Source organism: Nocardia sp. NPDC051832, assembly GCF_040681285.1.
GTDB lineage: Bacteria > Actinomycetota > Actinomycetes > Mycobacteriales > Mycobacteriaceae > Nocardia.
Genome location: NZ_JBFAYL010000004.1, coordinates 734,062 through 791,354, shown reverse-complemented (window position 1 = coordinate 791,354; position 57,293 = coordinate 734,062). Strand labels below are relative to the sequence as shown.

The following is a 57,293-nucleotide window of genomic DNA, read 5'->3' as shown; positions in this document are numbered from 1 at the left end:
GCCGCCGGACCAGTCCGGGTCGGTGGGCAGCGGATCCGACGGCGCGTCGGCGGAACTGGCGTCGGACCATCGGGTGGGGATATCGAAGTCGCGAATCTTGGTGAGCGCCAGCTCGACTGCCCGGCGATAGGTCGTCAGCCCCGCCTCCGGGTCCGGAATATGGTCGGCGATGCGATGATTCGCGCAGACGACGTCGTTGACGAGTGATTCCATGAGCGGGACCGCGATGGCGCGCGGCACCGGCGTCACCAGGTTCACCCACTGCGCCGACAGCCACGGCGTCAGCACCGGGACCGGCAGGATCACCCGGCGCGGCAGCGCGGCCACCGCCGCGTAGTCGCGCATCATGCGCAGGTACGTCAGCACGTCGGGTCCGCCGATATCGAAGGCGTCGTCGACCTCGGGCGGTAGTTCCGCCGCCCGCACCAGGTAGTACAGGACATCGCGCACGGCGATCGGCTGGATGCGGTTGCGCACCCAGCGCGGCGTCACCATGACCGGCAGCCGCTCGGTGAGATAGCGCAGCATCTCGAAACTGGCCGACCCGGACCCGATGATCACCGCCGCGCGCAAGACCGCCGCGGGTGTCCGCGCGTCGAGCAGGATCTCGCCGACCTCGGCCCGCGAAGCGAGATGCCGGGACAGTTCCTGCCCGGCCGGTGTGATCCCGCCCAGATACACCAGCCGGGACAGCCCCGCCTGATCGGCTTCGGCGGCGACGATCTTCGCCGCCTCCCGATCGACGCTGTCGAAATCGGATCGAGTCAGCGAATGCACCAGGTAGTACAGGACGTCCTGGCCCTCGAGCGCGGCGCGCACGTCCTGCGGGCGGGTCACGTCACCCCGCACCACCTCGACCTGATCCCGCCACGGGACTTCGCGCAGCTTGCGCGGATCGCGGGCCAGGACGCGCACGGTATGACCCGCGCCCAGCAACTCCGGAACCAGACGACCACCGATATACCCGGTCGCCCCGAACACGGCACAGCGCACCCGGATCACCTCTCCCGTTCGGCGCCGACGGGCGGATTGCCGTCGACTTGATCGAGCAGCACGCGACTCGACCCTAGCCATACCTGTGACCAGCGCCCCGCAACAGGCACAATCAGGACATGCCAGACGGTCCGAAACCCACCTCCGAGCACGCCGGGTACTCGGTGCGCGTGGTAGCCGAACGGCTCGGGATTCCGACCGCCACCCTGCGCAGTTGGAACCGGCGCTACCGGATCGGCCCGCACCAGGAGCGACCCGGCAGCCACCGCCTCTACACCGAGGCCGATATCGCGGTGCTCACCCGGATGGTCGATCTGATCAACGCCGGCGCGACCGCCGCGGGCGCCGCCGCCACCGCGCGCGGCCCGGCGCTGCGGCTCGGCGACAAGGCCGCGCTGCTGACCGCCGCGTTCGCGCTGGAGAGCTGGTCGGTCTGCGCGCTGCTGGAGTCGCACCTCCGCGACTACGGCGTGGTCGATACCTGGGATCGCCTGTGCCGTCCCGCCTTCGCCGACATCGTGGACCGCCAGCTCGGCGGCGAGGGCTGCGTCGACGTGGAGCATCTGCTGTCCTGGTGCATCACCGCGACGTTGCATCGTGCCGCGCCGCCGCCCGGCACGCCGCCCCGAGCCTTGGTCCTCGCCTGCACCAGCGGCGAGACGCATGCGCTGCCGATCGAAGTCCTGCGGGCCGCGCTGGCCGAGCGCGGCGTCGGCGCGCACATGCTCGGGCCGGACGTGCCGACCCCCGCGTTGCGTGACACTCTGGTCCGGCTCGCCGCCCCCGCGACCGTGCTGCTGTGGTCGCAACAGGAGGCCACGGCGCTCACCTCGGCGCTGCGGGTGTGCGCCGACGCGAACGCGACGGTCTACGTCGGCGGCCCCGGCTGGGACTCGCTGATCCTGCCCGGCGATGTCCACCGGATCGACAGCCTCGGTGCGGCGGTCGAACAGCTCGGCTGAGCCGGTCAGCGCGTGCACAAGGGCACGATCTCCTCGGCGCCGCCGGTGCTGGGCGAGGTGAGGAACAGGCAGGAATCCACGCCCGCCGCCGCGATGGCGGTCCGGACGGTGGTCCACTGCTCGGCGCTCGGGGCCGGCGTGCGCGAGAGCACGAAGCCCGCGGTGCGTTCCGGATTGACCACCAGGGCCCATTCGTAGTCCGGATCGATCGCTGTCACGACATAGTTCGTGCGCGGGTCGGCCTCGCCGCGGAAGCTGACCGCGAGTTGTGCCTGGGTGGCCGGGTCGGTCACTTTCGCCACGCCGGCGATCTCGTTCCCGCCGCCGGTCCAGGTCGTGCACGAATTCCGCACGGCGATATCACCGTTCGGGTTCAAGCTGTAGTTCGCGCGGGTGTCGCGCGCACAAACCAAGTTGAACGGCTGCGGGATCGCCGCCAGCTGCTGCCAGGTCCCCAGGTATCGCTCGAGCTCCAGCCGTGGGATCGGTGTCACCGGCTCGGCGGACGCTAGACCGGGGGCCGCCGCCACCGCGACGAGCATGCCGCCAAGGACGGACGCCGCTCGCTGAATGCGTTTGCTGTTCATTCGGTCCTCCACTTGAAACGTCGTGAGCTTGATCGACTGGGACATACCCGCGATGCTCCCGGAAAAACGATGCAAGAGTGATGCGCTACCTGGATTACATGCCGTTGAATTCGACGATCGGGGCTGGATACACCGACCCGGGCACCTCGGCCCGCCACGGCCGATGGATATCCGCGCCGGGCAGGTCCGCCAGCTCCGGCAGCCAGCGCCGCGTATAGACCCCGTCCGGGTCGAAGCGATCGGCTTGGCGCAGCGGGTTCAGCACCCGGCTCGACCGGGTGTCGGTGCCGGTCCCGGCGACCCACTGCCAGTTCAGGCGATTGTTGGCGATATCGGCGTCGACGAGCCAGCGTTCGAAGTGGTCCGCGCCGATCCGCCAGTCCACCTTCAGCGTTTTGCTCAGGAAACTGGCCACGATCATGCGCGCCCGGCCGTGCATCCAGCCTTCCGCCAGCAATTGCCGCATCGCCGCGTCGACCAGCGGGTAACCGGTCTTTCCCGCCTGCCAGGCGGCCAGGCCATCCGGCTCGTGCACCCACGACCGGCTCTCGGAGCGGTAATCCCGCTTCGCGACCTCGGGCCGGTCGCCCAGCACCTGATGGTGGAAATCCCGCCACGCCACCTGCCGGACGAAGGCGTGCCCGCCGCTGGTCGAGGCATCGGTGCGATAGACCACCTCGGCCGGTGACAGGCAACCGAAGTGCAGGTAGGGGGACAGCCGCGAGGTGCCCTCGACAGCCAGGGTGTCCTTGTGTTCGGCATAGTCGAGCACCGGCCCGGAAAGCCAGTCCGCCAGCAGGTTCCGGCCGGTGACCTCGCCGCCGACCTGCAATTGCGGAGACCCGGGCTCGGCGCAGAGGTCCGAGGGTTCCGGAATCGGATCACTGGCGATTTTCGGCACCACGAGCCGGTCCGGTGCGGGCAGCGGGCGGCGCATGGGTGTCTCGAGCCAGCGCTTGAAGTACGGCGTGAACACCGCGTAGTGGCCGCGGCCGGTATCGGGTTTCACGTCGGCCGGGTCGACGGCGGTGATCGACGCCGTATGCGTCCGCACCTTGTATCCGGACTGGGTAAGTCGTTCCCACAGTGCGTTTTCCCGGCCCTGGCCGAACCGGCTGACTTCCTCGGCGACGTGCACGGCGGACGCGTCGACCTCGGCCGCCACCTGCGCGACCACGTCGACCGTCCGCCCGCGCCGCAGGATCAGCCGCCCGCCGCGATCCCGTAGCTCCGCGTCGAGCTCGGTCAGTGCGGCCATCAGGAACCGCAGCCGATTCGGCGCGTGCCGCGTCCGTCGGAGAATGTCGTCGTCCAGAACGAACAGCGGCACCACCTCGGTCGCCTCGCGAACGGCGGTGGTGAGCACAGGATTGTCCCGCAGGCGCAGGTCACGGGTGAACAGCGCGATAGAGGCCGGCATTCCGCCAGCCTACCCGCCTATTGATGCATAAACGATGCAGCCACGCCTACATCGGATACACCGGATGCTTGCGCGGATTGAACTCCGGCTTGCTCGGCTGCTTGTCGCGCAACAGCCGCAACGCGTGCCGGATCTCCAGGCGAGTGGCCGCCGGGTCGATGACCGCGTCGATGTAGCCGCGCTCGGCCGCGATCCACGGTGTCGCGATGGTCTCGTTGTAGTGGTTGATCATGAACTCGCGCGCCGCCGCCCGCTGCTCCTCGGGCACCGCCGCCAACTGCCGCTTCCCGATCAGGTCGACCGCGCTCTCGGCGCCGATCACCGCGATCCGGGCCGTCGGCCACGCGAAACTGATATCCGCGCCGACCTGCCGGGCCGCCATCATGCCGTACGCGCCGCCATAGGACTTGCGCACCACCAGATTGATGATCGGCACCGTCGCCTCGATGATCGCGCGCGGCACCCGGCCGCCGCGGATGATCACGCCGTTGGCTTCCTGCTCCAGACCCGGCAGCACGCCCGGGGTGTCGACCACGAATACCAGCGGAATATTGAACGCGTCGCACAACCGGATGAAGTAGGTCGACTTGTCCGAGCAGGCGGCATCGATCGAACCACCCAGCACCAGCGGCTGATTGGCGATCACGCCGACCGGATGGCCGTCGACCCGGGCGAACCCGGTGATCAGGTTCGGCGCGAAAGTCGCCCGCACCTCGTGGAATTCGCCGTCGTCGAAGATCCGCAGCAGGATCTCGTGCATGTCGTAGCCGGTGCGATCGGAATCCGGGATGATCTTCTCGAGTTCCCGGTCGTAGATCGTGAGCTCAGGCTCCAGGCCGGGATTCACCACCGGCGGCTGCTCGAGACAGCTCGTCGGCATGTAGCTCAGGTACTGGCGCGCCCAGTCGTAGGCGGCTTGCTCGGTCTCGGCCACGTGATGCAGGGTGCCGCGCTTGGCCTGCACCTCGGCGCCGCCGAGCGCCTCCGCGCTGATGTCCTCACCGTTGACGGCCTTGATCACCTCCGGCCCGGTGACGAACATGTAGGAATCCGGGGTGCCGATGAGCACGTCGGTATTGATCGGCCCGTACACCGAACCCGCGGCGCACTTTCCGAGAATGATCGACACCTGCGGCACATACCCCGACAGCTTCTCCAGCACCCGCGAGATATCGCCGAACGATGCGATCGAGCCCACCGCGTCCTGGATGCGCGCACCGCCGGAATCGTTGATCGTCACCACCGGGCATGCGTTGTCGAACGCGAGCTGCAACGCCCGCATGAACTTCCGTGCCGAGGTGATGCCGACCGACCCGCCGTACACGGTCTGGTCGTGCGCGATCACCACCACCGGGCGGCCGCCGATCAACCCGCGACCGGTAACCAGACCGTCGCCGTAGAGGGCGTCCGACTGGCCGGGCTGCCGTGCGAGGGCCCCGGTTTCGATGAACGTCCCCCGATCGAGCAGCATGTTCACCCGCTCGCGAACGCTCGGAATACCTTTCTTCGCCCGCTTGGCGATACCGGCCTCACCTGCCGGTTCCGCGGCGATCGCCAGGATCTTCTCCAGCTCGTCCAGCTTCGCCTGGGTCCCAACCACTTTCGCCGCCACCTTCCCTGCCAACAGTCGTGCTGTGGGCGACGTTAGAGGTTGCGGGCGGAGGAACGGGTCGTCAGGCCGCAGATGCGGGACAGATCACAATCGCGGGGGCTGGTTGGTAGGGCTTCTCCAGCATTCACCGTCTGGAGCGCGCCGAACAGAGCTGTCGGATACGACCGCCGCGGGGTAGTCACAGCTCTCGTCAACCCGACCGCCATGCCGGGTCAATCCCAGATGATCTCTCTCGAAGCAGGGCCATCGCTACCTGCTAGTCTCGCGGGGAAGATTCCATCGAGGGCCGGGGGTTTCATGCGAGTAATGGCGGCTGTGGCGGGGGCGTGCGCACTGCTTGTGGTCACGGGGTGTTCGAGCACCGTCGGAGGTTCTGGGGGACCGGAGACGAGTCAGGCTCCGACCAGTGCGAAGTTGACAAAGGATCAGCTGTGGGATCCGTGCTCGCTGCCGGACTCGGTGATCGCGTCTACCGGCGCGGATCCAGCCACGAAGGACACCAACCCCATTTTCAGCGATCGGGAGGATTGGAGGCTCTGCCAATGGACGGCAGAGCGGTCCGATGGTCGTTGGGGCCACTTCCTGTTGGTCTCGTCAACCAACAAGACTTTGGATGACTTTCGACGCAACTCCTACTTCCGCGATTTTAGTGACGTCACGGTCAAGGATCGCGCGGGGCTCAAGTTCTATATGGGATCGCGCAGACCCCCAACACAATGTGAATTGGCGTTCAATACCACCAAAGGTGTCATTTCTGTCAATGCCGGAAAGTATACAGACAGCGAGACATCGACTGATCCGTGTACGCTGGCTACTTCGGCGGCAGAAAAAATCGTCGACTCAATTCCTCGCTGAGCGCATCGTTTAGGGTTCCTAGAAAGGCAGATTGCGGTGGCAACTCCCGATGAGCAAGTTAAGGAATTTCAGCGGCTGGCCGGCGAAGCGCAAGCTGGCAACCTGTACATTGACTTCGAGACAGCCGATGCATGCGCAAATCTATGCAAAACCTACGCGGCTGATCTGCGCAAGCTTGCGCAGAAAGCGGAGGCTTTGGTTCGTGTTGAGTCTTTTAGTAACTTGGCGTCGTCCGAGGCTCTCGGTCAGAAGTTCTATGATTTGACGACAGGTGGCGCAGGTAGTGGCTCCTACGTCGCATCGATCACCGAGCACATAAAGATCGTAGAGGCTATGCAGGATATGTATGTCAAAGCCGGCGCCGCCTTCCAAGCTGCTGACGAAGAAACTAAAGCCAAAATCACGGCGCAGACGCACAAGATCGACTGGTAGGAGCCCGGGGGGAACAGTATGTCTTTCGAAATTTTCAAGAACACCGTAGGTCTTGTGGCAAACCCCGTCGTCAGTCTGTTCACTGACGGCATCTCGCCAGTGAAGGCTGAACAAGACGCGCAGGCCGCTGGAAATGCTGAACGCGATCGCATCTACGCCGAGAACAAGGCTCTATCTGACGGATTCAACGGTGAGTACACGGCAACCGTTGTGCCGCCGAAGATGGAGGTCTTTGTTGGCATGTCGCATGCCCGAATAATGGAGTTCATCGAGGGCATCGGCCTGGACGCGATGTGGAAGAGCGTTGGTGATTGGAAGGATCTCGCCACAGCCACCAAGACGCACGGCGACAATTTCTTCAACAACACCAAGACAAAGATGGACAGCGGCTGGTCCGGTTCGGCTGCAACCAGCGCCTTGGCCAGTGTCAAGTCCTACCTCGGTGATGTGGACAAGGTCGAACAAGCAGCCAATCTAATTGCCAACAAGATTCAGGAAGCCTCCACCGGCTTCAGCCAGGTCAAGTTTCAGGTGCCGCATCTGTCCGAAGCGAATGAGGGCGGCACAATCGCCAACATCGTCGGCTCGGTCGGCGACACGTTGCTCGGCGACGGCAAGATCTCCGGCCTGATCAGCGGCAACGATGCCGGGCGGGCCAAGAACGCCGAGGACTTGGCCAACGAGGTGATGCGCACTGTGTACAAGCAGGTCGCCGAGCAGTCTGATGCCAACGTCCCGAAGGTTCCGACGCCGGCCACGCCTGCTGCGCAGCCTGGCACCGAGATTCCCAACAACGGAAACGGGAACGGCAATGGGAACGGCAACGGAAATGGGAATGGAAATGGCAACGGCAACGGGAACGGCAATCCCGAAGAGCCGGTGACCGAGAACCCAGGGGAAACCAATCCGGCGAGTACCGAACCGGCGAGCACGAACCCGGCGAGTACCAACCCTGCCAGCACGAACCCAGCGAGTACCAACCCTGCCAGCACGAATCCGGCGAGCACGAACCCGGCCAGCACCGCTCCGGTCGGCACCAATCCGAACCGGCTCGGCACGGGCACCCCGCGCGCCGGAACCGGCACTCCTGGCTCAGGCACCCCGGCCAAAGCCAAGAGCGTCCCCGGCACGGGGGCCGCGAACCCGGCCGCCGCGGCGGCCGCCAACTCCGGCAAGGGGAGTTCGGCCGGTCGCGCCGGCATGCCCGGCATGGGCATGCCCGGCCGCGGCGGCCAGAACGGCCAGGACGACGAGTCCGAGCACAAGGCGCCCGACTACCTGTACGGCGTGCACGAGGAACTCCTCGGCCCGGACCGGAAGGCCGTCCCGCCGGTGATCGGCGGAGAGCCGTGAATGGAACCTGGGAGCTGACCCCGATCGAATTCTGGGTCGCTTGGGAAGCGCTCGGCCGGGACCGCATGCCGTTCCCGCTCACCTTCGCCGCGGAGGTGGAAACGCAGGTCGAGTTCGACTTGCAGCGCAAGGTGGCGGCGGAATCGTTGCTGCGCACCATGGGTGACGACGACTCGCTCTACACTGCCCTGCACGCCTTGGCGCACGCCGATGTCCGCGTCGAATTGTTCGGCTACCGCCATGACGGCCGCGACCGCATGGTCCGCGCCTGTGCCGCGATCGAATCCGGCAACGGCGCGGTCGCCGCCCAGAAACCGGGCGCGGCGTTCGGTGTGGGCGGCAACATCCGCGTCGATCTGCGCCCGTCGCAAGCGGTGGTGCAGCGCCTGCTGACTGTTCTGCCGGAGGTGGCGCCGGGGGCGGGCCCCGGCATCAACATCCACCGTGACGAACTGCACCGCCCCAAACGCATCAACTCCTACCGCCTCTCACCGTCCGAACAGGCGGTCCGCCAACTCAAACGCCCGTTCCGCACCTACGCCGAACTCCGCGTAGCCATCGGGCCGTCCCTGAACGGCTGGCAGGAGGGCGGCACCCAGATCTATGTCATCGACTACCGCGACGACGGCCGCTACCTGATCCGCGAAGACGAACGCATCCAAGCCATCCCGGCCACCGCCGACCGTCTCCGCACCGAAATCGCCCGCCTGATGGATCAGGCGGGCGCCGATGCCCGCGAAACCGCTTGGCAGCACTGAAGTTGGTTCGCCGCGGCGATGTGGAGCAGCGGTGATACCGCGGCACAGGTGGTCTCGAAATATGTGGCGCTGTTCGGTCTCGCCATGTTCTTCGTCGTCGTGGCGGGAACCTGTGCCGATCTGAGAATCGCGCACAGATCCTCGGTGCTGCTCGACGTCGGCGGAGTGCACGCCGTATGCGTCCGGATGCCGCTGATCGGAGTCATCGCCGGCAGCGATGCGCACTGGAATCATCGCTACACCGCGCCGAGATAGCCCTACCGCGGCTTTCCGGAGAAGAAGTCCCAAATAGCCTGGCTGGCATCGAATTTCGTATTGAGCGCACCGAGCGTGCCGGTGTACTGCTCCTGCGCGGCGCTGCCGCCGGGCCAGGTGTGCCCGCCACCCAGCACCGAGTACAGCGCCACCGCGACGTTGTCGGCGCAGGGCCCGCCGGTGGTCCGGCTGACGGTGCCCTCGGTGCCGGGCACTTCGGTGACCGTGGTGTCGCCGCCGCAGCCGTCCTGGCGACGCCAGAAGTCCAGGGTGTCCGGTTCGGACAGGGTGCGGTAGCCGTACTTTCGTGCGTTCGGGGTGTTCGGCACGCCGCCTTCGAAGGGCACGATCGGATCCGCGGTGCCGTGAATCAGCATGACCGGCAACGGTTTATCGAGCATGCAGTTGTCCAGTACGTTGTCCGGCAGCCCCGACGACAGCGAGGCGATGGCCGCCACCTGGCCGGACAACCGGCAGCCCACGCCTTGCGCGTTCGCGCCGCCGCGCGAAATCCCGGCCACATAGATCCGAGCCGGGTCGGCGTCGTGGTCGGTGGTCAGCTTCCGGATCAGCGCCTGGACGCCCTCGACACTCGTCTCGTCCGGATACGCGGCGAGGAAACGATTGGCGTCGGCGAGTTCGGACATACCCGTCACGCGCTCGATCTGCGCGCCGTTGCCGTTGGCGCCGTGCAGCACGATCACGGTAGGCGCTTTGCCGGTCAGCCCGGCGGGGACATGCAGTACGAACGCGGCGTTGTTGCCGTCGATCGGCAGGGTCTGCACAGTCGAGCCCGCACCCGCGCTGGTCGACGCACCCTGCGGCGCCCAGACGTCGGCGTTGGCTGTCGTGGTCGCGCCGGCGCCGGTATCGGAATCCGAACACCCAGCGCAGAGACTCGCGACGACGAGGACGATCCCGGCCGCCGTTGTGCGCTTGCTCATCTCTCGTGCCGCCTCCCGCTCGGATGGCCTGATCGAAATCACGGTAATCGCCGACCTGACGTTTGGCCTGCGCCCGAACCGGCATGTCGACATGTGGCCGCACGGGAGCGATTGTCTGAGACAGATGTTGACCTAGCGTCGGACGCGGCGGAGACTGGGGGGCGATGGCCGGAGTCGGCCGCGCCCAGGAGGTTTCGATGGTGAGCTCGGTGTCGGCGATGTCCGAGGAGACGTTCGGCCGGCGGCTGCGCCGGTGGTCGGGGGAGTGGGGCCGGATGGCGGCGCTGCCGCTGGCGCGTTCGACACCGGAACGCGTGGGGCGGCTCTACGACATCGTGGGAACCCGGAATCTGTTCGGCGAGGAGTCGCTGTTCATCAATCTCGGCTATTGGCGCGATGATCCGGCCACCTTGGACGAGGCGAGCGCGGACCTGGCCCGGTTGGTCGGCCGGGAGGCGGCGCTCGGCCCCGGCGACGTGCAGGTCGATGTCGGATTCGGTTACGGCGACCAGGATTTCCTGTGGGCGCGGGAATTCGGCCCGCGGCGGATCATCGGCGTGAACGTCGCCGAGGAGCAGATCGAGATCGCGCGCAGCCGGGCCGCGGACCTGGGACTGGCCGAGGTGATCGAGTACGTCCACGGGTCGGCCAGCGCGCTCCCGCTCGACAACGGTTCGGCAACGAAGGTCACCGCGCTGGAGTCGGCCTTCCATTTCCCTTCGTACGCAAAGTTCTTCAGCGAGGCGCATCGGGTGCTGGCGCCGGGTGGACGCCTGGTCACCGCCGACATCGTCCCCCGCATGCTGCCGAGCCCCGCGCCGGCGGCCTGGGGCGGCCGCACTGTCTTAGATGCCCGGCGCTACCGGAAAGCCTTGCTGGAAACCGGTTTCGAGACGGTGGACGTCTACTCCATCCGGCGCTACGTCTACCGCCCGCTGGCCCGCTACCTGAGCGTGCGCCTGCGGGAGCGGGACATGCGGCGGGTGAACCCGATCCTGCGCCTGGCCTTCAGCCGCACCGGCGTCAACCTGTGGGGTCCGTGGGCCGACTACATCATCGCGGTGGCGACCAAGACGGAGCCCGGCTAGTACCGGCCGAACAGCACCGCCGCGTTGTGGCCGCCGAACCCGAACGAATTGTTCATGGCGAACTCGACAGCGGCGTGCCGGGGTTTGTCGTGCACGATGTCGAGGTCGATCTCCGGGTCCTGGTTGTCGAGGTTCAGCGTCGGCGGGATCACCTGATCGCGCAGCGTCAGCACCGACAGCGCCGCCTCCAGCGCCCCGACCGCGCCGACGGAGTGGCCGAGCGCCGATTTCGGCGCGTACACCGCCGGATGGGTGCCGATCGCGGCGGCGATGCCCTTGGCTTCGGCGAGGTCGCCGATGGTCGTCCCGGTGGCGTGCGCGTTGACATGGTCGACGTCGTGCTTGGTGACTCCGGCGGTTTCGATGGCGCGGCGCATGGCGCGGGCGTTGCCGGTGCCTTCGGGATCGGGCGCGACGAGATGAAATCCGTCCGCGGTGAGGCCGGTGCCCAGCAGCCGGGCCAGCGGTTTCGCGCCGCGGGCTCGGGCGTGCTCCTCGGTCTCGAGCAGCAGCAGGGCCGCGGCCTCGCCGAAGACGAAGCCGTCGCGGTCGCGGTCGAACGGACGGGAGGCGCGCGCTGGCTCGTCGGTGCGGGTGCTCAGGGCGCGGACCATGGAGAATCCGCCGACCGGCATGGGATGGATGTAGCCTTCGACGCCGCCGGCGACCACCATGTCGGCTTCGCCGAGGGTGATCGCGCGCCAGGCGTGCACGAGCGCTTCGCATCCGGACGCGCAGGCCGACACCGGGGTGACCGCGAAGGCGCGCGCGCCGATCTCGAGCGCGGTCACCACCGACACGCCGTTGGGCATGCTCATCGGCACCGCGAACGGCGACATCTTGCGGTAGCCGCGCTCGCTCATGGCCGCGTTGGCGTCGACGATGGCGTCGGGGCCGCCGATGCCGGTGCCGATGCACACGCCCAGCCGGTCCGGGTCGGTCTCGGGGCGTCCGGCGTTGTCCCACAGCCGCTTTCCCATGGCGTAGGACATCTGCTGGGTGTAGCACATGCGGCGCTTCTTGATCCGGTCCACCTCGTCGGTCGGATCCTGGAGGAGCTTGCCGCCGATGGTGACCGGAAGTTCGTGGCGCAGCAGCTCGGGGTCGTTCAGCGCGCGGATGCCGCTGGCGCCGGAAAGCAAGGCATTCCAGGTGCTTTCGGTGTCTGGGCCGAGGGAGGTGGAGATCTCCACCGCTGTCACCACGACCGGACGGGTGGAGGATTTCGCCGGGTTGGGCACGCTGCTGACTCCTTGGTCGTGGGGATCGGAGGGGCGTGCCGAATGCTGGGCACTGGGTCACTGTCCAGCGTAATGCCGTTGTGCCGCTAGAAATTTCGGACAAGTCACAGTTTTCTGCCAGAGATTTCTAATACTGGCGATCCAGCAATCTTAACTGTCTGGGACGCAATTTCGGCAAGCCTGCGCCAAGCGGACCGACCGGTATGAGAATATCGAATCTATGTTCGGATACTGGAGTGACGACTTCACCCGTCCGCTGCGGCGCGTGGTGGACCCGCCGCAACCGGTACTCGTCGACCTGTCGATCGCGCTTCCGGCCGCCGGGGCGTTCCGCCGCGACTCGGTGTCCATGCGCGTCAAAGCTGGTGGCCTGCACTTGGCCGTCGGGACGGTGCCGGGCCTGCTGTACGCCTGGGCCCGTTGCACCGACGGAGCATGGCTCGGACTGGCCGGTTTCGCGATTCCCACCGGAAACGGACGAGGGCGAGTCGAAACGCGCCAGTGGTGCCCGGCGCGCGCACTCACGCTCAGCAACCGGCCGCGGTGAGCGCCGCTACATGAAGCTGCTGTCCATCGACAACCCCAGCGCCGCGTCCGCACCGGTGATGATCGGCTGGCAGTTCCCGTAGCCGACGCCGCCGCCCACCGGATCGGTGATCCGCACGACGGTGTCGCGGATCTGGTGCAGCCGGCGTGCGTTGTCCGGGGTGGAACAGTCGGCGATCCGCTCGCCGTCGAGATGGGTTCCGGGGCCGAGCCATTCGCCGTGAAAGCGGCCTTCGAAGCCGTGATAGAGACCTGCCCCCAGGTGGAACCCGGTGTCGGAGACCGTCTCGATCTCCAAGACACGAGTGGCGCCGTCGACATCGGTGGCATGGATGCGACCGCCGAGCAGCCGCCGATTACCGGGATCGAAGCGAAGTTCGGGGGTGAGGTCGCGCCAGCGGACCGTCCGGCCATCCGGGTACTGCAACCCGCCCATCACCGTCTTGGACGAGAAGCCGGTCGTCTCGATGATCTGATAGTGCAGGTGCACGCCATAGCGGCTGCCATCAGCGCGTTCCAGCAGCGCCGGGCACCAGATCATCCGGAACGACACCTCCGGCGGCAACTCCATCGCCTGCACGTCGGGCCGCGGCCGGCCCACGTCATAGCGCACGCCCCAGGAGTGATCCCGCGTAGAAACCCAATCCTCCGAGGTGATCTCGGTCCGGCGGCCATCGATCTCGACCCAGCCGGAGGCGACGCCGATCTGGTGATAGCGCACCAGATTCGCTGAAACCCGGTAACCGGCCCGCATATGGGTCCGGTCCTCCAACTGCGCCGGCAGCTCCGCCGTGAACGTCCAATCGAAGGCGATCGGCTGAATATCGCTGGGCTCCAGCACGAATCGAATCCGCTTCAACGGCTCGAGCACCTCATACCGGATCGGCCCGATCACGGTCCGATCCGGCTCGGGCAGCAACTCCCGATTCGCGCGCACCGTAACCTGTTCGACCCCACGCGATATCCCCGCATAACCGTCCATCACATTGCGGTTCACATACTTTCCCAGCCCGAACCCCAACTGCAGACTGCCATTCCGCGCCGCGGCCATGGCGCACACCTTCTCGGTCCAGGCCAGATCACTACTGGCGACCGTAGCGAAGGTATCCACGATCTGATGATGAAAACCTTCGTCGGCAGCCACCAGCGGTCCGATTGATTCACTCATGAATCGGGCTTACCCGCCCGCCCGCGCGCCGGTCCACGCCGGTCTCGCTCAACGGGCGGACCGCAAGCGCGGCGGATCACTCTTGATCTGTAACCCGAAAGACCGCGACTCCGTCATCGAGACCTACCGCGAGCCGGGAATCTCCGACAGCGCACAGGCTTCTTATCGAGGAGCCGAGCCGGAAGCTGTAGGTGCAGTGGGCTCGCCCACCTCGGATCGACCACAGGCGAATGGTCTCGTCAGCGCCGCCGCTGGCGAGAAGAACGGTGCCGTTCGGGAGGTGGATCACCGCTACGGATCGGACGGCCCCGGTGTGGCCGGTGAGCGGCTGCCCGAATTGCTTGCCGGTCATCGGGTCCCACAGTCGCACAGTCTCATCCGCGCCGCCGCTGGCGAGAAGAACGGTGCCGTTCGGGAGGTGGATCACCGCTACGGATCGGACAGCGCCGGTGTGGCCGGTGAGCGGCTGCCCGAATTGCTTGCCGGTCATCGGGTCCCACAATCGCACGGTCTCGTCATCGCTGGCGCTCGCGAGCAGATAGTCGCCACCGCGCACGGGGACTACCGCCACTGACCAGACCAAGTCGGTGTGGCCGGTGAGCGGCTGCCCGAACTGCGCGCCGGCCGACGGGTCCCAGAGCCGGAGGATTTCGTCCTCGAAAGTGGCGAGCAAGCTACGGCCGTCGGGCAGCGTCACCGCTGCCACCACAGAAGACCAGTCGCGATCGTCGCTTAACGTGTACCCCATCTGGACGCCGGTCGGTGGATCCCACAGCCTCACGACGTTGTCCGCTCCGGTTGTCAACAGCACCGGGGTGTCGCCAGATGCCGGTACCGACACTACGACCGAGACCGCGTCGGTATGTCCGATAAGCGGCTCGCTGGCGGGGCGGCCGGTGTCGATGTCCCACAGCCGTGCCGTTGTGTCCTGGCTACCGGTAGCAAGCAGAGTTCGGCCGTCCGCCAGTCGGACAGTCGCCAGTGCCAGCACGGCATCGGTGTGGCCGGGTAGCGGCTGACCCGCCGCACCACTCGTGACAGGGTGGACCAGTCGCACAGCGTTGTCTTGGCAGCCGGTCGCCAGGAGCGTGCGGCCGTCGGGCAGCGACGCTGCCGCTAGCGCCAATACCGCGTCGGTGTGTCCGGTAAGCGGCTGCCCGACCGGGTCGCCTGTAATCGGATCCCAGAGCCGGACCGTTCTGTCATCACTGCCGGCGGCCAGCAGCGTGCGGCCGTCGGGCGCCGGTGTCGTGGCGAGCGCGAGAACCCATCCAGTGTGACCGGTCAGCGGCTTCCCAACACCCTTTCCAGTGGCTGGATCCCATAGCCGGACATCATTGTCCTGGCTCCCCGTTGCGAGCAGAGTTCGTCCATCGGGTAGCGGAACCGACTCGATCGCCCACACCCAGCCGGTATGCCCGGTCATGGGTTGCCCGATTTGCTTGCCGGTCATCGGGTCCCACAATCGCACCGTCCCATCCAAGCCGGTGGACGCCAGCACGATACGTCCATCCGGTAGCGGCAGCGCCGTAACCGCAAGAACCGAATCGGTGTGGCCGGTCAGCGGACCTCGAATCTGTCTGCCGGACTCGGGGTCCCACAGCCGCACCGTGTTGTCCGCGCTCCCGGAGACGAGCAGCGGGCGACCGTCGTGCAGTACGACCGCCGAAACGGCCAGTACCCAATCGCTATGGCCAACGAGTTTTCCGACGGCCTCGCCACTGCCGGCGTCCCACAGCCGGACTGTCGCATCCCGGCTGCCGGTCGCCAGTAAGGGGCGGCCGCCGACCGGCACCGCCGTCGCCGCGAGCACCGCGTCGGTGTGGCCCGTCAACGGTTGCCCCACCGGATCCCCGGTGATCGGGTCCCACAGCCGAATAGTGCTGTCGTCGCTTCCGGTAGCCAGCCTGACGGTCGCGTCCGGCTGCTTTACGGCTGTCACTGTCCACACGGGGCCGGTGTGGCCGGTGAGAACTCGGTGCGGGCGCCTGGGGTAAAGGGCGGCCCAGATCAGTTGAACCGCACCAGGGTTGTGCTCGGCTCGATTCGCGCGGTAGGTCACAGAGTGTCGCGCGGCAGCGAGCTGGAGCGCTAGCGGTCGATCGGTTGGCATGCAGTGTTGCAGTTGTTCGGCGAAAGTGAGAATGCCGCCGATCGCGGGAGGAAGGTCGATGCGGCCGAAGGCACTTCGCAGTACATCTCGCGCAACCGTTTCCGGGTCGAGCGATGCCAAGGCGTTGTGATGAGAGTCCAGCAATTGCCAGGCAGGCGCACCAGCGATGGCCGCGTGGCCGGACATTGCGTGAGTGAAATAGGGATTGAGCGTCCGTGTCCCGGCGAACACTCCAGATGCTGCCGCCACCGTGCGCTCGGCGAGCGCGTGCGTGATGGCGAGGTGTTTGGACCGGTCCTGATCTGAGGGGGTTGTGTCGTCGGTGAAGTACTCGGTGAAGGTGCGGTGGGCGAGGCGGTATACGGTCTGGTCGTACTCGCGGTCGGCGAGGATATAAGGTGCGGCGTCCACGAGCAACTCATCTATGACGGCGCGGTCGACTCGGGCCGAGGGGGCAAGCGCTTTCGTAAGTGTCGCCCAAATGTCGTCGGCTTCGGGCACACCGCGGCCTCGACCGAAGGCGAGAGCCTCGAGCATCGGCCGCCGTGAGTGTTGCTGGACGCGAGTCAATCGGGCCACCGCGATCCCGAACAACTCCCGATGGTTGCTGTTCAGGAGTCGATCCCAGGTGTCCGGATCGTGCCAATCGGCGTCGGCGAGCAATTCGTGGACGAGGAGTCTGGCGAACAAGAAATGCGGTGCAAGCTGCCGGACCGCAGCAGCCAATGCGTCGATGTTCAGGGGAGACGCGAGCACCCCGAGGCGCGCCGCCCGACGCAGCCGGATGGTCACGTATCGGTGCACTGCGGAGCGGTCCTTGGCGATAACCAGGCGGGTCGCTGGGCCGAGGGCATCGAGAAGGTTGGTGTCGGTCGCGGTGTGGTCGGGGTCGTCGTGGGTGCTCGCGCGAGTACCCACGACGACTCGGCAACTCGGGCACGCGGCGATCGCGCGTAGCACCCGCGCAGCGGTCAGCGGGTCTACGGCCTCGTCGAGTGCGTCGATGAGAATCGTCACCCGGCGCGTCCGAAGCTGTTCAACCAGCCACTCGATCGCAGGGCCGATCTGTCCCTTGGGCGGATCGGCCAGCTCTGCGCCATGGGCGATTCGTGCGACAACGTCTTCGGGTGTCGCCCCCGTCAGGTGCACAACCATGTCGAATACCTGGTCCGGTGGCCGTCGTTCGGCCGGGCATTCATCGAGTATTCCCGCGCGCAGCAGCGCGGTACGCAGGCTCGGATTGCTCTGCACGACAAGATTGCCCAGTAGCGCGGATTTGCCTGAGCCCGCAGGTCCGGTGACGACGAGCATGCCCTGGTCACTATCGGCAAACCAGTCGATCAGGTACTGGGTTTCGCTGTCCCGGCCGACGAAGTACCACGATTGTTCGACGAGAACATTCTCGTGGAACGGTAATTCGCCGCCGTGCGCTTTCGGAAGAAAATGTGAAAGCTCGTCGGCGGTGAGTGCATCGAGAGCCGCTTCGAGTTCATTTCGTGCGTCGAGTGGCACGTTGATCACTGCGGCGTGGCGGCGGCGTAGCGCGCGGCCTGCCAGCCATTTGGTTTCGACCTCCGCGTGATGGCGCTCGAATTCGGCGGCCACGGTGGCGAGGTCGACCTCGTAATCCTGGGCACAGGTGACTTCGAGGATGTAGCGCAGAATTTCGCTGACTCGTCCCAGCTCGGTCGCGCCCTCGCCGGAGAGCCCGCCCACGAGCAGATAGGCCGTCTCACCGACCGAGTGCTTCAGGATCTCGGCCTTGAGATCGACGATGAATTTCTTTGAGCGACACGCGTCGACGATTACGACCACCCACGAGCCCGCATCTCCGCCACCGCGATCGGCGATCGCGTCCGCGATCCGGTCGGGTTTGATCCCTTGGGTCTGAACGTCTTTCGGACTGCGGGCGTGCGCGAGGCTGGCATATTCGCCATTCGACCAACCATGCCCGGCCCAATACAGCACCGTGGTAGGTCGATTCGAGGCTGACCAACTGCTGAGCCGTGCGTTGACCGCGTCGTGACCGCGGTGCGCCATCTCGACGTCCCAATCGACGTGATGCCCGTCGAACGCGGAGAGTATGTCCGCGATAGCCTCGACCTCCGCGGCAACGTCGATCTGCTCGAAGTGGTCGTACATCCCCAGAGCGATCGAAAAGAACTCGAGGCCGTCGCTCATCGATCGCTGGGCTCCACAGCCATCAGCAATTGACTGACCGGGCTGGTCCCCGAACCGTCGACCACGATCCGGAAGACGCCTGCCTGGTATGCGGTAGCCGAAACCACAATCGAATCGCCGAGGCGGCGGGCTGTCGGCGCCGCGAGCTGTTTGCCGCTGTCCACGTCGATCAGCTTGGCTCGCAATGTATTCGGCCGATCGATGCCGGTGACCTCGGTGTCGAACGGGACACCGACTGTCACGACATCCGGGACCAGCAGGCCGATCTCGCCCGTGCCCAAGCGTGGCCCGCGATCAACGGCGCCATATCGCAACGTGTCGACGACGAACGTAATTGCCTCATCAGCGGTCGCGATCGGTCCGTGCTGCTGCGGAAGCGAGAACACCGCCGGATTCTGGAGTGGGACTGCCGAATTGCGAGGCACGGTGCCATCACCGAGACCCCGGTACCGGGTGGGGATGCCGGAGGCGGGATCCCTGGTCAATTCGCCGTCGGGATCGACGCCGAATGTGTGGAAACGCGGCTCGACCCTGCCGGCGTTGATCTCGAGACTGGACATCGTCGGCTGCTCGACACCGATCATCGGCCGATGGCCCGGCAGCACAACCTCCGACACCTTGCTGCGATGCTCGAAGGCAGCACGGGCGAGGCCGGCGTCCCCGCCGATATCGGCGACATCCGACTCCGTCAGTGTTCGTACGGTGCTACCGGCGTCTACGCATCGGTAGCTGGGAAGCAGATCGTAGAGTCCGGGCATCGTGACAGCGACTTCTCTCAGCCTGCGTGCCGGCAACGGCGCACCTTCGCCGGAAGCCAGCATCACCGCCGCTTTCGCGGCACCCTCGAACGGAGTGCCCAGGGTAACCACTGCTCGTACCTCCTCCAGTGCACCGGAGATGGTGCCGAGCGCTTGGCACAACAGGCCACCCATGGAATGCGCCACGAGGACAACTTTCGCATCCGGTCGACTGGATCGAATACGCCAATCGGCGACATGGCGTTCGGTGGCCCTGGCCAGCAATTCGGCGTTGTGCCGGACCGGCAATCGCCAGTCGTATGCGAACTCCAGTACGGCGCTCGGATGGCGTAGAACTCGGTGTAGTGCGGTAAGCAGCCGACTGTAGGGCTCGATTCCCGCGAAGATCGGACAGAAGCCGGAAACCCTGAGCAGTCCGCCTGGCCGCACAGTACCTGGCCGATTGTCCCGAATTGCGAGTGGTGCCAGCGCCGCCGTCGGCGCGGTCCACATCCGCGCCAGCAACCCGGGTCGCATCCCCCACAGCAGCTTCCCTGTCGAGGTGTCGATCAATTCGGAGCCCATGATCCCAGGAATCACCACGACCGCGTCGTCGACGGTTCGTCTCGACGGCTGTCCAGCCGCAAGGACGGACCGGTCTGCACGCACTCCGTCGTTTCTCGAAACATCAACAGCCCCAGGGAATTCGAAGCCATCGTCACTGCCCCGCATTCGACCACCCCGCAACAATCGTTGGCTACAACGTTTGCAGCGTATCGACCGCCGGTCACAATCGCAGCGATTGGCCACGGCCCCGAGACGGCGAGCGTCTACTCAGCTCCCGACTCGGCCTCCGCGAGGGTCTCGGTCAGCACCTCGCGGGCTCGGTGGTCGTCGGGGAGTTCGGCGAGGATCTCGGTCAGGACCTTTGTGGCTTCGGCGTGGCGGTGCAGGTCGATCAGGAGCTGGCCCTGTTCGAGGCCGGCGCGGGCGGCTTGGTCGGTGGAGCCGAGGGAGCGGAAGCCGGTGGCGGCGGATTCGGCGTGGCGCAGGGCGTCTTCGAGGCGTTGGGCGGCGCGCAGGATGCGGGCGGCGTTGTGGTCGCGGCGGGCGGAATGCCAGACGAGGAGGTCGGGGTCGGGGTCGGTGGCGGCGAGGTCGTGGATGGCCTGGTCGGCTGCGGGGAGAGCGTCGAGGGCCTCCTCGGTCGCGCCGCTCCAGTGCAGCGACAGGGCGGCGCTGTAGCGGCAGTAGGCGACTCGGAGGGGGTCGTCGGCGAGTTGGGCCGCCTCGGCCGCCTGCCGGTAGCGCTCGGCGGCGAGGGCGTCACGGTCCAGCAGGTCCAGCAGGTCGGCGGTGCAGACGAGGGCATAGCCTTCGGCGTCGTGATCGCCGGTGGCGTGGTCGAATTCGATGATCTCGTCGTAGACGGACAAGGCCTGGTCTTCTTCGCGGAGTGCGCGCAAGGTGTCGGCGAGCAGGTGGCGGCAGCGGCGGGCGTCGCCGCCGCGACCCTGCTGGTCGAGTCCGGTGATCGCCGCTTCGGCGAGGTCGGCGGCGTCGAGGAGCTGCTCGGTCTGCCAGTAGGAGATGGCCAGACCCCATTGCAGGCCCGGGATATGCGGCAGGCGTAGTGGTTTCGCGAGGGTGAGCGCGGTGAGGAAGTCGCTGATGGCCTCCGCGGCGCGGTGCTGGTGGTTGAGCAGGTCGCCGCGCAACCCGTGCGCGCGCACCCGGAGTTCGACGGGGCTGTCGGCGGTGAGCGCGGGGAAGACTTCGGCCACCGAGGTCAGCGCGGCCTCGACCTGGTGCTCGTCGAATTGCAGCGCGGCCAGCTGACAGGCGGTCCAGGCCACCTTCGCCGGTACCCCCGCGGTCCGGAACGCCGACAGCGCGGTCTGCGCGGTGCTGATCGACTCCTCGAACTGTCCGAGGGTGTCGTGGAAGAGGCTGCGGTGCAAGGCGACATCGCCCGCCAGATGCGGATCACCGGCTGCGGCGGCCAGTGCGTCGGCTTCGTCCAGCAGCAGCGCTATCTCCGCCGCCGCGGCGTCGGCGTCGTTCCGGCGGCCGGCGGCGCGCAGGCCATTGGTGAGCCGAAGCGCGGCACCGACGCGGGTGTCCACCTCGGAGTGCCCGCTGAGATGGGCGTAGGACGCGCGCAGCAGCGCCAATCCCGCGGCAGCGTCACCGAACCGGCAGCGCAGCATGCCGAGCTGCCCCAGGCATACCTGGCGGCGATCCTCCTCGCCTGCGGCGGTGAACAAGTCGATCGCTTGCTGCCAGAGCGGCTCGGACTGCGCCGGGTCGTCCTCCTGCACCGCCCGGGCGCGCAGCGCGGCGATCCGCCCAGCCAGCGCCGGATCCGAGGGCGCGGTGTCCAGCGGGCGCAGCAGCGCTGCCGTCGTGCCGAATTCGCGCCGCTTGTGCGCCAGTTCGGCGCGCTCGACGATGTCCTCGGGAGCCGACGACTCGGGGAATTCGAGCGCAGTCGAGGGCGGAGGTACGTCGATCTTGTGCTCGGCCACGGCCGACAGCGGGAGCTGATCGACGATCGGTTCCCACGCCAGCAGCGCACGCACGGAAGCGGTTTGGTGATCGGTGCCGTTGCGCTCGTCGAACCGCGCGGCGATCGCCAACGCGAACTCGGTCAGCTCTTTCCGCAGCGCCGCCGCGGTGAGCTCGGTGGCGGGCCGCTCACCCGACGCCGGCCGGCGAACCAGGGTGTCGTCATGACCGGCTTCGCCGACGGTCCGCAGCAACAACGCCGCCGAGGCGGCGAAGCGCAGGGCGGACAACGGATTCGGCGCGCGATCCAGCCATGGCAGATGCCGTTCGAGCAGTTCGAGCCCGCGCGCCTGATTCCCCGACAGCGCGCAGAACTGCAGGTGCACGCTCATGTCGGAGAGATCCTGCGGCTTGCTGCGCAGAATCCGATACGCCCGGCGATGCGCGTTGCGCGCGTGCTCCAGCTGTCCGGTGCGCAGATACGGCAGCAGCAGCTCGGTCAGAATGTGCTGCGGCTGTTCCCGGCAGGTCAGTTCGCCCTGCAGGACCGGCGCCGCCAGCTCGACGGCTTCGTGGTCGCGTCCGCGCTCGGCCAGATAGGCGACCTTGTCGCTCGGATCGCAACCGGCGCAGTCGGAGTTGTCGTCCCGGGGCGTGGTGCACCAGCGCTCGTACCACTGATCGGCGGCCGCGGTGTCGCCGAGATGCCGCGCCAGCCGATGCCGGTAGGCGTACACCGCGTGCAGGCTCTGCCCCTCCACCCGGTAGCGGCTCTCCATCTGGTCCAGCGCGGCCAGCGCCCGATCCTTGGGCACCTCGGGGAAACTCGTCATCCCGTTGATGGCGTGCTTGAAGAACCAGCGCAGCGATCCGGCCGCCCAGTGCGGGTGCGCGCCCGGGTCGCGGTCGTAGTCGGCCAGGCAGCGGGCGAACGGCACGAACATCTTGGCCGGCTGCAGCCCGCCGGTGTATGCGGTGACCATGCCCATCCGCGTCTCGAAGGCCAGCTCGGTGTGCCCGCCGGCTTCCGCGTGCCGCAGCACCTCTTCCAGCAGAGCGTCTTTGGCGTCGCCGTAGGGCAGCCGATAGGCCTGATGCAGCAGCTGATTCAGGTCTTCCGCGTTGTGCGCCATCAGGATTCCCCCTCGGTGTCGTGCACGGCCCAGTCCAGCAGGCCGACGAATGATCGGTTGAGCAAGGCGATATCGACCGGCCGCAGCGGATGCTGACCGAGCAGCAGTGCCTGGCTGTAGAGAGCTTCGACCGCGGTCGTCACCAGCCGCGGATCGGTGACGCCGCAAATGCGGCGCACCAAGGGATTCCGGTGATTGAGCACCAGCTGCGGACGGTCCGCGTCCGGCTCGGTGTCGAACGCGCCGAGCACGTCCGCCCAGAGATCGTCGGCGATCGCCCGGGTGGCGCGTAGTTCGGCGCGATGCTGGGTATCGCGGTCGAGCAGATACAGCGCGGCGAGCGAGGGCGGGTCGAAGGTGCGCAGTGCCACTTCGCAATCCAGCCGGTCCAGGCAGCGCTGAGCGGTCGACAGGAACGGCCGCAACGCCAGTTCCGTCGCCGGATCCACCAGGTCGAAATGCGTGGCGAGTTCGGCGGGATCCAAACGGGTGACCAGGATTTCGGGATCGATCGCGGGCAGCCGCTCCAGGATCTCGGTGAGATAGGAGTAGCCGCCGTTCACCAGGCCGAGGCCCTGTGCGCTGGACACCGCGGCGAGCTGGCGGAACTCCTCGACCGACGGGGTGTAGCGGACCGCGCCGAACCGGCGGCGGAACTCGGCCAACGGAATTCGGCCCGCGTTGGTCTCCACCGGCAGCCACTGATCGACCAGGCGCAGCATGTCGTCGTCGTGCAGTGCGAGGGCTTTCACGCCCATGTCGTGGATGCGCAGGAAATCGGCCAGCCCGGCGGGATTCGAGGCGGACAGCTCGACCAGCCAGTCCCGGATCTGCGTGCCGATCGCGTCGCGGGTGGCTTCCAGCAGGTCGTCTTCGTACAGGGCTTCCCGGCTGGCGGTCGGGCGCAGCTCGGTGGTGTCGACCACGCAGCGGACGAAGAACGCCCACTCGGGTAGCAGCCCGGTGACGTTCTCGGCGAGCAGCATTCGCTTCAAGTAGACCCGGGAACCGCTCTTCGCGGCCGGACTCGCCGCCTGCGGGAGGACGAAAGCGACGCCGGTGAGGCCGGATTCGGCGCAGGAGATGTCGAAACTGGCGAACGGGGTGAAGCCGAAGGTTTCCCCGGCATACCGGGCCAACGCGGCCTGCCGGTCGGCTGGCGTGGGATGTGCTGTGCGCCAGGGCAAGCCAGGTTCGGTGACGGTCTGCCCGTTGACGGTGACCGGGAACGGCAGCAGGCTGCCGAACAGCGTCGCGAGCTCGACGACGGTGGTGGGGGTGACCCACTGCTGCATATCCCGGCGCGGGACCAGGATCACCGTCGTGCCCGGTTCGGCGCGCTCCTCGGCGGCGCGCTCGACCCGATACCGGCCGTCCGCGTAGCCGATCCACCGCACCGTCGGGCCGCCCTTCGCCGACCGCGTGATCACCTGGGCTTCGTCGGCGACGAGGAAGCACGACAGTAGGCCGATGCCGAACTGTCCGAGGAACTCGTGCCGGGCGAAACCGAGATCGTCGCGCTTGCCGCTGCGGCCGATGGTCGCGAGGAAGGTGTGCACCTCCGCCTCGGTCAGGCCGATGCCGCTGTCGTGCACGCGGATGCTGCCGTCGTCGGTGCGGTCGGGGGTCTCGATGCGCACCTCGGCCGGCGCCGCCGCGTCGATAGCGCGGCGCGCGGTGATCGCGTCTACCGCGTTCTGGAGCAGCTCGCGCAGGTAGACCCGGGGACTTCCGTACAAATGGTGGCTCAGAAGGTCGACGACTCCACGCAGATCGACCTGAAAAACTTGCTCCACCGGGACATCCTCCGAACCACACACAATCTTGCCCGGCAACTCTAGCGGTCGCCGTCGCGCCGCGCCTGGGCTACGGCTCCGCATCACCAGGGTTCGACCGCGATTATCTGGGTAATGAATGTTCATGGCTGTCGCGTTACAGCGGGCGGTAACTATCCCGCTAATTCCAGATACAGGCCGCGAGGCGTCGAGTATCGAAGGGGTTACGCCGATGAGCTTCCAGTACGCGCAGGTGCCACGGCTCTATCAGAACCTGTACGACTGCCTTTCCGACCCGGGCGAACTCGACGTCATCGACGCGATCCGCGCCGCCGAAATCCACGCCGCGTGCTCGGAGCGCTGCCACCCGCGCCGCCGCGCCCAGCAGCGGATCGCCACCGCGCAGAGACTGCCCGGGGCGAATCAGCTCCTCGACTAGCCGCTCGCGGTCAATAGTCCAGCACGTGCTCGGGCTGGCAGACGTCCATGGGGGAGGGCAGGTACCGGACGATGGCGTCCAAGAGCGGCGCGAGATCGTCGCTCACGGGAGTCGCACCGCACAGGATGGGCACTATCTCGCCGATGCGGGTGAGGTGGCGGATGCGGTGGTGCAGGTGTTCGGGTGCGAACTCGAGGCCCGGCTCGCGCACCGTCGTGCGGAGTGCGCGATGCCAGGGTTCGGCGATTTGCCAACGGCTGCTGTCGATTTCGGGCGCCGCGCACATCTGGACCAGGTCGATGACGCCGTCGAATGCTGTGCCCGTTCCGGCCGGAATGTGCAGCGGCAGCGGCGCCGCTCCGCGAATGTCGGCGATGCGGCGCACGCAGCGGTCGAAGTCGGCGCCGGGGCGATCCAGGCCGGTGATCAGGCACAGGCGGGCGACCTGGTAGTCGTCGGCGGCGCGCAGCATGGCCTCGGGGCGGGACGTGCTGCCCGCGGTGGCGTCGAGGACGGCGATCGCCCCGTCGGCGACTCGGATCGCTCGCTCGGGCGGGTGACTCGACACGTCGGTGAACCGGATCGTGTGCTGGACCCGGTCTGCCGCCCAGGGGATCGCGGCCGCCGGGCCGGCGAATCGGCGCAGCCGCTGGACCAGGCTGGTCGCCCCGTCGCGATCCCCGAAGAGAACGACGTTACGGATCGCCCGTGGTTCAACAGCATTCGTGCCCATCGCCAGCACCGTACCGCCGCGCGGGCCGCGCCGGAGCCGATTTCGCCCCCAAAGTAGAACGTGTTCCTATACCGTCGGCCCTGTGCAGAAAGAACAACGCCCCGCCGTGGCGGACTGGTTCACCACGGAAGACGGCGCGATACGTCTTCAGGGAAGTCGCTGTAATGCCTGCGGCACACCGTATTTCCCGCGAAACACCCTCGCCTGTCGCAACCCGTATTGCGCGGCGCCGAAGGACGGCTCGGAGCTCTCCGAGTACCTGTTCTCGACCCGCGGCCGGATCTGGTCCTATGCGGACGCCCGCTACAAACCGCCCGCGCCCTATGTCTCGCCCGATCCGTTCGTGCCGTATGTGGTCGCGGCCGTGGAACTCGAGGTCGAGCAGATGGTGATCCTCGGGCAGATCGTGCCCGGGTTCACGGTGGACGACCTGGCCGTCGGCATGCCGGTCGAACTGGCCCTCGGCACGCTGTACGCCGACGAGGAAGCGGAGCACACGGTGTGGATGTGGAGGCCGGTCAATGACTGATACGAATCGCGACATCGCGGTCCTCGGTGCGGGCATGCACCAGTGGGGCAAGTGGGGGCGCAACTTCGTCGAATACGGGCTGGTCGCCGCCCGCGCCGCCCTGGCCGACGCCGGGGTGGACCATCGCGACGTCGGCTACATCGCGGGCGCGGACACCATCCGCAACGGATACCCCGGTTTCGTCGCGGGCGCGACCTTCGCCCAGGCGCTGGGCTGGTCCGGCGCGCGCATCTCCAGCAGCTACGCCGCCTGCGCCTCCGGTGCGCAGGCCATCGCCAACGCGCGCGCCCAGATCCTGGCCGGGCTGTGCGACGTGGCGCTGGTGATCGGCGCGGACGCCGCCCCGAAGGGCTTCTTCCAGCCGGTCGGCGGCGAACGCCGGGACGATCCGGACTGGCTGCGCTTCCACCTGCTCGGCGCCACCAACCCCATCTATTTCGCGCTCTACGCCCGCCGCCGCATGGCGATGCACGGCGCCACGCTCGACGATTTCGCCGCGGTCAAGGTGAAGAACGCCAAGCACGGCCTGAACAACCCGTACGCCCGCTACCGCAAGGAGGTGTCGGCCGAGGAGGTCGCCGCCTCGGCGATCGTCTCGGACCCGTTGCGGCTGCTCGACATCTGCGCGACCAGCGACGGCGGCGCCGCGCTCGTGCTGACTTCGATGGACTTCGCCCGCCGCCACGGCGTCGCCGACCCGGTCCGCATTCGCGCGCTGTCGACGGTCACTCCGACGTTCCCGAAAACGGTCCTCGATCTGCCGGATTTCGCGACCGACTCGGCCGTGGCCTTCGCCGAGCCGCCGCGCGCGTTCCGTTCCGCCATTGCGCACGCCGCGTACGAGGAGGCCGGGCTCGGGCCCGCGGACCTGTCCTTCGCCGAGGTCTACGACCTGTCCACGGCGCTGGAGCTGGACTGGTACGAAGACATCGGGCTCTGCGAAACCGGTGGGGCGGAACAGCTACTGCGCAGCGGCGCAACGACGTTGGGTGGCCGGGTGCCGGTCAATCCCAGCGGCGGGCTGGCCAGCTTCGGCGAGGCCATCCCCGCGCAGGCGATCGCCCAGATCTGCGAGCTCACCTGGCAGTTGCGCGGTCAGGCCGACGGCCGTCAGGTCGCGGACGCGCGCGCCGGAATCGCCGTGAACCAGGGCCTTTTCGGGCACGGTTCGGCGATCATCGCCACCCGCTGAGACCAGGAGTACCGGACTGGGCCGACCGAGTCCGGTACTCCAGTCGGGGGTGCCTGTAGTACTGCGGTCCAATGCGGTCGCGGACCTGCTCTACCTACCGTCGGCTCATGCGTTTGCGAGCCTTCACCATTCCGATCTGCGCCGCCGCGGTGCTGCTGTCCGCTTGTTCGACCAGCGCGGTCGAGCCCGCCGCTAGCACGGGCGCCAGCGCCCCCACCCAAGCCCTGGCAGCGCCCATGGAAAGCCTGCGCGGTGACCTCGACACGATGGTCCGCGCGGGCGCTGTCGGAGCTATCGCCACGCTCACCGGCAACGGCGTGACCGCCGTCGCCACCGCGGGTCACGCCGACATCGCCACGGGCACAACGATTCCCGTCGATCGACCGCAGTACGTCCGAGTCGGCAGCGTCACCAAGACCTTCACCGCCGCGATCCTGCTGCAACTGGCCGCCGAACACCGCGTCGACCTCGACCAGCCGATCGACACCTATCTGCCCGGCCTGCTCCGTGGTGACGGCGTCGACGGCCGCGCCATCACCGTCCGCCAGATCCTGGGCCACCGCAGCGGTCTGCCCGAGCCCGCGCCAACACCGGAACTGAACGAGTACGCCGCCGCCCGCGACGGCCGCACCTTCACCCCCGCGCAGGAGATCGCGATCGCTCTGGAGCTGCCCGCCCAGTTCACCCCCGGCGCCCGCTTCCACTACAACAACATCAACTACATCGTCGCCGGCATGCTGATCGAAGCCGTCACCGGCCACCGGTACGCCGACGAACTGCGCGACCGCATCCTCACCCCATTGAACATGTCGAACACCTACCTTCCGGCCACCGCCGAAACCGGCCTGCGCCAACCGCATCCGACCGGCTACGCCACCCTCGACGGCGCCGTCACCGACGTCACCCCGATGGAACCGTCCCTGCCCTGGGCCTCGGGAGCCATGATCAGCACCGGCGCCGACCTGAACCGTTTCTACACCGCCCTGCTCGCCGGTGCGGTGGTCCCACCCACCGAACTCGGCCAGATGCTGGCCGGGTCCGACATGGGCAACGGCGACGGCATGTCCTACGGCCTGGGCCTCGGCTATACCCAACTCCCTTGCGGCACAGAATATGTCGGAAATGTCGGCGGCGTACTCGGCTTCACCGCCATCACCGGCGCCACCACGGCGGGCCGCGCCGTCACCGTCTCCTACACCGGCACACCCACCGCCGTGGACATCGGCGCGATCCTCACCCACGCCCTGTGCGGGTGAGCGACCCGATCAGGGGGCGCCGCCGCACAACCCGACGAGGGCGACGCGGTAGGCCGCGGACATGTACCTGCTGAATGCCACCGGGTCGTCATTGTCGACCATGCCCTGGTTGACCGAGACCGCCACTCGCCTGCTGCCGTCGGCGGTGCTGTACATCTCGGAATGGAAGCCCGGGATGTCGCCGCTATTGCCGATTCCGGCGCAGCCGCCCGCGGTCAGTTCCATGAGCCCGAGGCCATAGCCGCGCTCGACTCCGAAACGCGCCGCGATCGGGCGGACGGTGCGCATCTGCGCCAGCAGCGCGGGCGGGAGCAGTTCGCCGGACCACAGGGCGGTGCTGAAGGCATCGAGATCGGCTGTGGTGGAGATGATCTCGCCGGCTGCGCCCGCGAAGGACGGGTTCAGTGCGGTGACATCGATGGGTAACGGGATGCCGAGAAACTTCGCCGTCCGGTATCCCGTGGTGTGCGGCCCGGGGATCTCCGGTGAAATACCTGGAAGGGACGTGCTCGACAATCCCAGCGGCTCGATGATCCGCTGCTGCAGTTGCCGCGAATACGGAGTGCCGGTAACTGTTTCGATCAGCAACCCGGCCAGAATGTAGTTGGTGTTGGAGTAGTACCAATCGGTGCCGGGCTCGAACCACAAGGGCTGGCCCGCGGCGAAGCGCACCATATCCTCGGGCTGATAGGTCTGCATCGGATCGGTCCCGAACATGCTCGGTGCGGATTCACCGCGGGGTCCCGGTTGGCCACCGGCATTGCGTAGTCCGCTGGTGTGGTCCAGGATCGTTCGCACGGTGATCCGGCGGTCCAGACCGAATTGCGGCAGGTACTGATCCACGGGATCGTCGAGCCTGAGTCGAGCCTCGGCGACCAACTGGAGAACCACGGTGGCGACAAAGGTTTTCGTGATGCTCCCGATCCGGAACCTCGCGTCCGCCGGGACCGGATCGAAGGTCCCGAGGCGCGCGGTTCCGGCGGTGAGAACCCGGTTTCCCTCGTTGTCGTGCACCCGAACCTGCACCCCCGCAGCGCCTGCCGCGACCAGTTCATGCAGCGCCTGCCGCAGCGCGACCTGGTCCGGGTCGTCAGGCGCCGCATGCGCGTTCGAAACCGCCGATGCGGCCAAGAGCGCAGCCGCGATCGTCGAAACAACCATTCGGCGCATCGCGCCACCCCCCACATGTGTCCCTGTGCTGAGGACGAAACGTGAACCGAGGCGGCTCGATGTCCCGTCCAGTGCTGATCATCGCAGCCGGAGGCAAGCAATGCTAGGTTCGGCGTCGATCGGTGCTGCGGTCGATCGGTGTTGGAGTCATTGCAGCGCACCGTATTCCGCTGTGCTGAGCCCCCGGTGCGGATCAGCGTCGGGCATGGCTGTGCGGCTGGACCAGCTCGGCGAGGTCGAGTGATTCGTCGGCCCATTCGGTGCTGGGGAGTGCCGTCCGGGTCGCGATCAGTTCGCGGGCCGCGCGGAGGTCCTTGGGGCGGCCGACGGCGATCGCGCCGACGAGGGTGCTGTCGGAAAGGGCCAGGGCGGTGAAGTTCCGGGACTCGAGGGAGCCGCGGATGATCAGTTCTTCGTGGGGTTGCGGCCATCCCGCGAACTGCAGGTTCACGCCGTACTGGGTGGACCAGCCCCAGGGGATCTCTATGTCGGTAACCGGTTGTCCCAGTATTGATTTGGCGGCTTCCGCGCCCTGGGTCAGGGCGCTGTTCCAGTGTTCGCCGCGTTCGTGGCGGCCGCGGTGGGCGGTGAAGCGGCGGGCCGCGTCGCCCGCGGCGAAGACTCCCGGCGCGGAGGTGCGGTACTGCTCGTCGACGAGAATGCCGTCGTCGACGGCGATTCCGGCGGTGCGGGCGAGGGCGGTGTCGGGTTCCGCGCCGATCGCGACGAGGGCGGAGGAGGCGGTCCAGGTGCGGCCGTCGGTGGCGGTCGCGAGCACGCCGTGGGCGTCGATCTGCTCGACCGCTGCGAGCCGGACCTCGTTGTCGATGCGCACTCCGTGTTCGGCGTGCAGATCCTGGACCCAGGCCGAGATGGCCTGCGGAACAACGCGATCCAGTGGTCCCGCGGCCGCGTTCAAGACCCGCGCCTCGGCGCCGAGACCGCGCGCGGTGGCCGCGACCTCGAGGCCGACCAGCCCGGCCCCGACGATCAGCAGCGGCCCGGTCTCGATCGCCTCCCGCAGCGCGGCGATGTCGGCGACGCCGCGCAATGTGCGAACCCGTACCGGCGGATGCTGTTCCAGCCGCCGGGCCCGAGCGCCGGTGGCCAGCAGCAGGCTGTCGTAGCCGAGTACCGCGCCATCGCTGAGCCAGACGCGGCCACGTTCGGTATCGATATCGGTGACGGTGGTCGCCAGGCGCAGATCGATATCGTTTTCGGCCCAATGCTTTTCGGGTTCCAGGAAGCTGCGGTCGGCGGTGCGGGTCCCGGCCAGCAGGTCCTTCGACACCATCGGCCGCCGGTAGGGCGCACAATCTTCCGCGCCGACGAGCACGATGCGGCCGGTGTAGCCCGCGGTGCGCAGGGTCCGGGCCGCGGTCGCACCCGCGACGCCCGCACCGGCGATCACGATCTGTCCGGTCATGTGCGGCTGACCTCGACCATCTCGAAATCGGTCTTCGCCGCGCCGCAGTCCGGGCAGGACCAGTCCTCGGGAATGTCGTCCCAGCGGGTGCCGGGCGCGATGCCGTCCTCGGGCCAGCCCAGCGCCTCGTCGTATTCGAAACCGCATTGCAGGCAACGGAACAGCTTGTAGTCGATACTCATCGGGTTTTCCCTTCGGAGGTGGCGGGTTCGAAGTCGACTTTCTCCCGGACGCCGCAGTCGGGGCAGCACCAGTCCTCGGGCACCGCCGACCACGGGGTGCCGGCCGGGAATCCCTCGCGCGGCGCGCCGGCGGTCTCGTCGTAGACGTAGTCGCAGACCGGGCAGCGGTAGGCGGCCATCACCGGGCTCCGTACTGCGCGAGCAGGCGCTGCCGCTTGCTGGGCTGAATGTTCACCCGGGTGATGTCGCCGTCGTAGTGGTCGAGAACGCGGTGGTCCATGACCCGCCGCCACAGTGGCGGGAAGTAGGCCAGGCCGATCATGCTGGCATAACCGCTGGGCAGGTTCGGGGCGCCGTCCATGCTGCGCAGGGTCTGGTAGCGGCGGGTCGGATTGGCGTGATGGTCGCTGTGCCGCTGCAAGTGGTACAGGAAGATATTGGTCACGATGTGGTCGGAGTTCCAGCTGTGCACCGGAGTACAGCGCTCGTAGCGACCGGTGGCGGTGCGCTGGCGCAGCAACCCGTAGTGCTCGAGGTAGTTCACCGTCTCCAGCAGGGTGAAACCGTAGACGGCCTGGATGACCAGATACGGCAGGACCGACGGCCCGAATACCGCTGCCAGCGCGCCCCAGAGCACCACCGTCATCAGCCAGGCGTTGAGGACGTCGTTGTGCAGGGTCCACGGGCTCTTCTCCAGCCGCCGCAGCCGGGCCGACTCCAGTTCCCACGACGAGCGCAGGCTGCCCCACACGCTGCGCGGCAGGAAGCTCCAGAAGGTTTCACCGAAGCGGGCGCTGGCCGGATCCTCGGGCGTGGCGACCCGCACGTGATGGCCGCGGTTGTGCTCGATGTAGAAGTGGCCGTAGGCGGTTTGGGCCAGCGTGATCTTCGACAGCCAGCGTTCCAGCGAGTCCTTCTTGTGCCCGAGTTCGTGCGCGGTGTTGATGCCGACGCCGCCCATCGCGCCGACGCTGAAGGCCAGGCCGATCTTCGACAGCGTGCTCAGGCCGCCGTCGATGCCGAGCCAGGACAGGTCCGACGCGGTCCACAGGTAGCAGGCGAAGGCCATGCTCAGCAGCTGTAGCGGGATGTAGGCGTAGGTGCAGTAGCGGTAGTACTTGTCGTTCTCCAGCTGCTCCATCACCTCCTCCGGCGGGTTCTGCCCGTCGGGGCCGAAGAACAGATCCAGGGTGGGGAGCAGGACGTAGATCAGGATCGGGCCGATCCACCACCAGACGGGGGCGACCGCCTGCCAGCCGAGCTGGTTGAAACCCCAGACCAGGGCCACCGCGACCAGCAGTGCGGTCGGGGCCACCAGGCCGAGCAGCCAGAGGTATCGCTTGCGATCGCGCCACTGACCGGGCGCGGTGGCCGCGTCTTCCGAGGCGCCGATTCGAGATGTCATGTCCCACTCCGTTTACACATTTACCAAATGTGTATTCAGTACATACAACTTGTTGAGAGTTGTCAACGACGGAGTCAGATGGGCTGCTGCTGTAGGATGGCCGTCGTGGCTGAAGCGCCGAATTTTCAAACGGAGATGCGCCTGCTCCTGCGCGAACGCGCGCTGGACGCGGCGCGGCAGGTGGTGTGCACCGAGGGCTGGGGCGCGGTGAACATGTCCCGGGTCGCGAAGGACGTCGGGATCAGTCGCCCGGTGCTCTACAAAGAGATCGGCACCAAGCAGGCCCTGGCCGATGCCCTGATCGAACGCGAGCTCGGCACCTTCCTGGCCGGCATCATCGACACCGTGGCCGGTCATCCCGACAACCCGGTCACCGGAATGACGAGCGCCGCCGAATACACCCTGCGCACCGGCGCGGAGAACACCCTGCTCAAGGCGGTGCTGTCCGGCCGCCACAGCAGCGACACCACCTTGCTGCCGGCGCTGGTCACCGAACCCGAACCCGTCCTGGGCCGCGCCCTCGCCGCGCTGCTGCCCGCGCTGCGTGAGCGCTACGAACTGCCGGGCATCTCCAACGCGGATCTGGAGACGCTGATCGAGATCCTGGTGCGCCTCACCCTCAGCCACCTCTTCCAGCCGCTGGGCCCGATCGAACACGCCGTCACCCAGATCGAACTGGTGATCACCCGCGTCTTCGGTGGTCTGCAAGCACAGAGCGAGCCAGCGTAGACAAAGCCCTCAGGTGGTGAGGCGAAACAGTGCGACGCCGTACTGGAAGGCCACGGCCAGCTGGTCCGCGCCCACCACGCACAGATCGCTGACGCTCCACTCGACGGGAAGCGTCGTCAGCAGGTCGCCGGAAGGCTGCCAGATCGACAGTTCCCGGCTGGAGCCGGTGATCAGCAGGGTGGGGCCATCGGCTTGCGGCAGGGCGGCGAGTGCCCAGACCGGATCGGTGGTTTCGATCAGCGGTGACACGAGAGGGTCGCCGGTCTCCGGATCCCACAGGTGCACACCATTGTTCGCGCCGGCGGCCAATCCCGCCCGGCCGTCGGGAAGCGTCAGCGGGACGACCGACTGCACCGGCTGGATCAGTGGCAGCATCGGGCCGATCGCCTTGCCGGTCAGCGCATCCCACCGTTGCGCGCCGCGGATTCCGGCGGTCACCAGAGCCGTCCGTCCGTCGCCGGCCGGCATGCTGGTCAGCGACCGGAGATCACTGGAAAAGCGGGTCGCCAGGGGTCCCGCCTCGGTACCGGTATCGAGATCCCACATCTGCACCATGCTGTTGTCGCCGCTCCGGCAGCCGACCGCCAGCAGGGTCCGGCCGTCCGGAGACGGCACCGCCGTCAGCACGCGGAGGTCGTCCCCGAGGCCGCTCAGCGGCGGTCCCACAGGGGCACCTGTGGCCGGGTCACACAGGTGCACAACACGTTTCGTGCTGAGCGACAGATCTCCGGTCGCTACCGCGAGCAGGGTGCGGCCATCGCGCGTCGGCACCGCGGCCACCGCGTGGACGGAGGTGGCGTCGGGCGGTGGGAGCACCGGAGTTTCGAAGTCGGCGGGATCCCAGAGCCGCACAATGCCGCTGCCGTCACCTCCCGCGGCCAGCAAGGTCCGGCCATCGGCCAGGGGGAGTGCGGCCATCCGGGTAGCGTCGTGCCGGACTACCGGACCCACCTGTTCGCAGGTGCTCAGGTCCCACAGGCACAGGCCGGACTGCGTTTCGACGGCCAGCCCCGCCCGCCCGCCGGACAGTGGCACGGCGCACATCGCGTAGCAGTAGCCCGGCACCAGCAGGCGGATTACGGTCCTGGTGCGCGGGTCCCACAACCGGAGATCGCGGCCCGCGATGCCGAGAGCGACACGGCCGTCCGGCAGCGTGACCGCGCCCAGCGCCTGAGTTCTGCTGCCAGGTTCCAGCGTCGGCCCGGCCTGGATTCCGGTCTCCGGATCCCACAGCCGGACACCGTCGTCGTTGCCCGCGGAGACGAACAGCGATCCCGCGGCGGACGATACCGCGGTGAGCCCGTGAATCGTGCCGGCGTGCACGTGCACCGGCGGTCCGGCCCGATCCCCGGTGTCCAGGTCCCAGAGTTGGACGACACCGTCGTGCCCGCCGGTGGCGAGCCGGACCCGGCCATCAGGCAGCGTCACCGCGGCCAGGGACATCGTGATCGCGTCCAGCGGTACGGAGTCACCGGCGAAGGCCAGCAGCGGCGGATCGATCGGCAGGCAGGTGCCCGGATCCCAAAATCGCACGCCGTCGACGCCGCTGGCGACCAGCACGGTCCGGCCGTTCGTCAGCCGAACCGGGATCAGCTCCCAGTTCTCGCGAGCGTGCGTCGCGGGTGTGGCCGCCACCAGTTCGGCGGTCTCGGGATCCCACAGCTCGATCCCGTCGGTGCCGCTGAGCGCCAGCAACGTTCGGCCATCGGGCAACGGCAGCGCGGTCATGTTGTTCACGCCCATGTCGCTGTCGATCACGCGATGTCGCGGCGTCACCGGCAGCGTCGACCACATCAGTTCGAGACCGATCTGCGGATGCGCGTCGCCTGCCGTTTCGTTCATCGCCCGCCCCCGTTCTTTGGTCCCGATAGCCTATGGGGCGAGAACAGGAGAGCCCAACGAGTTATCCGGCCGAAAATTCTCGGCCCGTAGATGTCGAGAACTCCGGGGCGGCTCCGTCCCAGGGGTACGAGCAGCCGAACGGCCTCGACGACGAAAGGCGACTGTCATGGAACCGAACGAGATCACCGCCGTCCTGAACCTTCCGATCAGCCAGGAACTGCTGGCGCGCGACCTGCTCCGGCTGGCCTACGTGGCCAAGGACGGCACACCCCGCAATATCCCGATCGCCTTCACCTGGAACGGTTCTCAGATCGTCCTCTGCACCACCAAGAACGCCCCGAAGCTGCCTTCCCTGCGGCACAACCCTGCCGTCGCCCTGACCATCGACACCGAGGTCCACCCACCGAAGATCCTGCTTCTGCGCGGTCGCGCGGAGCTGGACGTGGTCGACGACATCCCGGAGGAGTACCTCCAGATGAACGGCAGCTACGAAATGACCGCCGAGCAGCGCGTCGAATGGGAAGCCGAGATCCGCTCCCTCTACGACGGCATGGTCCGCATCGTCATCACCCCCACCTGGGCGAAACTCATCGACTTCGAAACCACCCTGCCTACCGCGGTGGAGCAGCTGGTTCAGCAGCGTGCCGAGCGCCAGCGCGCTTGATCGGGGGGAATCGTATGAAAAGGGATGTGCGGCAACGGTATGCATCGTCGTTCGGCGCGGCCGCGGCGGCCTACGCCGCACACCGCCCCGACTACGCACCGGCGGCGGTGCGCTGGGCGCTGGAACCCGCACCCGGCCCACGCGTGTTGGACCTCGGGGCCGGAACCGGGAAGCTGACTGGAACTTTGGTCGAGCTCGGATTCGATACCGTTGCGGTAGAGCCGGATTCGGCGATGCTGGCCGAGCTGCGCAGCACCCTCCCGGCAGTTCGCGCCTTGCCCGGCAGCGCCGAGGAGATCCCGCTACCGGATGCCTCCGTCGACGCCGTCCTGGCCGGAAACGCGTTGCACTGGTTCGACATGTCCATCGCAGGCCCCGAGGTAGCCAGGGTTCTCGCGCCGGGCGGCATCCTCGCGGGCCTATGGAACGTCATGGACGACCGAGTCGACTGGGTCGCCGAGTTGGCGCGGGTCAGCGATAGCGCCGCCATCGGACCCCGTGATACGCAAAGCAATTGGCGCGACGCGACGAAAGAGCTGCACCTACCTCGCGCGGACGCGGGGATGGGTGGGGCAGCCCGATTCGGCTCGCCCGAGCAGGAGGAGTTCGCGCACAGCCAACTCCGTACTGCGGATTCACTCGTCGCGACACTAGCGACACGTGCAGGGGTGCTGGTCATGCCGGAGCGGGAACGAGCGGCCGCGCTCGGCCGGATTCGCGCCTATCTCGCGAACAGACCGGAGACCTCCAGCGGCGAATTCACGCTCCCGATGCTGACGGGAGTACTGCGCACGCGGCGGTCGTGAGTGGCAGGCTCTATCTGAACTCCGCCAAAACGGTGCCGTGCCGGATAGTCCCCGACACCCCCGGAAGTGCTTGGGGGACTGTCCATACAGCGAAATCATCGAAGCTGTCGCTGTACAGATATACGCCCTGGCGCGGGTCGTCGAGGTTGTAGGCATCGAGGTAGATCCGCCAGCCGCCATTGGGCAGGCGGATCACGCACTGCCCTTCCCGCGGACCGCCCCATCCGGCCCAATCCCCGGTCCGCTCAACGGTATACGGGCCCGCGAGGTGATCGGCGACCGCCAGCTCCACGAACTTGGTGAGCTCGTTCTTGACGAACGCGTAATACCGTCCGAGATGATGCACCACGGTCGTATCGATATAACCGTTCTCGGCACCGGGATTCGGCCCGAGTCCCTCGACCGGGGTGAGCGGCGTCCACGAACTCACTTCGCCGTCGGTGGCCGTCATCAAATGCGGCGTGAACCCCGCGCCGGTGTGCAACGAAACCAGCACCGTGACCTGACCGCTCGGGTCCACGAACCATTCCGGAGCCCACGCGTGCCGCACGCCGGGCAGCTCCACCTGATAGTCGTACATATGAGTCCAGTGGCTCAGATCGTCACTACAGGCGAATCCGAGCGAACTCCCCTCCCATCCCGTCGTGTAGACGAGGTAATAACGCCCGTTCTCGTGCCGGAGCACACTCGGATCCCGCAACAACGGACCTATGTCGGTCGGTTCCGTCGCCGGAGTCGCCGGGTCCGCACCCGGCGGTCGGTACGCCGACGCCTTCAGCAGCTGAAAGGTGGTGGCGTCCACGGATTCGTAGACGTACAAATCGATCTGACTGTTGTTGGTGAACGACACCATCGTGTACCGGACCGCGGGCGTGGTCGCCGGAACCACCGGCGCACCCGCCGCGCGGCCGATCACCAGTCCTTGCAGCGGCAGCGCCGCCGCCCAAGCCATCAACGCTCGCCGGTTCAGTTCCACGCACGGAATTATCCGACGAAAGTTTGCTAAAAGATTGCCGACACTCTCAGTCGCGGAGCGGAACCCCGACGTGGTGCATGTGCCGCAGGGCTTCGCGGTACGAGGCGATCAGCCCGGTCTCGTGATAGTCGACGCCGATCTCGGCGCAGTAGTCCCGGACGATCACCTGCGCGCGCCGCAGGTTCGGCGTCGGCATGCTGGGGAACAGATGGTGCTCGATCTGATAGTTGAGCCCGCCGAGGGCGATGTCGGTCAACGCGCCGCCCCGCACATTGCGGGACGTCAGCACCTGGCGCCGGAGATAGTCGGGCCGGTCGTCACCGGTCAGCGTCGGCATGCCCTTGTGGTTCGGGGCGAAAATGCAGCCCATGTACAGACCGAACAGCCCCTGATGAACGGCCAGGAACGCGAAGGCCTTGTCGGCGGGCAGCACCGCGAACAGTGCCGTCAGATAGAGAGCGAAGTGGCTGAACAGCAGCGCGCCTTCCAGCCCGCGGTGTTTGACCGATCGATTGCGGAGCGCCCGAACTCCGGCCACATGCAGGTTCAGGCCCTCCAGCAACAGCAGTGGAAAGAACAGATACGCCTGCATCCGTCCGATCAGCCGCGGCAGGCCGCGGCTGGCCCGCGCCTGCTGCTGCGACCAGACCAGGATGTCGGGCGCGACATCGGGATCGAGTTCCTCGTGATTCGGGTTGGCGTGATGGCGGGTGTGCTTGTCCTGCCACCACCCGTAGCCCAGTCCGATGCCGGCGTTGCCGACGATTCGCCCGACCAGCTCGGTCGGCTGCCGCAACCGGAAGACCTGGCGATGCGCGACATCGTGCATGACGAGTGCGACCTGAGCGAAAGCCACCGCCAGGAACGCCGCGACCAGCAGCGTCCACCACGAGTCGCCGACGAGCACGAAGGCCGCCCAGCCGGCGACGAACGCGATCCCGACGAGGCTGAGCCGGAGGACGAAGTAGCCGGGCCGCCGGTTCATCAGCCCGGCGTCGGAGATGCGGCGCAGTAGGCGGGCGTAATCACCGTCGGCGCCCCGGCGCGGTGGTCGTGGCGAGGATTCTTGGGCCAAGGCAGGTGTCGTCATAGATCTTCCTGAGAGCTGGAGCGGGTGCCGGCTACCTCCGAAGCTATCGGCGGGATTCTCGTTGCTTGTAATCCCTTGGTATGACGTGGAATCGGGCTGCGGTGTGATATCGGAGGGGCATCGCGGACGCCGGCTCCGACAGTCGATCACATTTCCGCGTCGCCGGCCTCCGGTACGCCGACTCTGCGCACCCGGGTGGTCGCCGCGGTGAGGCTCTTGCCCTGGCGATTCGCCGGGCGCAAGGTGGCGAGGCGGCCGCCATCGCGGTCGACGAGAGTGGAGTGCGCTTCGCCGTCGGCGAAGGCGTGGCGTTCGCCCCATTGCCGCAAGCTCACGACGAGGGTGAACAGATCCTGGCCCGCCGCGGTGAGTTCGTAGACGTGCCGCTTGCCGCCGGGGACCGTGCTCGTGGTGAGAATGCCGTGGTCGACCAGCTTGCGCAGGCGATCGGTGAGGATATTCCGGGCGATGCCGAGGCGGCGCTGGAATTCGGTGAAGGCGGCCGGGCCTTCCATGGCGTCGCGCACGATCAGCAGGCTCCAGCGGTCACCGACGAGGTCGACGGTCCGGGCGACGGGGCAGGTGGGATCGGTCCACTGGTCTCGCATCGAGCTCCTCCAATCGGTTGCGATTTGAAACCATTATGCCTTACCGTCGAATTGGTTGCATTGTGCTACTGATTTGGGAGGCGTTGTGGTGAACGGAGTTACGAGATCGCAGCGGTGGGTGCTGGCGCTGGTGTGCGCGGTGGCCGTATCGACGATCTACGCGATCCAGCCCGTGCTGGTGGGCGCCGGGGCCGACCTCGGGTTGGCGAGCGGGTCGCTGGGCTGGCTGGTCGCCGCCGGCCAGATCGGCTACTTCGCCGGTCTTGTCCTGCTGGTTCCGCTGGCGGACGTGGTGAATCGCCGTCGGCTCATCACCGTGCATCTGGTTCTCGCCGGGGCGGGGGCAGCGCTCGCGGCGGCCGCCCCCAACGGCACGCTCGCGGTGATCGGGCTGGCGGTCGCCGGGTTGTTCGCGGTCGTGGTCCAGGTGGCGGTCGCCTACGTGGCGGCGCTGTCCACGCCGAACGAACGTGGCCGCAATATCGGCGCGGTCACCTCCGGCGTGGTGCTCGGCATCCTCGGCGTTCGCATTCTCGCGGGCGTCCTGGGCGACACCGCCGGGTGGCGCGCGGTGTATGCGGTCCTCGCCGTGCTCTGCTTGTTGCTCGCTCTCGCCGCCCATCGAATTCTCGCCCTGGACAACAGGATTCCCGAGACCCGGTACTCGCAGGCGCTGGCATCGATGCGGCGGTTGGTGCGCACGGATCGCCTGTTCCGGAACCGCGGGCTGATCGCCTTCTTCCTCTTCGCGTCCTTCGGCGCCCTCTGGAGCGGTCTCGCCCTGCCGCTCGGCGCCGAACCCTGGAACTTCGGCGCGACGCAGATCGGCCTGTTCGGAGTGGCGGGCCTGGCCGGGGCGTTCGGCGCCGCCCGAGCGGGGCGGTGGGCCGATTCCGGTGGTGCACAGCCGATTACCGGTTCCGCGCTGGTCCTGCTGTGTACCTCCTGGTTGCTCATCGCCCGGACCGAGCCGACGCTGTGGTTGCTCATCGTCGGCATCATCGTGCTCGACTTCGCCGTCCAGGCTGTGCATGTGAGCAGCCAGCACCTGCTGACCGCGGCGCATCCGCAACACTCCGGCAGCGTCATCGGCGCCTACATGGCGTTCTATTCGCTCGGTTCCGCGCTCGGCGCGCTCACGACCAGCTGGGCGTACAGCGCCGGCGGCTGGCCGGCCTCCTGCTGGGCCGGGGCAGGCTACGCGCTGGCCGCACTGGTGTTGTGGGGTCTGGATCGGATCACCGGTATGAAAGGCTTCCACCGAAATGGAGGTACCGATGCCCGCGAGCCCGACCACGCAGTCCGCCGCCGGAACGCGCCTCAACCGGCGCGGCCGCGAGACCAGGCAACGACTGCTCGAGATCGCGATCGGCTGTCTCGCGGAGGGATCCGGTGAGCCGCTGTCGGCGAATCGGGTGGCGCGCGCGGCCGGGGTCAGCTGGGGCACCTTGAAGCATCAGTTCGGCGATCTGGACGGGCTGTGGGCCGCGGTCCTGATCGAGCTGGCGGATCGCAGCGGTGCGAACAGCCCCGAGGCGTGGCCCCAGTTCCGCGGCTCGGTCGGGGAGCGGCTGCGGGAGATGGTGGACGCGATCTGGGCCATCCTGGGCACACCCGAAGGGCGGGCGGTCGAGACGTTGCGCGCCGGCCTGCCCACCGATCAGGCCGAACGCCTGGCGCTGTTCCCGCAGGCCGCGGCGGCTATGGCCCGGTATGAGGACGCCTGGCTCCGCGCGTTCGAGTACTCGCTGGCGGATCTGCCGATCGACCCGGCGAAAGTGCACCAGGTCCGGTGCCTGATTCCACCCGCGATACGCGGCATCAATAACGAACGCCGTCTCACCTCGGATGCGGATGTCGCCGCCGCGCTGCGCGGATTGGTCGGCGCGACAACGGCTTACCTGGAGTAGCTCCCATTCATTGAGAACCCTTGTTGACAATTGCGGCGCGGCGGCCGAAGGTTACCCGCAGCTTTCGCACCGTTGTCAGGAGTGACCGATGTCTCAACCCCGGGCCGAATCCGGCATGCGACTACAGCGCAGCAGCCGCGACACCAGCACGCTGATGCCGCGGCTGACGGAATGGCTCCGCGCCAGGTTGCCGGAAGCGGCCGACCCGGGCATCACTCTGCTATCGGGTATCGACAGCAATGGGATGTCGGCGGAAACCCTTGTCCTGGATATGAAATGGATCGAGGACGGAGTCGAGCAGCAGGCCGGGATGATCGGCCGGATGGTGCCCGCGCCGGGCGATTTCCCGATCCTGGAAACCTACGACCTGAGCGATCAGTTCGAAGCCATGCGCATCGTGGCCGAATCGAGCGCGGTCCCGGTGCCCCGGGTGCGCTTCCTCGAGCCGACCGGGGAGGTGCTGGGCACCCCGTTCCTGCTGATGGATCGCGTCGAGGGCGCGGTGCCGCCCGACGTCATGCCCTACACCTTCGGCGACAACTGGCTGTTCGACGCGAGCCCCGAGCAGCAGCTCCGGTTGCAGAACAGCACGATCGAGGCGCTCGCCCAGCTGCACGCCATCCCGGATGCGCTGTCCACCTTCGCTTTTCTCGATCCCCGCCGGCCGGGGTCGAGCCCACTCGAGCGCACCCTGAACCGGGCGCGGAGCTGGTACGAGTTCGCGGCCCGCGACAGCGGACGTTCGCCGCTGGTGGAGCGAATCCTGGTGTGGCTCACCGCGAATCTTCCCGATACCGCGACCGGCGAGACCGTCCTGTCCTGGGGTGACGCCCGGATCGGCAACTGCATGTACCGGGACTTCACGCCCGTCGCGGTTCTCGACTGGGAGCTGGCGACGATCGGTCCCCGCGAACTCGACCTGGCCTGGGTCATCTTCGCGCACCGCGTCTTTCAGACCATCGCCAACACCTACGGCCTGCCGGGAATGCCTGACTTCCTGCGCGAGGACGACGTGAAGGCGGCCTACACCGAGTACTCGGGGGTGCGGATCGGCGATCTCACCTGGTACACGCTGTTCTGCGCCCTGAACTACTGCATCGTGTTCATGCGCTCCGGTGGCCGGCAGGTGCATTTCGGCGAGATGGCGCGTCCCGACGACATCGAGATCCTTTTTCATCACAAGTCGCTCGTCGAGGAACTCCTCGCCGAGATCGGCGCCTAGACCCGTCCATCGGACTGAAAAATACCAGGGGAGAACAACTCTCGTGCTCGAGCAACTGAACGAACTGGCCTACTACTGTGTCACCCGGCATCCCGCCGATGCCCGCGTCCTGGTCCCGGAAGCCCGCACCGCCGAGGAGATCGGCCTGGGCTCGTGCATGATCGGCGAGCGCATGACGGTCAAGGATTCCGCGGTGCTTTCCGGCGGAGTCGCCGGGTGCACAACGGATCTCGGGATCGCGGCGGCCGCCACGAATCACCACACCCGGCACCCGATGGTGACCGCCACCATGGGTTCGACCATGCAGGCGATGACCGAGGGCCGCTACGCGATGGCCTTCGGTCGCGGCATGGCCGCGAACTGGAAGGCGATCGGCCTGCCCGCGGTCACCGAGGCGCAGCTCCGCGACTTCGTCGGCATCCTGCGCCGCCTCTGGGCCGGCGAGACCATCCTCGGTCACGACGGGCCGGCCGGTTCCTGGCCGGTGCTGTACCACCAGAACGGACTCGAGGACGCGCCGCCGATCGGCTTCGTCGCGGTCGGCCCGAAGACCCTCGAACTGGCGGGCGAGATCGGCGACTTCGTCATCCTGCACACCTTCTTCTCCGATGAGGCCACCGCGAATTCCGTTGCGGCAGTGCGCCGCGGCGCCGAGCGCGCGGGCAAGGACCCGGACAGCGTCCGAATCTGGTCCTGCCTGGCGACCGCGAGCGACGCGCTGTCGGCGGAGGATCAGCTGCGCCGGCGGACCGGTCGCCTGGTCACCTACTTGCAGGCCTACGCCGATGTCCTGATCGCCGCCAACGGCTGGGATCCGCGGGTGTGGGAGCGAATTCGCGGTACGCAGCTGTTTCTCGACGCCGCCGCGGCCGGGCCCATCGACGCGTCCGCCTCGGTCGATGTGCTCGAGCAGTTCGACGCCCTCATCCCGGACGAGTGGCTGAACTCGGCCGCCTACGGCACGCCGAAGCAGTGCGTCGCCAAGATTTCGCGCGAACTCGATCTCGGTTGCCACTCCGTGATCATGCACGGCGCGAGCCCGCACGAGCTGGCCTCGGTGGTGGCGGCGTATCGAGACAACCGCCCCACGCTGCGGCGAGCGGTCGCGGCCAACCCCGGGAAGTTCCGCTGAGGATCGATAGTCTGGCGTAATGCAGTGGCCCGACCCGAGCGTTCCCCTGACCTACGACGATGCGCTGCGCATCGCACAAGATCTGGCTCCGGATCCCGGCAGCCTCCGCCACTACCCACATCATGAGCTCGAAACAGCCGAATACGGCAGCGGTTTCGTGTTCTTGGACACCGTCCCGACCGACCTCGGTCCAACCGACGGCTACGTCCTGGTGACCACCACGAGGCGCGGCGGCGGGCTCCTGTCCGCCGCCGGCTACACCATCGATACGGTGATCGCCGAGCACTTGGCCGACGCCGCACACGCCAACCGAGACATCCCCGACAGCGAACTCACCGCGGCGCACCGACTAGCCCTCGAGGCCTACGACGCGGGCCGCACCCGCATCGACGACTCGCCCGGCCGGGCAACGGTCGACGCCGAAACAGCCGACTACGCCGAGTACGTCCTACTCGCCCTGCGTCACAACAGCAAACAGGGCGGCACCGGCCGAAAAATTCTGGCCCACAACGATTCCCTGCTGCAACCCCCCGACCCCCGGCGCCGCTACACCCAACCCTGCCCACACTGCGGCCAACCCTCCGTCTACGAACCCCGCTACCCCCAAGCCGTCTGCGTGCCCTGCAAGAACCGCACCACCGACCGCACCGGCCGCCAGATCACCGGCTTCAACACCAGCTTCGGCGGCGGAATGATCGCCTACTACACCGACACCCTCACCCCCGGCTCCCAGCAAGAAGAATGCGCCGAAGTCACCCGCACGGGAGCATGTTTCATCAACGGCCATCCAGCAACCATGCGGGAGGCCAGGTTCGGCGGAATCGTCGTGGAGCTGGGTTCTGCGGGCTAGGAACCGACTGCATTTTCGGACGGGCCGACATCCTGTGTGCTCTGCCGAAGGCGATGTTCGCGCGCTCGGTGCTGTGCCGAGATGAGTGAGCGCGGCCCGTTCGTGCCGCACAGGCCGGGCGTCACTGCACAGTGGTGATCGCGCGGGCGCAATCACACCTCCCGCTGTAGCCACATCAGCCACAGCGCTACCCGCGGCGCGAAGGCTCGTTTCCAGACAAGTCCGAGGTGTCGGGCGAATGGCTATGTGTTCGGTGTGGGTGGGAAGAATCCGATCTCTACGAAGAAGTCGAAGTAGCGGGTGAGCGTCGCGGTGTCGACACCGGGGACATGCGCTATGGGGTGGGTTAGGGCTGGTTTTGGAGTGTTGTCCTCGGTCGAGTCTTGTTCTGCGGCGTAGTTGGTGCTCAAAGCTGCTGCGCGGGAGAGGGATTCGTCGCCGGAGTCGACTTGCTGCTCGGCGGCGGTGGTGAGTGCCTCGGGGAAGTGCTCGGGTTCGACCAGGTCCAATCGGTAGCCGCGTCGATGAGCTTCGTCCACGATCGCTCGCAGCGGCAGTGTGGTGTTCGTGGATAGGTCGAGAGTTGTTCCTGGTGCGTGCGGGTGTCCGGCGGACCGCACGATCTCCTCGGCGACGTGATCGACTGGGAGCATGGCGATTTCGGCGTCGGCGAGGTTGGGGGCGATACCGATTACGAGCATGGAGCGCACCATCGTCCACCAGGCATCGTCGGTTCCGGCTGCGCCGCTGTGCGAATCGCCGGTGATCAGGCCGGGGCGGTAGATCGTCGCGGGTATGCCGCGCTGTGCACCGGTGCGGACGAGTTGCTCGGCGACCCATTTCGTCAGCACATAGCCGGGCAGCCCCGAAGGCAGGTCAGCGGCTTGCGGATCGGAGCCGGTGGTTTGCGGGGCTGAGCTGGTCGATACGTAGTGGACGGGCTTGACTCGGGTGGTGGTGGCCAGTCGCAGGACCTCGGTGGTGCCTGCGACGTTCGGGGCGCGCATGCGGTCGTAGGGCTCGAGATGATTGACGAGCGCGCCGTTGTGGTAGATCTCGTCGATTTGTTCGGCGAGTTCGAGGAAGCGCTGGGGCGTGAGGCCGAGGCGGGGTTGCGCGAGATCGCCTGGAATCGCGACGATTCGGGATTCACTGCCGGACAGGTCGATTCGGTAGCGCGTCGCGGTGGCGAGGATGCGGGCTTGGGCCGTGGTGTCATCGGTCGCCCGGACGAGGCAGTAAATCGTGGCGTTCGTCTGGGCGAGTAGTTCGCGCACCAGGAACGCGCCCAGGAACCCCGTTGCGCCGGTGAGCAGGACAGCTTCGGGGGCACCCGTGTGTGGGGGAGTGCTCCCGAGAGTGGTGATCGATTCGTCCAGTACGAGGTCGGCGGCCGGGTTGTGACCGGTCGTCTCGCTCGTTCTTCGCCGCACTGCGGCCGCCAGCTGATCGACCCGCGGGTGTGTGAACAAGTGCCGCAACGGAACCTCGATGCCGAGGCGTTCGGTCAGCGCGGTCCGCACCCGAACCGCCGACAGTGAGGTTCCGCCCAGGGTGAAGAAGTCGTCATCGCGGCCGACCCGTTCGACGCCCAGCACGGTGGCGAAGACTTCGGCGACGATCTGCTCGTCGGCGGTGCTCGGCGCGCGGTACGCCCGGGTGGGTAACTGCGGGTCGGGCAAGGCAGCCCGGTCGAGCTTGCCGGTCGAACCGAGCGGGAACTCGGCCACGACTGTCAGGTGCGCCGGAATCATGTAGCCCGGCAGCAGCTTTCGCAACGCAGCCAGCACCTCGGCGGAATCGACGGTTACCTCGGAAGTCACGTATCCGATCAACTGCTCGCGGCGCACGGTCACGGCCGCACCCGTAATTCCCGCCTGCGCGCGCAGGGCAGCTTCGATCTCGCCCGGTTCGATCCGCTGACCGCGCAATTTCATCTGCACATCGGTGCGACCGAGATACTCCAGATCTCCGGTGCGGTTGCGGCGCACCAGATCTCCGGTGCGATACATCCGGGCGCCCTTGGGCCCGTAGGGGTCGGCGACGAAACGCTCTGCGGTGCGCCCGGTCTGGCGCAGGTAACCCCGGGCCAGCTGGACGCCGGACAGATACAGTTCGCCAGGCGTACCGGAAGGGACCGGATGCAGTCGTGCGTCGAGCACGTAGGCCCGGCAGTTCCCGTGCGGGCGGCCGATCGGCACGGAACCATCCTCGATACCGGTCACCTCCGCGCCGGTGATGGACACCGTGGCCTCCGTCGGCCCGTACAGATTGTGCAACCGCGCCGAGCAGGCAGCGGTGAACCGCGCGATCGTCGCCGCGGCCAGCGGCTCACCACCCACCCAGACCGCACGCAGCGACGAGAGTGACCGCGGTGCGGCGGAATCGAGCAAGAGCTCCAGCAGCGAGGGCACCGACGCCGTCACTGTCACCTGATGCTCGGTGATGAGGTGAGCCAGATACCCGGGGTCCGTGCGCCTTTCGGCCGACGCCAGCACCAGGTGCGCGCCGACGCTCAGCGGCGCGGCATAACCGAGCAGGGACGCGTCGAAGGTGAACGGAACCGATTGCAGGAAGGTATCGTTCGCGGCCAGCTGGTATTCCGCGGCGAAGAAGGAGGTCTGGTTCACGATCGCCGCGTGCGGCACACCCACCCCCTTGGGGCGGCCGGTAGACCCGGACGTGAAGATCACGTAGGCCAGGTCCTGGTCGCGCAGCGGACGTAGTCGATCCGCGTCGGTCACCGGGGAATCCGAAAACATCGACAGTGCCTCGGAGTCGTCGGTCCGGAGGACCGGCCGATCATGGATCGCGACCCCGTCGCCGGACGTCAGAACGCACATCGGATCCGCGGCGTCGACGATGTCGGCGATGCGAGCAGCCGGCTGGCCGGGATCGATCGGAACATACGCGCCACCGGCCTGCATGATCGCGTACATGCCGACCACCGAATCCAGCCCAGGCGGCATCGCGAGGCCCACGGCAGTACCGGGACCGACGCCCATTGCGATCAGCTTGCGGGCCAGACGGTTGACCAGACCGGCCAGCTCCCCATAGTTCAGCGACTCGCTATCGCAGGTGACGGCTGGTGCGGTGGGGGAGCGCTGGGCCTGCGAGGAAAACCCGTCGAGCAACAGCCGGGAGGACTGTCGATGGGCAGGCCCGGTCGCCGAGCTCAGCTGTGCGGCGCGCTCCGGCCGATCGAGCACCGGCAGATCCCCGACCGGCCGCTGCGGTTCCGCCACCGCCGCGCTCAGCAGCCCGATCAACCGCCGGCTCATGTCGTGCACCGTCGCCGGATCGAACAGATCCGTCGCATACCGCCAGGAACAGCTCAGCCCCGCCGAATCCTGCCGTGGCACAACCGTCAACTGCACATCGACCGGGCTGACCGCATCCCCGAGCTCGACCGGTTCCACCGTCAGCCCGGGTAGTCGCAGCGCCTCGCCCTGGAAGTTCTGGAACGCCAGCACCACCTGGAACAGCGGATGATGCGCTTGGCTGCGCGGCGGATCGAGTTCGGCGACCAGCCGCTCGAACGGAATGTCGGCGTGCGCGAACGCACGCAAATCGGTCTCGCGCACCCGATCGACGAGCTGCGCGAAACTCTCCGAACCATCGATGCGGGTACGCAGCACGAGGGTGTTGACGAACATGCCGACCAGATCGTCCAGCTCCGGTTCACCGCGACCGGCCACCGGTGTCCCGATCGCGATGTCCTCGGCGCCCGAGACCCGGGCCAGCAGCACCGCCAGCGCCGCGTGCAGCACCATGAACAGCGTGGCATCCCGGTCCTTGGCGAACTGTTCGAGAGCGTGGTGCAGGTCCGCGCCGAGGTGAAATCCTTGGGCCGCACCGTGATTGCTCGCGATCGGCGGGCGCGGGCGATCAGCCGGTAGTTCGAGCACGGTGGGCAGTCCGGAGAGGGTCTCGCGCCAGTGGCCCAGCTGTGCGGTCAGCGGCGAATCCGGATCGGTTGCCGCACCGAGCATCTCGCGCTGCCAGATCGCGAAGTCGGCGTACTGCACCGGAAGTGGCTTCCACGCCGGCGCCTGCCCTCGCGAGCGCGCCTCGTAGGCGACCATCAGATCGCGTGTCAGGGGCGCGAGCGAGGATCCGTCGGCCGCGATGTGATGGATCACCAGCGCCAGCACGGATTCGTCCGGCCCGAGCCGGAACAGCTTGGCCCGCAACGGGACCTCCGTGGTCACGTCGAACCCCGCGCTCATGTACTCGCTGAGTTCCCGCGGCAGTACGGCATCCGTCGTCTCGACCGGATTCAGCTCCATTCGTACCTGCTCGGCGGGCAGAACACGCTGATAACCACTCCCGTCCTGCTCCGGGTAGACGGTGCGCAGCACTTCGTGCCGCTCCAGCACATCGCGCATCGCAAGGCCGAGAGCTTCCGTCCGCAGAGCGCCGGAAAGGCGAAGCGCCACCGGGATATTGTGCGCTTGCGATGCCGGATCCAAGCGCGCCAGGAACCACATTCGCTGCTGCGCCAGCGACAGCGGCGGCCGCTGGTCGCGCGTGCGCGCGGTCAGCGGCAGGTGCCGTGGCATCGTAGCCGCCAGATCGTCCACGGCCGCAGCCAATTCCGTGACGGTGGGATGTTCGAACACGGTCCTGGCCGGCACCCGGATCTCCAGTGCGGCACGCAAGCGACCCGCCACCCGCGTCGCCAGCAGCGAATTGCCACCGAGCTCGAAGAAGTCGTCGTCGGCGCTGACCCGCCCGGTCCCGAGCAGATCCGCGACGATCGCGGCCACGGTCCGCTCGGTCGCCGTCACGGGTTCGCGATACGAGCGCTTGGTGAGCACCGGATCCGGCAGCGCCGCGTAGTCCAGCTTGCCCACCGGCGTCATCGGAATGCCGTCGATCGCCGTCACCGCCGCGGGCACCGCGTGCCGGGGCAACTGCCGCCGGGCGCGTTCCAGCAAGACCGCGGCGTCGAACTCCGTACCCGGCGCGGGCACCACATACGACACGAGCGCATCCGCCCCGCTGGGCAGCCGTCGCAGCACCGTGGTGGCGAACGCGACCGAGTCCGCGCCGGCCAGCACCGCGTCGATCTCGCCCAGCTCCACCCGGAACCCGCGAATCTTGACCTGCGCGTCGGTGCGCCCGAGATACTGCACCTGCGGCGAACCATCGTTTCCGGTGACCCAGCGCACCAAATCGCCGGTGCGATAGATCCGTTCGCCACTGCCGTCGGGATGCGCGACGAACCGTGCCGCCGTCAGCGCGGGCCGCTCGTGATACCCACGAGCCAATCCCGGCCCCGCCAAATACAATTCACCCGCCACCCGATCCGGAACCGGCGACAATCGGGCGTCGAGCACCAGCGCCGTCATGCCCGCGACCGGCCGCCCGATCGTGACGATGTCGCCCGGATGCAACGTCCCACTGATCGTGGCCGCCACCGTGGTCTCGGTCGGCCCGTACAGATTGAAGAACGCCCGCCCGGGAGCCCACCGCGCGACCAGCTCGGCGGGGCAGGCCTCACCCCCGACGATCAGCGACCGCAACGCGGGCAGATCCGTGTCCGCGATCTCCGCGAGCGCCGCCGGTGTGATGAACGCGTGCGTCACCCGCTCGTCCCACAGCAGCTCGGCGAGCTCGTCACCGCCGTAGATATCGGGCGGGACCACGACCATCGTGGCGCCGGCTCCGACCGCGAGCAACAACTCCAAGATCGACGCGTCGAAACTCGGTGAGGCGAAATGCAAGGTCCGCGCCGCCGCGGTCACGCCGAACCGCCGAACCTGCTCGGCGCACAAACCGGACAGACCGGCGTGGGTCACGGCCACACCCTTCGGCAGCCCGGTCGAACCAGAGGTGTAGATCACATAGGCGACATCCGCGCCGTGCAGCCGCCGCACCCGCTCCCGGAAGTGCACCGGCTCGGCCGAAGCGCCCGCCAGCGCCTCGGCGCACTCGGGGGAATCGAGGTCGAGCCACGCCAGCTCCGCAGGCAGATCGTTCCGAACAGTCGACAGGGTCAACCCGAGGGTGGCCCCGCAATCGCCGATCATGTGTGTCACCCGGTCGATCGGGTAGTGCGGATCCACCGGCACGAACGCCGCCCCCGTCTGCGCCACGGCCCACACCGCGAGCACCGAGTCGATCGACCGGGGCAACGCCAGCACCACGCGATCGCCCGGCCCCACCCCGCGCGCGATCAGCACCCGCGCTAGTCGCGCCGATTGCTCGCCGAGCTCCCGATAGGTCAGCACCCGTCCAGCAAATCGAACGGCGCACGCCTCCGGGTCGAGATCGACCGCCGCTTGCAATAGCTGCGGCAACGTCCGAACTCGCGACTTGCGAACCCGCCCCACGCGGCCACGGCGGACCGCGAGAATCTCGGCAGCCACCGCATCCACCTTCCAGTCTCGACTCTTCGACAACGCCCGCAATTCTATCAAGGCAACTATTCAGCTATTTCTCAGTTTCGGGAGGAACGAACACGTTGCGGCGCTGCGCAATTCGGGCGGCGGTAACACTCGGGCACCGGCGCGCGAGTCCCCGGGCGCGGAAAATCGGGCGACGCCGACGTCGCCTCCCGCACATAATGGCCGACGTGGATGAAGTCGAGGTGATCGTCGCCCATCACGAGCGGGCCACCTTGCGCGTCGGCGAGGTATTCCTGAAGATCGACGTCGATCAGGCCCGAACCGGTGTCGAGGTCGCGGCGATGGCGCTGGCGCCCATCCCGACGCCAAAGGTCCTGTGGCACAAGCCTCCAGTACTCGCGCTCGCCGCCCTCCGAGGCACGGCACTCGCGCGCCTCGGGCGGCCGTCGACCGCGTCGCCGGCGGCGTGGCGGGCGGCGGGCGCCGCCATCCGCGCCCTGCACGACGCGCCGCTGCCGCCCTGGCCCGGCCGCGGCGTCGACGAGTTGCGCTCCGAACTCGACCACGAATGTGACTGGCTTCTCACCCAACACGCGCTGCCCGCCGACCTCGTAGCCGGCAACCGTCAGGTCGCCGAAGCCGCGCTCCGCCCCTGGACCCCGGTGTTCACCCACAGCGACCTCCAGGTCGCCCACATATTCGTCGACGGCGACGAGGTCACCGGCGTGCTCGACTGGTCCGAGGCCGCCTGCGGGGATGCCCTGTTCGATCTCGCCACAGTGACCCTCGGACACCCGGAGCACCTCGGCGACGTCCTCGCCGGCTACGGCACGGAGGTCGACCTCGACGTGATCCGCGCCTGGTGGTCGCTGCGCAGCCTGCGCGGCATCCGCTGGCTGGTCGAGCACGGATTCGACCCGAACATGCCGGGCGGCGAGGTCGACGTCCTGCGCCGTGCGCTGAAAAACGACTGGCGGCCGTGATCCGCGCCATGTGACCATCGCCTATGGCCACCTACCTCGAAACCGACCGAATGGTGTTGCGGCACTTCACCGAGAACGACGCCGAATTGCTCATCGAACTCGACAGCGACCCCGTGGTGATGCGCTACCTCTCCGGCGGCGCACCGACGCCTGCGGAACAGATCCGGCACGAGACGATCCCGCGGCTGCTGAGCCAATATCAGAAGTGGGACAACGCTTTCGGCACCTTCGCGGCACAGGGGAGAACCAGCGGCGAGTTCCTCGGCTGGTTCATTCTGCGCCCCAGAGCCGACGGCCCCTTGAACGAAGTCGAACTCGGCTACCGGTTCCGGAAATCAGCCTGGGGCAACGGATATGCCACGGAGGGCTCGATCGCATTGCTGCGCAAAGCGTTCACCGAATACCAAGCGCGACTGGTCTGGGCCGAGACGCTGGTGGTCAACCGCGGCTCACGCCACGTCATGGAGAAACTCGGGATGACCCACGTCCGGACCTTCCCCGCCGAACCGCCCCTGTTCGAAGGCGCCGAGCACGGCGAGGTCCGCTACGAGATCACCCGCGCCGACTGGGAACACTGACTCTCAGCTCAGCCGCTGACGGAGAAAGTCCAGCGCGTCCGAACCGGAGACCGAGACGATGGAATTGTGGGTCGCTGTGGGGTAGACCCGCAGCTCGGCCGGTGTGCCCGCCCGGTCGAGTTGTTGCTGGAGCAGCTCCGCGGCGGGCAGCGGCATGATGTCGTCGAGGGCGCCCTGAGCGATGCGAATCGGCGCGCGGTAGCCGGTCACCGGGACGGTGAGGTAGTCCCGGACCGCGGCCTCGAAGACCGGGTCGCTCAACGATTTCGCGAGCAACTCACTCGGCGGCCGGCCGCGGACCATGCGTTGCACGGGGGACAGGTCACACTCGGGACTGGTCTCGGCGAGGCGGACGGCGGCGCGGCCCTTCTCGGTGAGGAATTCGGCGACCGGCACATCCGGGCGCGCATGCGCCAGGCCGGCGATCGCCAGCACGCCGTTCACCATGATGCCGTTGACCAACGGCAGAACCGGGGTGTTCGGACCCATCACCCCGAGCAGATGCTCGACATTCGACGTGGGCGAAAAGGCAAGCACACCACGCAGATCCAGCTCCGGCGCGTACTCGGTCGCCATCGACCCGGCGAACAGCGCCGCGTGCCCGCCCTGCGACAGGCCGGACGCGACATAGGACGCGGACAGCTCAGGCGCGAGAGCGCGACCGGCCCGCACCACGTCGATCACCGCATGCCCGGCGGCTCGCCCGGCCAGATACTCGTGATAGCCCGGCGCGCCCAGCCCGATGTAATCGCTTGCCGCGACGGCATATCCGGCACTCAGGAACCGGGACAGGTCGGGCGTCTGATCAACCGGCCCGGCATAACCGTTGTTCCGGCTCGGCGCGCAGCCCTCGGTCATGCCGGAGGTGCCGTGCCCCCAGGACACGACCGGCCAGCCACCCCGCGGCGGCTGCCCCGCGGGCACATACACCATGCCGCCACTGATCTGCGGTTCCCCACGCTGCCCGGTGGTCCGGTAGACGAGTCGAAAACCGCTGCCCGCGTGCGGAATCAACTCCGAACCGTGCAGCGGCGCAGACTCGATCACGGTTCCCGGCTCCGCCGTCGGCCGGCCTTCCGCGATGGTGGTGCCGGTCAGAGGCAGCACGACTGCCACCACCGCGGCAAGAAGCAAGCGCATTCGATCCCCCCGAAATCATCGATCACGGTGCTCAGGTCACCGATGCCGAAACTATCAGAGAGCGCGCGAAGTGGACGGGTCGACTACGGGCATCTCGGCTCGCGGGAAATCCGCAGCGCGTCCAGCGGGATCGGGTTTCCGTCGATGGCGTGGTTGTAGTACCTGGCATTGTTCGGATTGACACAGGTCTCCCAGCCGTCGGCGAAATGCAGATAGACCACATCGTCACGTCGGGCGTTGACCACCCAGTGCGCGCCCCTGGCGCCCCTCAGCCATTGCCAGCCACTGGTGACGTCCTGAAAAGCGCCGACCCGGTACCAATTCTGATCGTAGAGACACACCCAGGGCCAGGTGCAATCGTCCGCGGCCTGCGCCTGGCCGGCCGTGAGTGGTGTCAGCGCACCGGCCAATCCGATCAACGCCGCTACTACGCCGGTGCGATATCGAACATTCCTCATCGGTGAACTCCATTCAGCGGGAAGTATTCCGCTCCAGAGTCCAAGCTCGACAGCCGAAAGCCGCGGGAACTGGACAACTTTGGCCGGCCCTGGCCAACGTTGTCCACGACTGCCCGACTCAGCGCTGCAACGTGACGGTGACCTGATCGAGCTCGCCCCGGCTGATGTTCCCGTCCGCGGTGTAGAAGTCCCAGAGGACGAGGAGCCTGGCGGGGCCTGGCTGGAACGGGTACACCTCCGGTGCCGGAAGGGTGATCGCGTAGTCGTGCGCGGTGCCATCGCAGACCGGCGCGCTCGGCCGCTCCTCGGTGTAGCTGAGCGTCGCGTCCGCGGGATCGCCCTGGGTCAACGTCGTGCTGCCGTACGTTTCGCCCGGGCCTCCGGTGCAGGTGTAGGTGCCTGTGATCCGCACTGTGCCATCGGCGTTGAGCTGCTGGATGGCGGCGGCGGTGAGCTGGGCTACGGGGGCTGCCGAGGCCGGACCCGCCAGCGCTGCCGCGCCCGTGCACCCCACCACCGCCGCGATAGCCATTCGGAGGAACCGATTTCCAGGTCCGGCGGTCCGGAGATTCTCAGCGATCACACGACTCTCCTTGGGATGGAAAGGAATTCGCGGGTAGATGTGACGCTGAGTCTATCCGCTACGGCGCCGTCCACGCCCGGAACGCGGCGACGAACTCCTCGGGTGCGTCGGACTCGACGTAGGTTCCCGCGCCTGCGACGATAACGGTCTTGTGGTCGGTGAACGTCGCTTCCAGACGCTCGCGTTCCTGCGCACGGAAGGCGATGTCGGCGTCACCCCACACGATGAGGGTCGGCAGCTGGGCGACGATCGGAAGACCGGCTTCGACCTCGGCGAAGAATTCCCGGCTGGCGAGAACCCGGTGGGGGAGCATCGCGGAGGCCTGGCGCCGACCGGGTGTGTCCAGCGCGCGGCGGTAGTGCGTCATCTCGGCCGCGCTCGGTTTCCGCCTGCGGTGGCCGGTCGGGATGAAGGTGTTGACGAGCAGGTTGAGCCGCCGGACCAGGAAGCGGCCCGGAGCTCCGCCGAGGATGCGGGAGAAGGCCTCGAAGTGCAGCTCGCCGTTGACCGGCCAGGCCCAGGTGTTGGCGAGCGTCAGGCGATCGAAGGCGCCCGGCCGGCGCTGCGCGACCGCCAGCCCGATCAGGCCGCCCCAGTCCTGCCCGACCAGAGTGACCCCGTCCAGGCCGAGCTTGTCCACGAACCCGGTGACCACGTCCGCGTGCTCCTCGGGCAGGTATCGGTAGCCGGGCTGGGCGGTCGACAACCCGAAGCCGGGGTAATCCAAGGCGACGCAACGGAAGTCGCCGCGCAGGGCGCGGATCACATCGCGCCAGAGGAACGACCAGGTCGGATTCCCGTGCAGGAACAGCAAGGTGGGGCCGGAACCCTCGTCGACGTAGTGCACCGTGTGCCCGTCGACCTCGAGAAAACGGCTCTCGAACGGAAACAGGCTGTCATCGACCCATCCGGGTCGCACGCTCTTGGTGGTATCGGCCATAGCGGCCCCCCTCTGGGCTCGGCGTCAAGGTAAACTTGAGGATGTCACGGGTACTTTAGAATTTCAAGCGAATGAGGAAATGATGCGTAGCTACGGCCAGTACTGCGGGCTCGCCCGGTCCCTTGAGGTCGTCGGGGACCGCTGGAATCTGCTCATCGTCCGCCAGCTCCTCATCGCTCCCGCCCGCTACCGCGACCTCATCGACGGCCTCCCCGGCATCGCGACCAACCTGCTCGCCGATCGCCTCCGTGACCTCGAGACCGCGGGAGTCGTCGAGCGGCGACTAGCCGGCGCGGGCAGCGTCGTCGAATACGCCCTCACCCCCTGGGGCGCCGAACTGCGGCAGCCGATCGAAAGCCTGATCCGCTGGTCCACGCCGCTGATGGTTCGCGGCCCCGAAGGCGACGCATTTCGCCCCGAGTGGCTCGCCCTCGCCGTTCCCGCCCTGCTCGGCACCCGCGTCGAGACCCGCATCTCGGCGACAATCGGCCTCGCCATCAGTGACCCGCCGTTCCAGCTCCGCGCATCGCACTCCGGCTTCGAGGTCGGCCCACACGACGGCCGCGAACTCGACGCCACCGTCCGCGCCGAGCCCGCCTACATTCTCGGTCTCGCCGCCGGCGCCTTCAGCCTCGACGACGCGCGCGCCCTCGGGCTGGTCGAGGTCGACGGCGACGAATCCGTGGTCCGCGCCGTCTTCGCGGCCTGAGACCTGCTGCGGCGCAAGACGATATCGACCTGCTGAGCGCCGGTCGCCGCCAGGACGCGACCGGTTGTTCGGCCGGTCCGATGTGCGCCGTCACCCATTGACCGCCGCCAGAGTGTGACAAGTACAGCCGAGGTCGAAATCTGCTGGTAGAGCTGTAACTTTCCGGTCTGAACGAGCAATTCCCCTGGGCCATAAGGGTCGTGGCACGGGGCCGGGGCGACCGAAAGTGGGACGACATGGTGACCGAGTTGGTCGTGGTGGCGATCGTCGTGACATTGCTGACAAGCGCGGCCATCGCGATGAATTGGGACCCGCGCCGGGACCGGCGCGATCGGCGCGGGCGCAGCACGGATTCGATCAGCGAGGCGGCCATGCCGCGCGACGGCGGCTGGCCTCGGAGGACCAGACGCTGACCGGACTGGTTGCGGCTCAACGCATCCGGCGGCGCCGATCAGCCGATCTCGACGACCACTTTCCCGAGCGCGCGTCCCGCGCCGACGTAGGCCAGTGCGCTCGCGGTCTCCTCGAGCGGGAAACTGCGGTCGATGTGGATACCGATCTGTCCCGCGACGCACGCCTCCGCGAGCGGCGTGAAGTGCGCGGGTCCTTCCTTGACCGCGAGGACCCGGAGGTTACGCCCGGTCGCCATTCCAGCGAGCACGCCCACTGTCGTCATCCGCAGCAACGCGCGTGTGGTGCCGCCGGCGCAGCGATACCGCCCGCCCCG

The 57,293-nt window shown here is 67.6% G+C and carries 51 protein-coding genes (2 of these 51 only partly in view); 24 read left to right on the top strand and 27 right to left on the bottom strand.

Features of this window, described 5'->3' with window-relative positions:
* Positions 1-1,002, bottom strand: the 5' portion of a protein-coding gene (locus AB0M14_RS29125) for an SDR family oxidoreductase (protein WP_365000319.1). The gene continues 480 nt to the left of window position 1, outside the view; the window shows 1,002 of its 1,482 coding nt (coding positions 1-1,002); it begins with the start codon at positions 1,000-1,002; its stop codon lies off the left edge, out of view.
* A 110-nt stretch (positions 1,003-1,112) separates the two neighbouring features.
* Between AB0M14_RS29125 and AB0M14_RS29120 the strand changes: the two genes are divergently transcribed.
* Positions 1,113-1,955, top strand: a complete 843-nt coding sequence (locus AB0M14_RS29120; RefSeq protein ID WP_365000317.1) for a MerR family transcriptional regulator — start codon at positions 1,113-1,115, stop codon at positions 1,953-1,955.
* Positions 1,956-1,960: 5 nt separating this feature from the next.
* Here AB0M14_RS29120 and AB0M14_RS29115 read toward each other — a convergent pair whose 3' ends face one another.
* The 3 genes from AB0M14_RS29115 to AB0M14_RS29105 form a co-directional block, all read right to left on the bottom strand.
* Positions 1,961-2,542: a lipocalin family protein gene (locus tag AB0M14_RS29115; protein WP_365000315.1), complete on the bottom strand. Its 582-nt coding sequence runs from the start codon at positions 2,540-2,542 to the stop codon at positions 1,961-1,963.
* Between the two features lie 94 nt (positions 2,543-2,636).
* Positions 2,637-3,962: a deoxyribodipyrimidine photo-lyase gene (locus AB0M14_RS29110; RefSeq protein WP_365000313.1), complete on the bottom strand. Its 1,326-nt coding sequence runs from the start codon at positions 3,960-3,962 to the stop codon at positions 2,637-2,639.
* 46 nt (positions 3,963-4,008) lie between these two features.
* Positions 4,009-5,562: an acyl-CoA carboxylase subunit beta gene (locus tag AB0M14_RS29105; protein WP_365000311.1), complete on the bottom strand. Its 1,554-nt coding sequence runs from the start codon at positions 5,560-5,562 to the stop codon at positions 4,009-4,011.
* A gap of 84 nt (positions 5,563-5,646) precedes the next feature.
* Between AB0M14_RS29105 and AB0M14_RS29100 the strand changes: the two genes are divergently transcribed.
* Genes AB0M14_RS29100 through AB0M14_RS29080 form a run of 5 tightly spaced genes read left to right on the top strand, consistent with a single transcriptional unit; the run spans position 5,647 to position 9,227 of the window.
* Positions 5,647-6,429 carry a DUF3558 domain-containing protein gene (locus tag AB0M14_RS29100; RefSeq protein ID WP_365000513.1) on the top strand — a complete coding sequence of 261 codons (783 nt, stop codon included), beginning with the start codon at positions 5,647-5,649 and terminating at the stop codon, positions 6,427-6,429.
* 36 nt (positions 6,430-6,465) lie between these two features.
* Positions 6,466-6,861 (top strand): hypothetical protein, encoded by a 396-nt coding sequence (locus AB0M14_RS29095; protein ID WP_365000310.1) that lies wholly within the window; start codon positions 6,466-6,468, stop codon positions 6,859-6,861.
* Positions 6,862-6,879: 18 nt separating this feature from the next.
* The gene (locus AB0M14_RS29090; protein ID WP_365000308.1) at positions 6,880-8,214 is read left to right on the top strand and encodes a PPE domain-containing protein; all 1,335 of its coding nucleotides are present in this window, start codon (positions 6,880-6,882) and stop codon (positions 8,212-8,214) included.
* Positions 8,211-8,972 (top strand): ESX secretion-associated protein EspG, encoded by a 762-nt coding sequence (locus tag AB0M14_RS29085; protein ID WP_365000307.1) that lies wholly within the window; start codon positions 8,211-8,213, stop codon positions 8,970-8,972. The genes AB0M14_RS29090 and AB0M14_RS29085 overlap by 4 nt, the downstream gene beginning before the upstream one ends.
* 18 nt (positions 8,973-8,990) lie before the next feature.
* Positions 8,991-9,227: a hypothetical protein gene (locus AB0M14_RS29080; protein WP_365000305.1), complete on the top strand. Its 237-nt coding sequence runs from the start codon at positions 8,991-8,993 to the stop codon at positions 9,225-9,227.
* Between the two features lie 2 nt (positions 9,228-9,229).
* Here the strand turns inward: AB0M14_RS29080 and AB0M14_RS29075 are convergent, their stop codons facing one another.
* Positions 9,230-10,171 carry a PHB depolymerase family esterase gene (locus tag AB0M14_RS29075; RefSeq protein ID WP_365000304.1) on the bottom strand — a complete coding sequence of 314 codons (942 nt, stop codon included), beginning with the start codon at positions 10,169-10,171 and terminating at the stop codon, positions 9,230-9,232.
* A gap of 164 nt (positions 10,172-10,335) precedes the next feature.
* Here AB0M14_RS29075 and AB0M14_RS29070 point away from each other — a divergent pair, with 164 nt between their 5' ends.
* Positions 10,336-11,259, top strand: coding sequence for a methyltransferase domain-containing protein (locus AB0M14_RS29070; RefSeq protein ID WP_365000302.1), 924 nt, complete (start codon positions 10,336-10,338; stop codon positions 11,257-11,259).
* On the opposite strand, the gene AB0M14_RS29065 is transcribed toward AB0M14_RS29070, so the two are convergent.
* Positions 11,256-12,500, bottom strand: a complete 1,245-nt coding sequence (locus AB0M14_RS29065) for a KasA/KasB family beta-ketoacyl-ACP synthase (RefSeq protein ID WP_365000300.1) — start codon at positions 12,498-12,500, stop codon at positions 11,256-11,258. The genes AB0M14_RS29070 and AB0M14_RS29065 overlap by 4 nt on opposite strands.
* A 220-nt stretch (positions 12,501-12,720) precedes the next feature.
* Between AB0M14_RS29065 and AB0M14_RS29060 the strand changes: the two genes are divergently transcribed.
* Positions 12,721-13,047 (top strand): hypothetical protein, encoded by a 327-nt coding sequence (locus AB0M14_RS29060; protein WP_365000298.1) that lies wholly within the window; start codon positions 12,721-12,723, stop codon positions 13,045-13,047.
* 6 nt (positions 13,048-13,053) lie between these two features.
* Here AB0M14_RS29060 and AB0M14_RS29055 read toward each other — a convergent pair whose 3' ends face one another.
* From AB0M14_RS29055 to AB0M14_RS29035, 5 genes are all read right to left on the bottom strand, one after another.
* Complete coding sequence (locus AB0M14_RS29055) at positions 13,054-14,214, bottom strand: hypothetical protein (RefSeq protein WP_365000296.1); 1,161 nt, start codon at positions 14,212-14,214, stop codon at positions 13,054-13,056.
* Between the two features lie 76 nt (positions 14,215-14,290).
* The gene (locus AB0M14_RS29050) at positions 14,291-18,508 is read right to left on the bottom strand and encodes a hypothetical protein (protein ID WP_365000294.1); all 4,218 of its coding nucleotides are present in this window, start codon (positions 18,506-18,508) and stop codon (positions 14,291-14,293) included.
* Positions 18,505-19,848, bottom strand: a complete 1,344-nt coding sequence (locus AB0M14_RS29045; RefSeq protein ID WP_365000292.1) for a hypothetical protein — start codon at positions 19,846-19,848, stop codon at positions 18,505-18,507. The genes AB0M14_RS29050 and AB0M14_RS29045 overlap by 4 nt, the downstream gene beginning before the upstream one ends.
* Before the next feature lie 227 nt (positions 19,849-20,075).
* A complete protein-coding gene (locus AB0M14_RS29040) occupies positions 20,076-22,886 on the bottom strand; it encodes a hypothetical protein (RefSeq protein WP_365000290.1) in 2,811 nt (936 codons plus the stop codon).
* A complete protein-coding gene (locus tag AB0M14_RS29035) occupies positions 22,886-24,682 on the bottom strand; it encodes an HSP90 family protein (RefSeq protein ID WP_365000288.1) in 1,797 nt (598 codons plus the stop codon). Before AB0M14_RS29035 ends, AB0M14_RS29040 begins: the two co-directional genes overlap by 1 nt.
* Before the next feature lie 211 nt (positions 24,683-24,893).
* Between AB0M14_RS29035 and AB0M14_RS29030 the strand changes: the two genes are divergently transcribed.
* Complete coding sequence (locus AB0M14_RS29030; RefSeq protein ID WP_365000286.1) at positions 24,894-25,100, top strand: hypothetical protein; 207 nt, start codon at positions 24,894-24,896, stop codon at positions 25,098-25,100.
* Between the two features lie 10 nt (positions 25,101-25,110).
* Here the strand turns inward: AB0M14_RS29030 and AB0M14_RS29025 are convergent, their stop codons facing one another.
* Entirely contained in the window at positions 25,111-25,833 is a 723-nt protein-coding gene (locus tag AB0M14_RS29025) for a GTP-binding protein (RefSeq protein ID WP_365000284.1), read from the bottom strand.
* Between the two features lie 106 nt (positions 25,834-25,939).
* Between AB0M14_RS29025 and AB0M14_RS29020 the strand changes: the two genes are divergently transcribed.
* The 3 genes from AB0M14_RS29020 to AB0M14_RS29010 all read left to right on the top strand — a co-directional run bounded on the left by AB0M14_RS29020 (position 25,940) and on the right by AB0M14_RS29010 (position 28,810).
* Positions 25,940-26,362, top strand: a complete 423-nt coding sequence (locus AB0M14_RS29020) for an OB-fold domain-containing protein (RefSeq protein ID WP_365000512.1) — start codon at positions 25,940-25,942, stop codon at positions 26,360-26,362.
* Positions 26,355-27,554 (top strand): lipid-transfer protein, encoded by a 1,200-nt coding sequence (locus AB0M14_RS29015; RefSeq protein WP_365000282.1) that lies wholly within the window; start codon positions 26,355-26,357, stop codon positions 27,552-27,554. The genes AB0M14_RS29020 and AB0M14_RS29015 overlap by 8 nt, the downstream gene beginning before the upstream one ends.
* A gap of 107 nt (positions 27,555-27,661) precedes the next feature.
* A complete protein-coding gene (locus AB0M14_RS29010; protein WP_365000280.1) occupies positions 27,662-28,810 on the top strand; it encodes a serine hydrolase domain-containing protein in 1,149 nt (382 codons plus the stop codon).
* A 9-nt stretch (positions 28,811-28,819) separates the two neighbouring features.
* Here the strand turns inward: AB0M14_RS29010 and AB0M14_RS29005 are convergent, their stop codons facing one another.
* From AB0M14_RS29005 to AB0M14_RS28985, 5 genes are all read right to left on the bottom strand, one after another.
* Positions 28,820-29,971, bottom strand: a complete 1,152-nt coding sequence (locus tag AB0M14_RS29005; RefSeq protein WP_365000278.1) for a serine hydrolase domain-containing protein — start codon at positions 29,969-29,971, stop codon at positions 28,820-28,822.
* Positions 29,972-30,173: 202 nt separating this feature from the next.
* Positions 30,174-31,406, bottom strand: coding sequence for an FAD-dependent oxidoreductase (locus AB0M14_RS29000; RefSeq protein ID WP_365000276.1), 1,233 nt, complete (start codon positions 31,404-31,406; stop codon positions 30,174-30,176).
* On the bottom strand, positions 31,403-31,588 hold the full coding sequence (locus AB0M14_RS28995; protein WP_365000274.1) for a rubredoxin: 186 nt from the start codon (positions 31,586-31,588) through the stop codon (positions 31,403-31,405). Before AB0M14_RS28995 ends, AB0M14_RS29000 begins: the two co-directional genes overlap by 4 nt.
* Complete coding sequence (locus AB0M14_RS28990; RefSeq protein WP_365000272.1) at positions 31,585-31,767, bottom strand: rubredoxin; 183 nt, start codon at positions 31,765-31,767, stop codon at positions 31,585-31,587. The genes AB0M14_RS28995 and AB0M14_RS28990 overlap by 4 nt, the downstream gene beginning before the upstream one ends.
* Complete coding sequence (locus tag AB0M14_RS28985) at positions 31,767-32,993, bottom strand: alkane 1-monooxygenase (RefSeq protein ID WP_365000271.1); 1,227 nt, start codon at positions 32,991-32,993, stop codon at positions 31,767-31,769. The genes AB0M14_RS28990 and AB0M14_RS28985 overlap by 1 nt, the downstream gene beginning before the upstream one ends.
* Positions 32,994-33,098: 105 nt before the next feature.
* On the opposite strand from AB0M14_RS28985, the gene AB0M14_RS28980 reads away from it, so the two are divergent.
* Complete coding sequence (locus tag AB0M14_RS28980) at positions 33,099-33,722, top strand: TetR family transcriptional regulator (RefSeq protein ID WP_365000269.1); 624 nt, start codon at positions 33,099-33,101, stop codon at positions 33,720-33,722.
* A gap of 9 nt (positions 33,723-33,731) precedes the next feature.
* Here the strand turns inward: AB0M14_RS28980 and AB0M14_RS28975 are convergent, their stop codons facing one another.
* Positions 33,732-35,564, bottom strand: coding sequence for a WD40 repeat domain-containing protein (locus AB0M14_RS28975; RefSeq protein WP_365000267.1), 1,833 nt, complete (start codon positions 35,562-35,564; stop codon positions 33,732-33,734).
* 166 nt (positions 35,565-35,730) lie between these two features.
* Here AB0M14_RS28975 and AB0M14_RS28970 point away from each other — a divergent pair, with 166 nt between their 5' ends.
* Together AB0M14_RS28970 and AB0M14_RS28965 are read left to right on the top strand one after the other, a co-directional pair.
* Positions 35,731-36,228 (top strand): pyridoxamine 5'-phosphate oxidase family protein, encoded by a 498-nt coding sequence (locus tag AB0M14_RS28970; RefSeq protein WP_365000265.1) that lies wholly within the window; start codon positions 35,731-35,733, stop codon positions 36,226-36,228.
* Between the two features lie 26 nt (positions 36,229-36,254).
* Complete coding sequence (locus AB0M14_RS28965; protein WP_365000263.1) at positions 36,255-37,034, top strand: methyltransferase domain-containing protein; 780 nt, start codon at positions 36,255-36,257, stop codon at positions 37,032-37,034.
* 10 nt (positions 37,035-37,044) lie between these two features.
* Here the strand turns inward: AB0M14_RS28965 and AB0M14_RS28960 are convergent, their stop codons facing one another.
* The 3 genes from AB0M14_RS28960 to AB0M14_RS28950 form a co-directional block, all read right to left on the bottom strand.
* Positions 37,045-38,010 (bottom strand): family 43 glycosylhydrolase, encoded by a 966-nt coding sequence (locus AB0M14_RS28960; protein WP_365000261.1) that lies wholly within the window; start codon positions 38,008-38,010, stop codon positions 37,045-37,047.
* Between the two features lie 46 nt (positions 38,011-38,056).
* The gene (locus AB0M14_RS28955; protein WP_365000259.1) at positions 38,057-39,100 is read right to left on the bottom strand and encodes an acyl-CoA desaturase; all 1,044 of its coding nucleotides are present in this window, start codon (positions 39,098-39,100) and stop codon (positions 38,057-38,059) included.
* A 146-nt stretch (positions 39,101-39,246) separates the two neighbouring features.
* On the bottom strand, positions 39,247-39,708 hold the full coding sequence (locus AB0M14_RS28950) for a helix-turn-helix domain-containing protein (protein WP_365000257.1): 462 nt from the start codon (positions 39,706-39,708) through the stop codon (positions 39,247-39,249).
* Positions 39,709-39,796: 88 nt separating this feature from the next.
* Here AB0M14_RS28950 and AB0M14_RS28945 point away from each other — a divergent pair, with 88 nt between their 5' ends.
* From AB0M14_RS28945 to AB0M14_RS28925, 5 genes are all read left to right on the top strand, one after another.
* On the top strand, positions 39,797-41,104 hold the full coding sequence (locus tag AB0M14_RS28945; RefSeq protein ID WP_365000255.1) for an MFS transporter: 1,308 nt from the start codon (positions 39,797-39,799) through the stop codon (positions 41,102-41,104).
* On the top strand, positions 40,986-41,618 hold the full coding sequence (locus AB0M14_RS28940) for a TetR/AcrR family transcriptional regulator (RefSeq protein ID WP_365000253.1): 633 nt from the start codon (positions 40,986-40,988) through the stop codon (positions 41,616-41,618). The genes AB0M14_RS28945 and AB0M14_RS28940 overlap by 119 nt, the downstream gene beginning before the upstream one ends.
* 88 nt (positions 41,619-41,706) lie before the next feature.
* On the top strand, positions 41,707-42,840 hold the full coding sequence (locus AB0M14_RS28935) for a phosphotransferase family protein (protein WP_365000251.1): 1,134 nt from the start codon (positions 41,707-41,709) through the stop codon (positions 42,838-42,840).
* A 43-nt stretch (positions 42,841-42,883) separates the two neighbouring features.
* On the top strand, positions 42,884-43,972 hold the full coding sequence (locus tag AB0M14_RS28930) for a TIGR03857 family LLM class F420-dependent oxidoreductase (RefSeq protein WP_365000249.1): 1,089 nt from the start codon (positions 42,884-42,886) through the stop codon (positions 43,970-43,972).
* A gap of 19 nt (positions 43,973-43,991) precedes the next feature.
* Positions 43,992-44,822, top strand: coding sequence for a hypothetical protein (locus AB0M14_RS28925; RefSeq protein WP_365000247.1), 831 nt, complete (start codon positions 43,992-43,994; stop codon positions 44,820-44,822).
* Between the two features lie 242 nt (positions 44,823-45,064).
* On the opposite strand, the gene AB0M14_RS28920 is transcribed toward AB0M14_RS28925, so the two are convergent.
* Positions 45,065-51,196, bottom strand: coding sequence for an amino acid adenylation domain-containing protein (locus AB0M14_RS28920; protein WP_365000245.1), 6,132 nt, complete (start codon positions 51,194-51,196; stop codon positions 45,065-45,067).
* 197 nt (positions 51,197-51,393) lie between these two features.
* On the opposite strand from AB0M14_RS28920, the gene AB0M14_RS28915 reads away from it, so the two are divergent.
* Together AB0M14_RS28915 and AB0M14_RS28910 are read left to right on the top strand one after the other, a co-directional pair.
* On the top strand, positions 51,394-52,158 hold the full coding sequence (locus AB0M14_RS28915; RefSeq protein ID WP_365000243.1) for a phosphotransferase: 765 nt from the start codon (positions 51,394-51,396) through the stop codon (positions 52,156-52,158).
* Between the two features lie 23 nt (positions 52,159-52,181).
* Positions 52,182-52,736 (top strand): GNAT family N-acetyltransferase, encoded by a 555-nt coding sequence (locus tag AB0M14_RS28910; RefSeq protein ID WP_365000241.1) that lies wholly within the window; start codon positions 52,182-52,184, stop codon positions 52,734-52,736.
* A 3-nt stretch (positions 52,737-52,739) separates the two neighbouring features.
* Here AB0M14_RS28910 and AB0M14_RS28905 read toward each other — a convergent pair whose 3' ends face one another.
* The 4 genes from AB0M14_RS28905 to AB0M14_RS28890 all read right to left on the bottom strand — a co-directional run bounded on the left by AB0M14_RS28905 (position 52,740) and on the right by AB0M14_RS28890 (position 55,857).
* Positions 52,740-53,876, bottom strand: a complete 1,137-nt coding sequence (locus AB0M14_RS28905; RefSeq protein WP_365000239.1) for a lipase family protein — start codon at positions 53,874-53,876, stop codon at positions 52,740-52,742.
* Between the two features lie 83 nt (positions 53,877-53,959).
* Positions 53,960-54,334 carry a hypothetical protein gene (locus AB0M14_RS28900; protein WP_365000237.1) on the bottom strand — a complete coding sequence of 125 codons (375 nt, stop codon included), beginning with the start codon at positions 54,332-54,334 and terminating at the stop codon, positions 53,960-53,962.
* A 118-nt stretch (positions 54,335-54,452) separates the two neighbouring features.
* Positions 54,453-54,917, bottom strand: a complete 465-nt coding sequence (locus AB0M14_RS28895) for a DUF6299 family protein (RefSeq protein WP_365000235.1) — start codon at positions 54,915-54,917, stop codon at positions 54,453-54,455.
* 58 nt (positions 54,918-54,975) lie between these two features.
* On the bottom strand, positions 54,976-55,857 hold the full coding sequence (locus AB0M14_RS28890; RefSeq protein ID WP_365000233.1) for an alpha/beta fold hydrolase: 882 nt from the start codon (positions 55,855-55,857) through the stop codon (positions 54,976-54,978).
* An 82-nt stretch (positions 55,858-55,939) separates the two neighbouring features.
* Between AB0M14_RS28890 and AB0M14_RS28885 the strand changes: the two genes are divergently transcribed.
* Both AB0M14_RS28885 and AB0M14_RS28880 read left to right on the top strand, forming a co-directional pair.
* Positions 55,940-56,566, top strand: a complete 627-nt coding sequence (locus tag AB0M14_RS28885; protein ID WP_365000232.1) for a helix-turn-helix domain-containing protein — start codon at positions 55,940-55,942, stop codon at positions 56,564-56,566.
* Between the two features lie 236 nt (positions 56,567-56,802).
* Entirely contained in the window at positions 56,803-56,979 is a 177-nt protein-coding gene (locus tag AB0M14_RS28880) for a hypothetical protein (protein WP_365000230.1), read from the top strand.
* 38 nt (positions 56,980-57,017) lie between these two features.
* Here the strand turns inward: AB0M14_RS28880 and AB0M14_RS28875 are convergent, their stop codons facing one another.
* Positions 57,018-57,293 carry the 3' end of an NAD(P)-dependent alcohol dehydrogenase gene (locus tag AB0M14_RS28875; RefSeq protein WP_365000228.1) on the bottom strand. It continues 678 nt past the right edge of the window, so 276 of the gene's 954 nt are visible here — the last part of the coding sequence; its start codon lies off the right edge, out of view; it ends in the stop codon at positions 57,018-57,020.

Bases quoted from the DNA above. Each gene is read 5' to 3' on its own strand.
- AB0M14_RS29120 (WP_365000317.1), top strand. From the start codon at position 1,113: ATGCCAGACGGTCCGAAACCCACCTCCGAGCACGCCGGGTACTCGGTG.
- AB0M14_RS29115 (WP_365000315.1), bottom strand. From the start codon at position 2,542: ATGAACAGCAAACGCATTCAGCGAGCGGCGTCCGTCCTTGGCGGCATG.
- AB0M14_RS29110 (WP_365000313.1), bottom strand. From the start codon at position 3,962: ATGCCGGCCTCTATCGCGCTGTTCACCCGTGACCTGCGCCTGCGGGAC.
- AB0M14_RS29100 (WP_365000513.1), top strand. From the start codon at position 5,647: ATGCGGGACAGATCACAATCGCGGGGGCTGGTTGGTAGGGCTTCTCCA.
- AB0M14_RS29090 (WP_365000308.1), top strand. From the start codon at position 6,880: ATGTCTTTCGAAATTTTCAAGAACACCGTAGGTCTTGTGGCAAACCCC.
- AB0M14_RS29080 (WP_365000305.1), top strand. From the start codon at position 8,991: ATGTGGAGCAGCGGTGATACCGCGGCACAGGTGGTCTCGAAATATGTG.
- AB0M14_RS29075 (WP_365000304.1), bottom strand. From the start codon at position 10,171: ATGAGCAAGCGCACAACGGCGGCCGGGATCGTCCTCGTCGTCGCGAGT.
- AB0M14_RS29070 (WP_365000302.1), top strand. From the start codon at position 10,336: ATGGCCGGAGTCGGCCGCGCCCAGGAGGTTTCGATGGTGAGCTCGGTG.
- AB0M14_RS29060 (WP_365000298.1), top strand. From the start codon at position 12,721: ATGTTCGGATACTGGAGTGACGACTTCACCCGTCCGCTGCGGCGCGTG.
- AB0M14_RS29055 (WP_365000296.1), bottom strand. From the start codon at position 14,214: ATGAGTGAATCAATCGGACCGCTGGTGGCTGCCGACGAAGGTTTTCAT.
- AB0M14_RS29050 (WP_365000294.1), bottom strand. From the start codon at position 18,508: ATGAGCGACGGCCTCGAGTTCTTTTCGATCGCTCTGGGGATGTACGAC.
- AB0M14_RS29040 (WP_365000290.1), bottom strand. From the start codon at position 22,886: ATGGCGCACAACGCGGAAGACCTGAATCAGCTGCTGCATCAGGCCTAT.
- AB0M14_RS29030 (WP_365000286.1), top strand. From the start codon at position 24,894: ATGAGCTTCCAGTACGCGCAGGTGCCACGGCTCTATCAGAACCTGTAC.
- AB0M14_RS29025 (WP_365000284.1), bottom strand. From the start codon at position 25,833: ATGGGCACGAATGCTGTTGAACCACGGGCGATCCGTAACGTCGTTCTC.
- AB0M14_RS29015 (WP_365000282.1), top strand. From the start codon at position 26,355: ATGACTGATACGAATCGCGACATCGCGGTCCTCGGTGCGGGCATGCAC.
- AB0M14_RS29010 (WP_365000280.1), top strand. From the start codon at position 27,662: ATGCGTTTGCGAGCCTTCACCATTCCGATCTGCGCCGCCGCGGTGCTG.
- AB0M14_RS29005 (WP_365000278.1), bottom strand. From the start codon at position 29,971: ATGGTTGTTTCGACGATCGCGGCTGCGCTCTTGGCCGCATCGGCGGTT.
- AB0M14_RS29000 (WP_365000276.1), bottom strand. From the start codon at position 31,406: ATGACCGGACAGATCGTGATCGCCGGTGCGGGCGTCGCGGGTGCGACC.
- AB0M14_RS28995 (WP_365000274.1), bottom strand. From the start codon at position 31,588: ATGAGTATCGACTACAAGCTGTTCCGTTGCCTGCAATGCGGTTTCGAA.
- AB0M14_RS28990 (WP_365000272.1), bottom strand. From the start codon at position 31,767: ATGGCCGCCTACCGCTGCCCGGTCTGCGACTACGTCTACGACGAGACC.
- AB0M14_RS28985 (WP_365000271.1), bottom strand. From the start codon at position 32,993: ATGACATCTCGAATCGGCGCCTCGGAAGACGCGGCCACCGCGCCCGGT.
- AB0M14_RS28975 (WP_365000267.1), bottom strand. From the start codon at position 35,564: ATGAACGAAACGGCAGGCGACGCGCATCCGCAGATCGGTCTCGAACTG.
- AB0M14_RS28970 (WP_365000265.1), top strand. From the start codon at position 35,731: ATGGAACCGAACGAGATCACCGCCGTCCTGAACCTTCCGATCAGCCAG.
- AB0M14_RS28955 (WP_365000259.1), bottom strand. From the start codon at position 39,100: ATGACGACACCTGCCTTGGCCCAAGAATCCTCGCCACGACCACCGCGC.
- AB0M14_RS28950 (WP_365000257.1), bottom strand. From the start codon at position 39,708: ATGCGAGACCAGTGGACCGATCCCACCTGCCCCGTCGCCCGGACCGTC.
- AB0M14_RS28940 (WP_365000253.1), top strand. From the start codon at position 40,986: ATGCCCGCGAGCCCGACCACGCAGTCCGCCGCCGGAACGCGCCTCAAC.
- AB0M14_RS28935 (WP_365000251.1), top strand. From the start codon at position 41,707: ATGTCTCAACCCCGGGCCGAATCCGGCATGCGACTACAGCGCAGCAGC.
- AB0M14_RS28925 (WP_365000247.1), top strand. From the start codon at position 43,992: ATGCAGTGGCCCGACCCGAGCGTTCCCCTGACCTACGACGATGCGCTG.
- AB0M14_RS28915 (WP_365000243.1), top strand. From the start codon at position 51,394: ATGGCCGACGTGGATGAAGTCGAGGTGATCGTCGCCCATCACGAGCGG.
- AB0M14_RS28910 (WP_365000241.1), top strand. From the start codon at position 52,182: ATGGCCACCTACCTCGAAACCGACCGAATGGTGTTGCGGCACTTCACC.
- AB0M14_RS28905 (WP_365000239.1), bottom strand. From the start codon at position 53,876: ATGCGCTTGCTTCTTGCCGCGGTGGTGGCAGTCGTGCTGCCTCTGACC.
- AB0M14_RS28900 (WP_365000237.1), bottom strand. From the start codon at position 54,334: ATGAGGAATGTTCGATATCGCACCGGCGTAGTAGCGGCGTTGATCGGA.
- AB0M14_RS28890 (WP_365000233.1), bottom strand. From the start codon at position 55,857: ATGGCCGATACCACCAAGAGCGTGCGACCCGGATGGGTCGATGACAGC.
- AB0M14_RS28885 (WP_365000232.1), top strand. From the start codon at position 55,940: ATGCGTAGCTACGGCCAGTACTGCGGGCTCGCCCGGTCCCTTGAGGTC.
- AB0M14_RS28880 (WP_365000230.1), top strand. From the start codon at position 56,803: ATGGTGACCGAGTTGGTCGTGGTGGCGATCGTCGTGACATTGCTGACA.